The sequence below is a fragment of the Shewanella sp. 10N.286.51.B2 genome (genome assembly GCF_041469265.1).
Lineage (GTDB): Bacteria > Pseudomonadota > Gammaproteobacteria > Enterobacterales > Shewanellaceae > Shewanella.
In genome coordinates, this window is the sequence record NZ_JBFRKH010000007.1 from 57,672 (window position 1) to 115,342 (window position 57,671).

A 57,671-nucleotide genomic window follows, 5' to 3' on the forward strand; every position below is an offset into this window, starting at 1 on the left:
TGTGTCAGAGTGATGACAGGTTTTTAAGTGGCGCATAATATTCAATATGATGAAAAAGCGCATGATACGTGGCAAATAACTTGATTTCAATCTAAGAGGTTAGCGGCAACTACTGATTAATCGTTAATCATCGACTCGCATTCAAAACCTTGCCTCATTGAATCAAAGCGGCATTTAGACCCACATTGCCAAGGGGCATTCTGATAAGTGACAGACATATCTTGGGAGTAAATTTTGCATGAAGCATAATCATTAAAACCATCTTGCATCAAATAACTGGCTGACTCATAACCATTTTTATAAACAAATGATGTCCAAGTTTCGGGGCTATGGCTTTGGTGAGCCTTGGTAATATAGATCACCGCTGAAACCGTTGCTAACAGCAAGCTTAAAATGATGATAATTGATTGTTTATTAGCAATTGGGTTGCTGGACATAATTAGCCTAAAAAGCTGAAACTGAATTGTATAAACTAGTTATACACAAACTACGCGCAGATTAATATGCGCCCGTTAACTGCGGTTAAAACTCACCGCCCAAACAAGCTTTAAAGCATGGTGTTACTACTTCTAGCCGAATATCTTAACGCCCAACAATGCTTTGCTCAAACTTGCTAACAATTACAAGGTTGACATTTCCCCTTGGCTTAACAATATTGTTAGCTAATTTTTATCTAAAAAACGCTCTATAAATACTTTAATTACCAACAAGGAAGAAGATAATAATGAAAAAGTCCTTAATCGCCCTCGCCCTCGCCTCCAGTTTTTTAAGCGCATGCGGTACATCTGATGTCAAAGTCACTAATGAAGCAGCAGAAGTCACTGCCCAAGCCAAAGGCGCAGCTGAGCTTGGTAGCTTTGGGGTTGATTTAAGCGCCCGCAATGAAGCAGTTAAACCCGGTGATGACTTCTTTATGTATGCCAGTGGTACTTGGTATGACAACTTTGACATGCCAGCAGATAAAACTCGTTATGGCGCATTTACAGCATTAGCTGAGCGCAGTGAAACCCAAGTTAAAGAAATCATTGATGATATCACCAGCCGCAATGACTTAAATGCTGAAGAGCAACTTATCGCTGATTTTTATAATGCTTACATGGACACTAACACCATTAATAAGCTGGGTGTCAGCCCAATTCAAGCAACCCTTGATAGCATCAACAACATTAACAACACCGACGACTTAACCAAAGTCTTCGGTCAAACTTGGTTAACCGATGCTGCATCGCCAATTTATGGTGGCATGTGGTTTAATCGCATCAATCCAGATCAATATGAAATGTCTATTGGCGCAGGTGGTCTAGGTTTACCCGACCGTTCTTATTATCTAGAAGACAGTGAACGTTTCGTTAACATCCGCAAAGCCTATGTTGAGCACATTACAGCCATGCTGGCTTTCACTGGTATCAAAGATGGCAGCGCTCGCGCTGAAGCCATACTGGCATTAGAAACAAAAATTGCTGAAGGTCAATGGCCAAGAGAAAAGCGCCGTAACCGCGACCTGACCCTCAACCAAGTTAAACGTGCTGATTTAGCAGCGCAATACCCAGGCTTTAATTGGGATTTATTTATCGAACAAACGGGCTATCAAGTTCCACAATTAAATATCTCACAGCCTGAGCCAGTTAAAGCAATGATTGCCTTAATTAATCAGCAGCCACTTAATGTTTGGCAGGATTACCTTAAGTTCCACACCATCAGTAATAATGCAGAATTATTATCTGAAGACATCTACAACACCAGCTTTGCTTTTTACGGTAAAGAGTTAAGCGGGCAAGAAGAGCCTAAACCACGCTGGAAACGCGCAGTCGCTGAAATGTCGGGCACGCAATCATTAGGGTTTGCGATTGGTAAAGTGTATGTGGCACGTTATTTCCCTGAATCATCAAAACAGCAAATGGCGGAATTAGTTGAGAACTTACGTACTTCTCTCGGTCAACGTATTGATGGCCTAGATTGGATGGGTGCTGAAACTAAAGTCAATGCACACGCTAAACTTGCCGCATTTAAACCAAAAATTGGTTACCCAGATGTATGGCAACAGTTTGATGGTTTATCACTGACAAGCAAAGATTTAGTGGCGAACATCCACAACCTACGTCAATATTTTCATGCTGACAGCGTCGCTAAAGAGCTACAAAAAACCGACCGTAACCGTTGGGGCATGACGCCACAATTTGTCAATGCCTATTACAATAGTTCATTCAACGAGATTGTATTCCCAGCCGCAATTTTACAGCCACCATTCTTTGACCCTAACGCAGATGCCGCAGTGAACTACGGCGGCATTGGCGCCGTTATTGGCCACGAAATGGGCCATGGTTTTGATGACCAGGGCTCAAAATCGGACGCCAACGGTATTCAGCGTAATTGGTGGACCGACTCAGATAGAGCGGCATTTGATGCTAAAGCTGACCAGCTAGCAGCGCAATACAGTTTATATGAGCCAATCCCAGAAAACTTCGTTAATGGCCGTAATAGCCTTGGTGAAAATATCGGTGATGTTGGCGGCTTAGCCATGGCGTATAACGCTTATCAACTGAGTTTAAACGGCAAAGAAGCGCCGATTATTGATGGCCTTACAGGCGATCAACGCTTCTTTTTAGCATGGGCGCAAGTGTGGAAAGAAAAACGTACTGAGCAAAGTATGTTAAGTCAGCTTCGTGCAGGTACTCACGCGCCAGGGCGTTACCGCGCATTAGCGCCACGTAACCATGATGCATGGTACAAAGCCTTTGATGTTAAACCTGGTGACAAGCTGTACCTACCAGAAGATCAACGTGTGCGTATTTGGTAGTTAAGCAATAATCAGAGCTAATCAAACTTGATTAAAAACCCAAAATGCCAGTTCAATTGACTGGCATTTTTTATCTTTAAGTTATGTAATGAACCCACTTTAAAGTAACAGTCAATCCATATGATATTCGCAGCTGAACAATAACCAATGGTTATGAGCTTTATCATTGTTAATTTCGTATTAGTCCCAATATCTGATTTATACCCGCGCATATAACAACGCACGCTTTTAAAACACATGCTTTTAAAACACATGTTTTTAAAACAGAATAGTGACACAGATAAGGAAACATCATGAGCAACGAATATGTACCACCAAAAGTCTGGACCATGAATCAAGAAAATGGTGGTCAATGGGCAAGTATTAACCGACCAGACTCAGGCGCTCGTCACCAAAAAGAATTAGCTATTGGCAGCAACCCAATTCAGCTGCATTCATTAGCCACACCAAATGGCCAGAAAGTCACCATCATGCTAGAAGAGCTACTAGCCAAAGGGGTAAAAGAGGCAGAATACGATGCTTACTTGATTAATATTGGCGAAGGTGAGCAGTTCTCATCAGGCTTTGTTGATATCAATCCAAACTCTAAAATTCCAGCATTATCCGATAACTCAGGTGCTAAAGCGGTGCGAGTATTTGAGTCTGGCGCGATTTTAGTTTATTTAGCAGATAAGTTCGGTCACTTCATACCAAAAGACTTTGCTCTGCGCACAGAAACGCTAAATTGGTTATTTTGGCTTCAAGGAGCAGCGCCTTATCTAGGGGGCGGCTTTGGTCACTTTTATGCATATGCCCCAGAAAAATTTGAATACCCGATTAATCGCTTCGCTATGGAAACCAAACGTCAACTTGATGTGCTTGATAAGCAATTAGCGAAACATGCCTTTATTGCCGGTGATGAATACACCATTGCCGATATGGCAATTTGGCCATGGTACGGCAGTTTGGTGCTGGGCCATCTTTATGATGCTGCAGAGTTTTTAGATGTCGCAAGCTATCCGAACTTAGTTCGTTGGGCCAATATTATTGCCCAGCGCCAAGCAGTAAAGCGTGGTCGTATCGTCAATCGCTCATGGGGCGAAGAATGGGAGCAACTGCCTAATCGCCACAGTGCAGCTGATATTGATGAGGTACTGAATAAACAGCCGTAAATTAAGCGTCTTAAAATTCTTAATTCAGATAATAGCTATGCCATTTAAACAAAAAACCACGCTTAATCTAATTAGCGTGGTTTTTATTTAGCTCTGATTTATTCAGTTAGGTCAAAGGCCTTATAACTAAACATTGCGATACTTATTTATTAAAGCCAAATCATTAAAGCTCAACCTATAAACCTAAACCACTAAACTTTAATCGCTTTAAAGTGCTCTGAAGGTGTGACCAGCTCTTGCTGGGCTGCAATAGTTTGTAGCTCCCACTGGCGCTGATGGGCGGTCTCTTTTAACACGCCATAACAAGCATCTGTTGCATGTTCAAATGCCTCAACAGCAGATAAGCCTTGCACTAAACTTGCGGTAAATAACGCCGAAATTAAATCACCAACACCAACTGGCTGTTTTACGAACTCAAGTTGTGGACGCTGACTGATATAACAACCCTCTTGGGTTGCCAGCATCATGGTGAATGTCTCATCAGCGATGCTGTGTAAATGCTTAACCAACACAATATCAGGCCCTAAAGACAATGCTTTTTGGCAAGCTGCTTTAGCTTGCTCAAGATTGGTAATATCCATTTGAGTGAACTGACTCAGCTCAAATTGATTAGGTACAATCACATCAGCCAGAGGCATAACTTGTTTAATTAATTGCTCAGTAATACCATCAGCCAAAATACAGCCCTTTTCAGGGTCACCCATTACAGGATCACACACATAAATAGCCTGAGGATTGATCTCTTTAACCGTTTTAATGGTTTGGATCACTGCTTGGCACTGCTCAGCACTACCTTGGTAACCTGATAGCACCGCCTGACAATCTGCAAGCTTACCTATGTTACCAATACCCGCCACCAGCTCATTAATATCATCGGCAGAAAAAGCCCGCCCAGTCCAGCCCTGTTGGTACTGAGTATGATTTGAAAACTGCACTGTATGAATAGGCCAAACTTCTAAACCCATACGCTGCATAGGAAATACTGCTGAACTATTTCCTGCATGCCCGTAAACAACATGCGACTGGATCGAAATGACACCTTTCATAACACTCTCTTTTATTTATGTTTTAAGAATAATTAACTATCTACATTTAAAGAATATCAGTTAACGACAACCAATATAAACAACATCTAATGTAAGTCATAGACTAAAATAACGATATTAAAATGCTTCCCCGACAGAAAGATAAAGCGCATCATTATTATTGGATGAGCGAGCATAATCTAAGCTTAAATTGATTCGCTCTGCTGGTTGTAGCATAAAGCGCACGCCAATACCGTATGAAGGAATGATATCATCAGATTTATCCGCATGATTCACATCATCCAATTTACCTGCGCCAATAAAACCCACTAATCCCCAGCGCTTATGAAAACGCCAACGGGCTTCAGCTTCTGTTTCAATGGCACCTAAGGCCATATATTCAGTGGATGAAAAACCACGTAACCCTAAACGACAAGCTGCCCATAGCGGCACGTTACCCTCTTTCAAACAGCCTTTTAATTTATAAGCCACGGTTATCGACTCATGCACAGGAAAATAACCATCAAACTCTAATGAATAAGATTCAAAGTTGGTATCACTGCCAATGGCATCATCAAAAAAAGTGCCGTTGAGCTTAAAGTAATAACCATCATAAGGGTTAGTAGGCACATCACGAGAATCATAAATAATCCCAGCACCAAGTCCTGCGGAGACAATTTCATTTCGTAAATCAAAATCGATGGAGCTAATGTTAACATTAAAGTCTTGTTCAAAATCAATGAATACCCCATTAACTCCGACAAACCAATTACCACTAATGCGCCGCTCCAATTCAAGCAGTGCACCGTAGCCAGAAATATCCCAATCAACGTCGATAGGTAAACCAAGCAACTCGGTTGACACTAACGGCAGCTTTAAATCGGCATAGGCGACCCCACCTTTTAAATGCCAGTTATTATTATCCCAATAACTGGCATGGCCAACTGCCGCGCCCCAACTGTCATTACTGGAATAAAACCCTGCGATACCGGTAACAGAAGGAGGTTGTACCGCTTTTTGCTCTGCGGTTTGTGGATAAAAGTAGCCCACTAATCCGCCTAAACCTGAATCAATGGTCGGATTTGAAAACGGAATGGGCGCTGCCACAAAATTGCCTTTATTCACGGTTAAAGGTGCTTGGTTTTCTTTTAAATTTGGCACTAATGAGCTTGGCTCATTGGCCGCACTGTCATTTGCAGAGCCTTCTTTTACCGTGCTGTCATTGGCCGCAAAACTTATTGCTGGTGTCAATATCACCCCCAATAATCCCAACACGATAGTCTTTAGTTTGATAGCCTTCATGTTTAGTCCTTTAAGTCGTTACCCATCATTAAGCGCGTATATTCTGCACGCCACTTCAGCTTTCATCATATGATGTTTGATTTTAAACATAAAACTTTACATCAATATTAATATTAATATTAATATTAATATTGTGAAATATGTTCCATCGCTTGTTAATTAATCATAGCAAAGCGCAGGCATAAAAGCCGATAACACCTGAATGATGGCCAACGAGCCTAAAACCCAAAAAAAATGCCAATCAAAGGATTGGCATTTTCACCTCTCAATCATCAGTCAATATTTGACTGATTAACTGCGGTATTGATTAACTAGCTTGCTTGATACTCTGCATAGTAGCCATCAAGTACGACTCTTGTCGCACGACCAATTAACTCATAATCGTAGTGAGTTAGGTTAGCTAGTGATACACGCACTGAAGCATGAACAACATCAAATCCTTTACCTGGTAATAAAATTACCCCTGTTTTGTACGCTAACACAAAGAGGAAGTCTTGACCTTTATTGTTATCTTTAAACCACTTTACAAAGTCTTCGCCATAAAGTTTACCACCTAAAGCATCTAACTCTAGTAGGGTGTAGTAATCAACACGGTCTTCGTTTTCTTCAATTTCAACACCCATGTTTTTATACAATGTGATGTAACGTTCACGAATAATACGTTTACAGGCTGCTTTGTAATTATCTTCCAAGTCCATTAAACAACTTAATGAAAATAATGCCATTTGCACCTGTTGTGGTAATGCTAAACCTGCTGTGTGGTTTAGGGCTACAGCACGACTATCGGCAACGATACGGTCAATAAACTTAATGTCTCTTGGTTCAGGTGTCAGTGTTTTATAACGGTTATCTAACTGTAATTGATGCGCTTCTGGTAACGCACGCATTGCATCATCAAATACGTTTTCATAATGAATACCGATAGTACCTAAACGCCAGCCGGTTGCACCAAAGTATTTTGAGAATGAATACACACATAAGGTGTTGTATGGCAGTTTGGCAAATAGCGAAATAAAGTTGTCTGCAAATGTGCCATATACGTCATCAGTGATGATGAACAAATCTTTGCGCTGTGTGTTAACAAAGTCAGTTAAACGGTCTAACGTATCGTTTGAAAACTTAACCGATGCAGGATTGGCAGGGTTAACCACACACAATAGTTTGATACCGGTATCAGCTAATTTTTCAATTTCTGATTGTGGTAACTGCCATGTATTTTCGTCTAGACGAATTTCAACAATTTCTAGCTCATATTCAGCAAGCTCTGGAATCTCTAAATAAGGGGTAAAGATAGGCGTCACTAACGCCACTTTGTCGCCTTTTTTAAGTAAACCATTGTTGAACATTGTCGCAAAAGTATAAGTCATAGACGCAGTGCCACCTTCAGTAGCGAACAGGTCAAAGTCAGTTGTCATTGGCATTGGGCCATACATTTCTTCACCTATGTACTGCTTAACCACTTTTTCAATGTTGGTTAACATACGTGAAGGCACAGGGTAGTTACAGGCTAAAAACGCGTTTACAAATTCGTGTAAAAAAGCTTGCTTATCAATACCTAAACGGTCATTAGCATAGCTAATTGCTTTTTGTAAAAACTTAACGCCATCTCTGTTTAGGTTTTCTTTTGCGAAAGTGTCAAAACGTTCAACAACGCCAACACCATCCGGAATACCACCAAAACCTTCGTTTAAGTATGAGTAGCTGCGCTCTGATTCTTCGATAGCAAAATCGCCTAAACGTAAGAATGCTTTACGAGGTAAGGTGGCCAAGAAGTTGGGGTTACCGCGGCCCGCATCCAATAAAATACGATCTGGAACGGTTTTAGCCACTTCAATCAATTTATCTTTTAATTCAAATGGGCTTAAGTTGGCAAATTTAGTGAAATCGATTGTTGGTACAGTTTGAGTATTTGATGTAGTCATAATATTTTACCTATTTATCAATTTAAAAGGGTGAATTTGGGGTGATAGTCGATAAGAGGAGAGGTCACTCTCATCGACTATCTAGGGTAATTATTGGGTTGAAATAATGCCGACAATGATTGGACCCCAAAGGGTGAGTAATACATTGGCAATGGCGTAAGTGACCGTGAAAGCAAATACCGGTGTTGCATTACCTGCTTTTTCAAGTAGAGCTGCAAAGCCTGGATTAGCGCTGCGGCCACCTGCAACACAAGCTAGTGCTTCAATCGGGTTCTTAATCTTCAATACGTAGTAAGAGATAAAGAAAGAGATAATTTGTGGAATAATGGTTACCGCGACACCTAGGAACAATAAGGTTAAACCGTTTTCTTTAACCATATCGATTGCCTGAGGTCCTGCTTGTAAACCGACAACCCCAACAAATACCGCTAAACCAAAGTCACGTAAGAAGTTTGAAGCGCCCAGTGGCAGTGATCCCATATTTGGTTTACGACTACGTAACCAGCCCACAAATAAACCTGAAATCAAACAACCTGCACCTGAACCAATTGTCACTGGAATACCGGCTATTTCGAAGTTAATCAGACCAATTAATAAGCCACCTACCATACCTAAACCAAACAGTACGTAGTCAGTTGAAAATAATGAAACTAAACGCTTACCGATGCCTTTTTCGATACGGTTAATATCTTTTGCAGAGCCAGTGACTTGAATAATGTCATTTTTATGGACGATAAAATCGGCTGAAATATTTTGCGAGTTACCACCACGGATCACGTCGGTAACATATACACCACGTAAGGTATCCACGTTAGTTTCAGCTTTAATCTGTGCAAGTGTTTTACCAATTAATTGCTTGTCATTAGCAACAAGTTGACGATTTTCTTCAATTAATACGGTGCCACGTGGTAATGCCACTTCATGCTTGGCTGACTCTATGTGTCCAGCGATAGCTTGGCGAAGACCGGTTACCACTAAGATGTCACCCGCTTTTATCACCACTGATTTATCAACTTCAATGTTTTGACCATCACGTGAAATCATTTCGATAGCGGTATCAAGCAGATCACCGTTTACAGTTTGAATATCTTGACCAATTAATCGACTGTCTGTAGGAATTTTATAAGCACGTGACACAAGATCTGTCATCGCATTAAATTCACCTGGCGCCAGCTCAGGCTTACCGTCAGACATTTTTTCAGCTAGCTTTAGTGCTTCTTCGCGGATATCCCATTTCATAAAGGTCGGAATTAACCATGACACCATTAAAATTGGGCCTAACGAACCAAAGATGTATGTTACGGCGTAACCCACAGCCACATTGGTTTGCATCAAGCTTTTAGCTTCTTCGGTCATGCCACCTAATTGAGATATCGCATCACCAGCAGTACCAATAATGGCTGATTGCGTTAAGCCACCGGCAGCAAGACCTGCTGCAGTACCACTGTCTAAGCTAAATAACTTAGCTGCCACTAATACCGTAATTAAACCGGTTACCGTCATCACGACAGCGGAAAGTAAAATGTTGATAGTTTTGAAGTTAAGCGCGCCAAAGAATTGAGGCCCACCTTGATAACCTACCGCATAAATAAATAATGCGAAGAAGATGGTTTTGACTCCAGGGTCTATTTGCACACCAAATTGGCCAATTAATACTCCCATCAACAAGGTACCTGCGACACCACCAAGAACAAAACGTCCTATGGTAATTTTGCCGATCAGATAACCAAGTGCCAGAGTAATAAACAACGCAATATAGGGCGAAATAGCAAAAAGATTTTGGATGATATTCATAATCATTGCTGCCTTACAGGTTAAGTTTACATATTAAGAATTAGGTGGAGCGAACTGACTGGCATATTTGCTAGAATTAACACTGCTGAATCCAGATTGAACCTTTCAATCTGACCGTTTGACCAGTGATACCTTGTGTCTTTCGCTTCCTTGGAAAACATCATAGGGATAAACATACAATCCGATTAATAAATTTTGATGGATCTAACCCTTCGTAAAAGACAAAATAAAGTCAAACCATCAAATACCAATAAAAACCCCTTGATAACTATAACCTTAAGCCATACTCACTTAGGGGTAGTTGATTTCTAAGATTGCTAGACTTATTAAAATAAATTAAAAAGCTAAAAAATAGACGAATTAGATAGGAAATGGCGAACTATGCCTTCGCGTTCAGAATTGAGCGCCAAGTAAAGTTAGCTTAACTCACCGACTAAATGATTATGAAGTATCAGCAAGCTTAGCGGTTTAGCGGTTTAGCGGTTTAGCGGTTTAGCGGTTTAGCGGAGGACTATCCAACAATATAATGGCTTTGATTGGGCTCTTTACCCATACCTCGACCACACAACATAAAACACTGTTTTATATATTATTAACATAAATTTTAGGTACAAAAAAACCTAACCTCAAACACCATTTTAGCGTTATTGCCGCAACAGTATCGAAGATTAGGTTTTAGTTTGTCAGCCTTTTCAAGCAAAGACGCTAGGGCTGGCTCGGTAGCACCGCATATAACAGTATATAAATCACAATTTCATTAACTTACATTAGTCGTATTCGGTTAATAACAGTTTAATTTCACGACTAAAATCGCCGCCATATTTAGCATCTCGCAAACCGTATTCAACAAACGCTTTCATATAACCAAGCTTATCGCCACAGTCATGGGATTTACCCGTCATATTAAAAGCTTCCACCGCATCTGATTTAATCAGCATATCAATAGCATCAGTTAATTGAATTTCATCCCCTGCGCCCGGCGGCGTTTGGGCTAGTAAATCCCAAATTTTTTCGGACAACACGTAACGACCAACCACGGCTAAATTTGACGGCGCTTGACCCACTGCAGGCTTTTCAACCATTTTATACACTTTGACTGACTCTCCAGCCATCACGGTTTCACCAGCGCAATCTGCAATGCCGTACTTATTCACTTGCTCATCAGGTACAGGGGCCACCATAATTTGACTGGCTTGGGACTCCTGATAACGCACCAGCATAGAAGCTAAGTTTTCAGTTCGCTGATCCGCTGAGTAGGCATCTAAAATGACATCGGGCAACACCACTGCAAATGGATTATTTCCAATACAGGGTTTTGCACATAATATCGCATGGCCTAAGCCCTTAGCCTCACCCTGACGCACATGCATAATGGTGACATTTTTAGGGCAAATAGACTGCACTTCATGTAATAACTGACGTTTAACCCGTTTTTCTAAGGTTGACTCTAACTCGTAAGATTTATCAAAGTGGTTTTCAATTGCATTTTTACTGGCATGAGTCACCAATACAATTTCTTTAATTCCCGCACTGACACATTCATCAACAATATATTGAATTAAGGGTTTATCAACAATGGGTAACATTTCTTTAGGTATGGCTTTGGTAGCTGGCAACATACGCGTGCCTAAACCTGCAACGGGAATGACAACTTTCATAAAATATCCTTATTTAACTAGCGCTAAATTGTATAGTAAAAGTAAAACTAAAATGATTTTCGAGCCTTTCGCTGAGGCTCAGAAGGTAAATAACGAACCGACCAACACAGGGTTATTATGGTTAAAAACAGTAACGTATTGGCTGGTGCTTGTAGATGGAAATCAACCGAGATATGCAAGAGCATATATACGATAGCCATAGCACAACCAAATGCGATACCCTTATAAAGCTTGTTATTGCGTAGATACATTGTTCGACAAGCAAGCCAAAACGAATACAACACCCAAGCGCCTAATATCACCGTCATAACAACACCATACTCAATTACAAATTGCACATATTCATTATGGGCATGATCATAAAAACCAGAGTAAAACTGGGGTTGGTATTGCGGAAAAACCGTATAAAAGCTGCCTCCTCCTGTACCTGTAAAAAGATTATCTTGAATGATAGGTAAGCTATCAATAACCACATTATCGCGGGTTTCTGAAGCAAAGCTGGTCTCAGCTAAGCGCTGCTTAACTTTTTCAATCCCAAAAATCGAACCAACAATAATCAAATCTAAAATAAAAATACTGATAACTAAGGGTTTAAACAATGTCGGCGGGCGGCGGTAAATAAATAATGCAATAACCGACATCAGGCCTAAAGCAGCAAAAAAGCCCGCATTGCCCATCCGCGAACGGCTCATTATTAGTCCTATAACCATCAACACGATTGCTAAACGTAAAATTAATTTTCGACTTAATAGTGTTGATATCATCCCGATAAGCATGGCGCGCTTATCTTGATCGTGCTTAGTGGTTTTAAGCTCTGATAACAGCCAACCAAACGCAATGCTTAAACATAAGGCTAAATAATTAGCAAAATGATTTTGATACACAAAGGATCCACGGGCCTTTTCGCCATCACTAAAACCTAAAATGGGCGAGGCATCTAACTGCAGTAGATTCAGAATCACCCCATAAAAAGCCTGCAAACACCCTGATAAGATAATTGCTATAAACAGCCACCTTAAGGTTTTAGAATGCTGACAATATTGGCTTAATAAGAAAATAAAAATTGAATAACACAGAGTCTTAAGGAGTTGTTGTTGAGTCTGGTAAGGGTCGACACTATCAATACCTGGAAGCCAATTAAGATACTGTAAAAATAAATATATCAATAACAGCCCTGGGGGGAGCAATAATTGCTTTTGCCACTGGTAGCGAAAAAATGCACTATCATGCTTCAGGCAATAGCCAAGATGTACTATCCCCAGTGATATTGTTGTAAATTCAAGGATCGCCAACGCCCAAATACGATTACTGCCTAAAGGGATTGGCATCCAAATAATCACCACACACAGAACCAATATCATAAAATGATCAAAGCGTCCGCTGAAAACCTTCGTTGGTTTGGCAAGAGTATCCATTAACGACACAGTTCCTTTTCAACCCAGTTTTTATCTTTGGGAGTAAACTCTGGGGTGATAAATTTAAAGTAGGTACATACTATTGGCGTCATGTCATATTGCGTGGCTAAGCGCTTCAAATCAGTGCGCACGTCCCAGCTAGCCATAGCTGAAATCCGCGCCGTTTCAAAAACGTTTTTCTTTTGTACTAGGGTTAACTGAGGCCAATATGCAAAACCGATGGCTAGAATTTGATGCAATACTTCAGGGGTATAAGGACCGTACAGTACAGCCTTATCTAATAAAGGCCATACTTGTGACACATCATGCTGAATGAAGGCTAAATTATATGCGTAATCACTATAAGCATTAGGCCATGTCGGCCTTTGGGAAATGGCATTGGTATATAACTGGTTAAATAGTGCGTTATTGGCAGCGGCAAAATTTGCATATACGCCCCACTCCATGACTTTTGCCAAGGTCAATAAATAGTGAGGGTTTTTACTATCAAGGTTATAAGCATTATCAGCGGCCAATAATGCCGCTGAGTATTGAAGCTGGGTAGGAGGGTTATTTTTCTGCCAATGATCAATATAGAATCGGGATTTAAAATGATACGCACTGGCCATGCCTTTTTGCACAATAACCGGCAATATCGCCGCTAGCAAAAGGAGTAAAAATACATATATCAGCCTTTGCCTTGACCAAGTGAAGTTTTTTATCATTTTAAACTTCAACATTTTATGTCATCACCTTATGATTATTGAAATAGCGAATTAGAAATAGTTCTGGGCATCTCTGTCGTTAATGCAAAAGCGTACTCTTCATCAACTAAGCTACTAACCAATTGCTTTGCTTGGGCAATTTTAGGTGGGCGACGTTTTAAGGAATGGCAATCTGAAGCGATGATGGAATAAAAACGCTCTTTTAAAAATTGCTCACTCAATTGCTGCGGCGCCGAGCCAAAATCGCCAATTAGCGACGCTGCTGTTAACTGAAATAAACAGCCAGCTTGGACAAAGGGCTTAATTCTATGGGGGTGGTTTTGCAGCTCTCTATTACGTTCAGGGTGAGCAATCATCGGTAATACATTTTTACTCAATAACCAGCTAATTAACCTATCTGTTCCCGCTGGGATATGGCTACTGGGTAACTCTAATAGTAGGACATCTTTTTGCTGATAATGACCAATAAAAGGCAATTTATGTTGCTCAACAAACAAGACGATTTCTGGTGAAATCCGCACTTCCGCTGCCGCGCGCAATTCAATAGCAATGTTAGAGCTAACTAGGGCTTGTGAAAGCGCCTTATAAGCTGCAGATATTGAGTTGATATCATTGTCATATATGCCTAGATGGATATGCGGGGTTGCCACCATGCGGGTTACCCCTTGCTCCTGTGCCAAAGCCATTAAACTCAGTGCTTCATCAACGGATTTAGCTCCATCGTCGATATTGGCTAATACATGGCAATGTAAATCAATCATACTTTTATATTGTCCAAGTCAGAAAACGGCTTAGGCTTATCTTTGGCGGCATAATCTGCAAACTGCACAGGTTTATCTTTAGGAGTCTGATCTGCGCCGTAAGCTTTATAGTAGCCATAGTCACCTTGGTAATGCTGTGCATCTTTCGTATTAAACTGGTTTAGAACGACACCAAAGACTTTACTTCTCGCTTGATTTAATTTTGCTAAGCTTAATTTAATCACTTCATTACGGGTATGATCGGCTTTTACCACTAATACCGTTGCATCACATAACGAAGTAATAATCAATGCGTCACTGACGGCATGTATTGGAGGTGTATCAATAATGATTTTAGTGTATTGGGTTTTAAGTAAGGTTAACAATTTAGGAAACTGGCTAGAAGACAGAAGCTCCTGCGGGTTAAGTGGCACGGCTCCTGCGGGCATAAAGTCAACGTTCGGTTTAACATCGGCAACGATACAATGAGGCAAGCTTTCTGTACCTGATAATATATTAGCAAGCCCTGGCTGATAAGAGGGTAAACCAAAACGCTCGCCCATACTGGATTTACGTAAGTCCGCATCAATTATCAATACTTTTTCCATCGTAGAAAAAGCAAAGCCTAAGTTCATTGAAGTGCTGGTTTTCCCTTCGTTAGGCGTCGATGATGTCACTTCAATGGTAGAGAAGTCACTGCCCATGGCCATTAATGACATCGATGTTCTTATGGTGCGAACCGCTTCTGCATGTAAAGGCTGATTATTATCGTAAAAGGCGAAGTTAATCTCTTTATAAGTAGCTCTTTTCTTGGCTTTTGGAATATAACCTAATGCCCGCTGCGATAATATTTTTTCTACATCATCGCTATTTTTGATGGTGTCATTTAATCCATCAAGCACTAACACCATGACCACCCCAAAGCCTAAGCTGGCAAAAAAGGTCAATATTACAATCAGCTTTTTATTGGGTTTAGTAGGATAGATTGGCACAATCGCTCTGTCAGTAAAGCGGGCGATAGGCGAGTCAAAACTGCCGGTCACTTCGGTTTCTTTTTGACGAGCAAGAAAGCTATCAAACAATTGTTGATTAGTATCAACTTCACGCAGCATGCGACGGAAATCAGTATCTATAGTGCTCAGGTTTTGAAAAGAGCCTTTTGATTTATTAAACTGCGCTTCTAACCCCTTCAGCTTACGTCCTGCTGTTTGCGCTTCTTCTTCAATACCTCTCACTAATCTTGCTATTTGGCTATGTAAATTACTCTGTACTGATTTAAGCTCAGCTTTTGCCGCGATCATTTTTGGATGCTTTGGCCCATAAATTTGCTCAAGCTCAGAAACTTTTCTTTCAACAATCACCACTTCACGCTTAACATTTTGAATCGAGGGATGGGAGGTTACTTCAGGTAAGCTTTCTAAACGGCTGATATCAGTAGCACCGTAGCGCCTGACCACGGTAATAAAACTCTCTGCCTGCGCTTTGCGTGAGCGTGCCATGGCAATTTCATCACTTAATCGTTCGAGCTCTTTAGCATCTAACGCTGTGACCCCTTCAACATCAACCAGACCATTCGCCCGCTTAAAAGATTCTAAGCGTGTTTCAGATTCATCTAGCTTTAATCTTAGCTCTTCTAGCCTTCCACCTAACCAAGTATTGGCCTTTTGTGTCATGCCAACCTTTGCTTCCAATTGACTTAAAATATAGGTATCTCCCACCACATTAGCCACTAATGCGGCCAAGGCGGGATCTGAGCTTTCATAACGAATATGGACCAATTGCGTTTTTCTAACCGGTGAAATACTGATATCTTCGGCAAAGGTATCGATTAATTGTTGCTTAACAATTTCTTGGTCAACATTTTCTGTAGCACTCCCTTCAGGCAATAAGTCATCAGGTAGGTACTCTTCGGGAATATATTCTTTTGGAATAAAATCGAGTAAATAGGCTAGTTGACTAAGCAAACTTGGTTCTGAGACAAATGCAGGGTGATTTATTAAATCTAATTCGTTAAATACTCGCTCTGCAATTGAGCGTGATTTTATAATTTCAAATTGAGTTAAATAATATTCTTGCTGCCCTGAATTAATACCATAAACTTCATCTATTTTAATAGCATTAGCCTGTTCTGATTCGATCAATAAGGTAGACTTTGCACTGTATATTGGCGTCATTTTCAATACGACAAAAATAACCAAAGCAGTAATCAACATCGCAAAGGTTAATATGCGCCATTTAAAACGCATAACAGGTTTTATTAGCTTTTTGAAATCAATTAGCTGATCCATTTGAATTTGAGGCAATGGGTTGGCTCGCCTTTCCTGCTGAGTCATTTAAAAGAACCTCTGTTCAATGGTAATAGTATCACCAGCAAAAATCTTACTGTTAATGTTGCCACGCTTGGAGTTTACCTTTGCGCCTTCTCGGGAAATATTGATTTTGTCTTCTGAAGCCCGCTCAGTCAGCCCACCGGCTAGTGCGATGGCTTGGTTAACTGTCATTCCTGGCTGATATGGATAGCCACCCGGTTTTTTAACCTCGCCGTGAATATAAAAAGGTCGATATTCCACCATTCCGACATAGACACTAGGCTCAACAAAATAATCCCCTTTAAGACCCTTATAAACAATTTGCTCCACTTGTTTTATGGTCAAACCGTTAAGTTTAATTGGGCCTAAAAAAGGAAAATTAATGGTGCCACTATTGGTGAGTTGAGTTTCCAAGGTTAAGGCGTCCTCACCATACACTTGAATAATAATGGTATCACCAGCCCCTAATAGGTAACTATCATCAGACTCGACCGCCTCTGCAGTCGATGTCAGCATCATGGATACAAGAGCTAAAACTAGACTTAAAAATAGAAATCTCATGATTGCACCAATAATTACAAGGTCATTTCGGCAGTGATAAAATAGATATTACGATCGTAATCAAAGCGTTCTTGTATTGATGTATTGTCAGCAATATCTGCACCTGCTCTTAGCGTCATCCAGCGCAACACTTCAAAATTGAACGAAACGCGATAAACATTGGTGGTATCTTCACGCTCAAAGCCTGTGTAATCGTCTTGTATTCGATCGTACCCGAGAGTGGTACCAAACAAGTCGCTCCAATCATGGTTCCATTTAACCCCGTAAGTGGTCTCACGAACATAATCACCAAATGTATCAGGGTCCTCACTACTGCGACCGGTATAGAAGTCAAACTGACTATAGGTCAATGGTTTCCAAGTTAACTTGGCATCCCAAGCTACACCGCTAAAATCTTCCCGCTCTTGATTATCAAATGCTTTTTTCTGATAGCCGATCCTAATAGAACCCTCAGTGGTACTGGTTGCTTCCCACTCAACACCTAACTGTAAATTTTGGGTATCACTGTCTCTATCTCCGCCAGGATCCATGACGTCATAAGCGGTTTGAATATATTGGTAATCAAGAAAAATACTAGTGGCTGCTCGAGTATCATAAAAAACGGTAGCCCCTAATTTAACGTTATCTTTATTACGGAACTGGGTTAATTCTTTAAAGTTTGTATATTCCTTAGAATCATATAAACCATTAATCCTAACTCTTGCCGGCGTTGATTTAGCGCCATACTCATAATAACCACCACCTTGAAAAATATCATAGGTAGCAGGTTCTGTTGGCAGTCCATCATCAAAGCCAAAATCGAACACACCAGTACCACGATCTTCGTGACCGTAAAAATACTTAGCTTCAAGATTGAAACGATTGCTTTGATTTAACTCTACCTGAGCGCGAGCTTTTAATAGTGCATCAAGGTAGTTATCGTCGCTACTATCGAAATAATCACCGTACTCAATACCGGCATCAATAGTATAAATGTTTTTCCCATCGAGCATCTTTGCCTGCACCGCAGGGGCTACGGTTAATATCCAACTTTCTTCTTCATTTGTACTTCTACTGGCAATATTATCGTCATATTTTAAGCCTGCATTTAATGCTGGAATAAAATCAACACCGGACTCAGTGGTAATTACCCCAGCTTTTTCTTCAGCACTCACATTTGCTATCCCAGCTGAGATGACTAATAGTGTAAATATATTTAGCTTTGTTCTCATTGTTATCACCTATTCCTTTGATTGTGATTTTTAGTAAACATGTTTACCGACAAAACCTTTAAAGCATGTCATAAAGACAATTTTCACATCTAACCAAATAGACCAATTTCTTATATAAGCCAAGTCGAATTCGATTCTTTTTTCCATTTTATCAAGGGTATCGGTTTCACCACGCCAGCCATTTATCTGTGCCCAGCCCGTAATACCAGGTAATACTTTATGACGAAGCATGTAATAGGAAACTAAATGTCTATATTCTTCATTATGGGCAATCGCATGTGGTCTTGGGCCAACCACCGACATATCCCCCATGAGTACATTAAAAAATTGTGGTAATTCATCTAGCGAGGTTTTACGTAAAAATGCGCCAACATTGGTTATTCGTGCATCTCCTTTCTTCGCTTGAATAACCACATTACTGTTTTCAGTCACTGTCATTGAGCGAAATTTCCACACTTTAATTTTTCGCCCATCAAGTCCATATCTATCTTGCTTAAAAATAATAGGACCTTGGGAGTTTAATTTAACCGCGAAAGCAATAACCAATAAGACAGGACTTAAAACAATTAATGCCATAACGCTAAAAGCAAGGTCAAAACTACGTTTATAAAAGCGCATCATCCCGTTAACGGGTGACTCAAACACACTTAAGGTATCAACCTCGCCAACACTGCCTATGCGTGCATGCATTAAGTTTTTCAATAAAAAATCAGGGGTAATGAGCACATCAACTGTGCTGTCGCCTAGCGCTAAAATAATATCGGCAGTTCGCTGCTCCGCAATCATAGGTAAGCAAACATATAATTTCTGAATTTCACCTTTACGTGCAACATCGACAGCATCGTTAATAGTGCCTTTTAGGCAAGATAAGTCTAAGTTTTCAATACGTTCAGGGTCTCGATCATCGTAAAAACCAACACACTCAAAACCTAACTCATCATGTTTCTGTATTTGTTCATATAAACGCTGCCCAGCCTCCGTTAAGCCAACAATTGCAATTTTTTGGACGCTATAGCCCTTTTTACGGCGAAAACGTTTAATCTCACGAACACACAATCGCCAAGTCACTAACGATAAAAGACTTAATACATACCAGCCTCCCACCGTTACTCGTGAGTAAACTTCACTATATTTAAATACAAACAACAATAGGGTCATAAGCACAAAGGCAAGTGTTACATCCAAAGAGACGATCCTACACATGGTAGAAAACCGCCCTGAACGCCATGAGCGATAAAGCCCTAAAGACTCACCAATATAGCTATAAAAAAACAGCACCCCAATCAGCACTAATAAGTAGTCCTTATTGAAAGTAATATTATAGCTATGCATCATGATCATTAATGCGGCGGCAATAATGGCAATATCAAAGATACGCAATAAGAAACTAGAACGGGTACCGACAAATTGAAGTGTTGATGGACTTTCCATTTAGCTCACCTAATTAACTAACGATGCATTTAAATTGATGTTCAATAACTGATACAAAGTATGTTCAACTAATTGTTTAGCTTTGGATATAGAATCACTTTCGGCGTAACATCTAAATTCCGGAGCATTACCCGATGGTCGTAAATGAACAATATTGCCATTAGTAAAACTTAAGCGTAGTCCATCTGTAGAATTAACTTCTAATAATTTATTTTTAGATAGGTTTAATTGCTCAAGTAAATACTCTGGCTGCTGTAAACCTAATTTAATAATTTGTTTACTGCGTTCAGTATTAAAATCTGTCAAACGGTCGCTATGGGTAAAGCGTTGGGGTAATTGTGCTACTAATCCTGCAATAGAGTTAGAATCAGTCTTACTCAAAGCACTATGAAGTACCATCAAAACAGGCAATACAGCATCGCGAGTAGGTAGTGCAGTCAAACTATGTCCATTAACCTCGATAGTAGACTCCAGCAAGAAGCCCCCATTAGCTTCAAATCCAGCAATACGACTACTTTGCCTTTCTACCTCAGAAAACGCGGCTATCACATGGGGGGAGCCAATTTTAGTTCTTACGACTAGATCAAAATAGTGGCTTAGTTCTATGGCGGTATTACAGCTAACGGGTACAACTAATCCATCGATATCTAACGCCTTGGCGGAAAGTAACCCCAGAATGTCACCACGCAGCCAGTTACCTTGCTCATCAGCGAGCAATGGTCTGTCACCATCACCATCAGTGGAAAATAACGCATCAAGCTGATACTCGTGCGTCCACTCGATCGCTTTTTGACAATCTGCTTCACTAACTGCTTCAGTATCAATAGGCACAAAGGTATCACTGCGACCAATGGATATAACCTCGGCACCCAGCTTTTCAAAAATGAGTGGATATAAATCGCGCCCAGCACTTGAATGTTGATAAATGCCAATGCGCTTACCTGTTAACCATGGCGAATCAAATAAACTCACATAACGATCTATGTAATGATTTTCAGCAGCATTATCCACGGTAAGCAAGGGTAGTTGCTCTACGCAAGGATAATAATATTCACTATTTAAAATCGCTATTTCATCGGCTTTAGTAATCTCACCATCAGGCCGATAAAACTTTAATCCATTTCGGTCAAAGGGAATGTGGCTTCCTGTCACCATGATACAAGGAACCTCTTGGCTCATCGAAATACAGGCTAATGCTGGCGTTGGGATAACACCATAATAAACAACCTTTACATCACACAGCTCTAGAGCTGCAGCACAGGCTTGTGCCATCGTAAAACTGCTTGGACGATTATCTATCGCTATTGCGATTGTGTGAACATTAAAAGAGTCTTGCATGGTGTTTAAAAAAGACACTGTGAAAGCTGCGCAGACATCAACAGTGAAATCACATACCAAACCTCTGGCACCGCTGGTTCCAAAACCGATATGACTTGAAGCTATCACTTGTTTTGAATTAAGCATTTGATACGCCTTTTGTTGCTACACGGCCATATCTGTCTTCAAAGCGTACAATATCGTCCTCGCTGAGATAGGATCCCGATTGCACTTCAATTAATTCTAGAGGCACTTTACCTGGGTTTTCTAAGGCATGGATAACACCAACAGGGATATAAGTAGATTGATTCTCAGTTAATAAAATGTCTTGATCGCCATTGGTTACTTTCGCAGTTCCCGATACCACAATCCAATGCTCTGCTCGGTGGTAGTGCATTTGCACTGATAACTTTGCCCCAGGCTTGACAGTAATTCGCTTGACTTGAAAACGTCCGCCATGATCGATGGAGTCATATTTCCCCCAAGGGCGATAAACTTCGCGGTGGTGTTGCCACTCGCTGCGTTCATGAGTTTTCAGTTGTTCTACAATATGTTTAACTTGTTGAACATCAGCTTGTTTTGAAACTAAAATCGCATCCTTAGTTTCAACAATAACCACATCATCTAAGCCGATAGTTGCCACCAGTTTTTCAGTGGCATTAACATAACTATTGTTGGTATCTATACCAATAACATCGCCTTTAAAGACGTTTCCATGGGGATCTTTATCTTCAATCTCCCATAATGCAGACCAGCTGCCGACATCGCTCCAACCGCAATCCATAGGCACAACCACTGCATGCTTGGTCTTTTCCATAACAGCATAATCAATTGAGTCTTCGGGACTTGTAATAAAAGCCGCTTCATCGACACGAATAAAGTCTACATCATGAGTAGTGTTGACCATTGCGGCTTCACAAGCGGCAAAAATATCAGGGCTATATAATTTAAGTTCTTGTAAATAAACACTGGCTTTAAACAAAAACATGCCGCTATTCCAATAATAATGCCCAGTGGCAATATAATCTTTCGCAGTTGCTAAATTCGGCTTCTCAACAAACTGAGAAACCTCAAACCCAAGCTCTTCAGCGAGTAACTCACCCCGTTGAATATAGCCGTAACCTGTTTCTGGCGCTGTCGGCACAATGCCAAACGTCACTAATTGGTTATGTTCTGCTAGGGTTACCGCTTTGGTGACAGCCTCACAAAATGCGGTCTCATTCTTAATGACATGATCTGCGGCTAGCACTAATAATAAAGGGTCTTGCCCATTGCGAACCGCATACATAGCAGCAAGTGCAATTGCGGGGGCGGTATTTCGCCCTTCGGGTTCTAATATAATTCCGCTGTTATCTATATTGCCTAAACGAAACTGCTCAGCAACAGAAAAACGATGTTCTTCATTACAAATAACTAAGGGCGCTGAATGAATAATTCCATCTAGTCGGTTCGCTGTTGTTTGCAACATTGAATGATTATCTAACAAAGTAAGAAACTGCTTAGGAAATTGCTGGCGAGACAATGGCCACAAACGAGAGCCTGAACCACCTGCCATAATTACGGGTAAAATCATATTCAACCTCGATAAAAATTATTTTTACAGTGACCAATAGGGAATTTAACGTTAAAAAAGGAGCGATGAGCGTTACCAATCACTTTAATAAGGATTAATTAATGCTTTTGATGAATGTACTTTATGAATATCGGAAAAATTTTAACGCCATTAATAACATACCGACCAAATAACCTTCTTGGTGATTGCATTAATCTAAAAAACCATTCTAGTGATAGTTTTTGAAATATCACAGGCGCTCTTTTTTCCTCACCACTTAAAAATAAAAAGGAAGCACCAACACACAAAGCCAGACCTGAAGCACCTGCCTGTTTAAGTTTTTGGCATAGAATTTCCTGTCTTGGTGAGCCCACGCAAAGAAATATTAATTTAGCAGGATTGGCTAATACAAAATCAACACACTTACCTACTTCAATATCATCATCAATAAACCCCATCGGAGGATTATAATGATTAACTGAGCGTAACTTATATTTAGCTTTTACAAAGGATATAGTTTCATCTGAGCAACCAATAACTGTTATATCAAAATCTTTTTCTGGCAAAGTCTCTATGATTCGTTTGGTTAAATCACTACCTGGAATAACATCTCCGATATCAACCCTAGCCAGCTTAGATAAGAGATTTAAAATTCGGCTATCATTGACAGTAATATCAGCTTTATCATATATAGTTTTAAAGCTTGAATCAGAGTTGTACCTGATGACATGGTCTACATTAGGCGTAACTAGCATTGAATATTCACCATTATAATTAACAATATGATGAACCAGATTATCGGCTGTAAAGTCATTAAAATTCACACCCAAAAAATTATTCTTTTTTGTAAAATCCATTTTATTCACCTTATGAAAAAGTCAGTAACTTTAATTTTGTTAGAAAAAAGAAAGACTAACCCTACACAGGTTTTTCTTGCTGTAATCAGCATCAATGCAAGTGAGCTAAAGCAATGATTCTTTAACACGCCGAAAGAGCCTTTGAAGTATCGATATCTGAACTCAGCAATGGGATCGCGATGGCCAATTAGGTTTGAGTTGCTAAACCATATATATTTAGATAACAACATTGCTCTAATGGCAAAATCAGTATCTTCACCACCATTATTTTCACTGCCAACACCGAAACTCTCATTAAAACATCTCAATTCAGCGACAATCTGACTTTTATAAATAGTGGTGTTTGAAGACGCGTTTTGAACCAATTTATAAGCAGAATGCTTTTCAATACCACCAACAGCATCTATCGGGCTGGAACAAAACTTGGTATAAAAAAGGTCGCAATCATTGGTACTTACTAACCCTTCAAAATTGAGCCAAAAACTCGTAGGATACCAGCAATCATCATCGGGAAAGGAAATGTAATCATAATCACTAAGAAGATCGAAAACTCTCTCGATAATAAAATTTCTTGCTTTAGATAGTGAAATGATATCTTTAATGTAAAAGTGTTCGGCACAATAATTATCATTATTAGCAGGTTGAATCATTTCAGTCTGAGTGTAGTTTTGAAATAAAACAGCATGAAAGAAGACGGCCTCACTACTTTGCGAGTGCAAGCTATTAACTAGGCGTTTAAAGTCTGAGTAGTTAGTTTCATTATAAACGCAAGTAGTTATAAGTAACACTTTCATAAATCAATACCTAAATAATAAATGGGTGAATCAATAACAAAATCTAGAAAACTACCATTATATATATATGCTGTATAAGTAAGCTTCAGGTTGAAATAGGTAAAGCCTAAGATCAAACAAGAAGTAAAAATACTTAAATTAGCATTTTTGTAATATGAGAGCTTAGTGCTGAAATAATTAAAGATGATAAAATAGTTAAGCCACTTAAAAGAATCATAAAAGGTTAAAAATCTTAGAGGTAAAAAAGAACTAATATGACAAAACATCAGAGCAATGAATAACACCACTAAAAAACGGTAAACATTCCTATATTTTGAGTCATAAAAAAATACAATTATCCCACTAAAAATAAAAATACTAAAATCAATCAGTTTAACAACTAGACCTCTTGATTTATCTTCGAGATCTTCATAGTGACCACTAAGGTTAAAGTATACAGCAACATAAAAAATAGATAACAACACCGTTGCCGTTAGTAATAGCTTGTATGATATGTAGTTAATATTGTACAAACAAAACAATAATATTAGTGCGGCCATCAAAACCGTTGAATTATGAGTAAACACTGAAACAATAGAGAAAAACAAACAAAACCATGGCTTTTTTATATACATAAAATAAAAAGTCAGCACCAGAAACGAACTGGCCACCTGTTGTCTGATTAAATTATATGCATTACCAAAATCATAAAACACCAACATTTGAAACAAAACCAAAGAGCAACATATCAAGACATTTACTTTTTCGCGCTTACAGATCTCGATAATCACAAAGGTTGGAATCAGATAAATCACACAGTGTACCCAGAGAATATAAGCTGGATAATATCCATTGGTCGCTTTACTCGAGATATAAACAAAGAAATGATACAGGGGCTCACTTGCTTTCAATGACACGCTAGCCAGATCATCTTCAAAAGCATTAAAAAAACCTAATTCATAATCTGAAAAATTAGTAAAGTAAGTATAATACCATTCTAGGTCGTTACCCTTTACGAAAAACTCCCGATTAAAATTGATTAAAATAAAGAAAAACACAAGCGATATAGGTAGTAGCTTTACCAATTTATAGTTGTGAGTATAAACAATCAAAAAAGCACAACAAAGAAACGATAAAAAAGGAGTAAATATAGAAAACAATATTAAAACAGCAAAAACAAATGAAAACTTAACATTTAGAATACTATCATCATCGCTATATGATAAGTGACTATCCACAAGTACTCCTTGTTAATTACTATGTTTTATTTTATAAGCCATTCTTTTTATCAAGAAAGGTAAGCCTGTTACGGTTTTCAGTGCATAAAAAAATGATTTACCATTAATAAAAATAGCATTACCATCTTGCTCTATCGAATACAAAAATCTTTTGGTACCAATAAACCTTTTTTTAAAGGAGTTGAGTCTTGGCATCACTATATAATAAAAACAAAGATATTTTTTCCTATATAATATAATCGCTTTCAATCTCTGATACTCAGCATCGTCTAAATTAAGACTGTTGAGTAACTTTTCTTCATATTCAAATCTAAGCTTAACCGTCTGATAAGAACACGGTGTATTTGAAATTCGATACTCATCATGATCCACATGGATAAATGTTGGCTGCTTAAAAAACAGCACACTTAGCTTGCTTAAATGTATTTTAAGGATTAGCACATGGTCTTGGTATTTTTTACAATTATCAAAGCCACCAATTTGCATCAATGCTTTTTTTCTGCCCATAACCATAGGAGTATAACAGTTACCATCTTCGAGTAATTCAATCGGAGTGGTTCCCTTGAAGTGGCAGAAATCTAACTGATATTTTTTCCCATTAAACTTAGAGTACATATCACTGCAACAAATATCGTACTCGCTGTGCTCATTAAAAAATTGAAGTTTAGCTAAGGTTGCTTCAACAAGCAGCATATCGTCATCATCTAAAAAAGTGACGATTGAGGTTTTGGTTAATTCAATCCCTTTATTACGTGCTATACAAGCGCCTGAATTATCATTTAAAGCATAATATAATAAGCGGCCATTAAACTCAGGGGCTACGTTATCTATTAGCGCTTTAGTTGAAACCTGGTTAGGTGTATCTAGTCCATTATCATCTATCACCACAATTGATATATCTGGATGCTGACAAGAATGTATTGATTTTAAAATCTTTTCAGCTCTGCCATAAGTAGGGATCACCACGGTCAACTTGTTAACATCATTGTCTTTATCCAACATACTACCTACCTAACACGTAATGAGTCATCCAACTATTACTACTTAATAGTTTATCAATAACAATAGAGCCTGCGATGCCTGCTGTAAGCCCAACCATAAAAACTAAACTCGTATTTAATACATCAAAATAATTTAAAAAAATTCGGCTTGATGCCGTAAAGAACACATGGAACAAATAAATAGAAAAAGAATAAACTCCAATGTACGAAAGCCATTTCATCTTTATTTTCAATAAAAACAGAGTAAAACAAAAGCTAAATCCAATGCCAATTCTTAATGCTCTGTCATCGAAGTCAAAGTATAACGATAACCCGTAAGACACCAGTATCGCTAAACTAACAGTTAACATTTTTTGCACAGCAGAGGGGAACCTTGAGTTCATCATGCCAAATAAAAAGAATGGTAATAAGTAAAAAAAACCATCTAAAGATAAATAGTTAACATCAACGCCTAAAAGGTAAATAACGATAGAAAGAACCAAAATAAAAACAGACGTTAGATAACTATTGAGCAGATTAAAAAACTCAAACAAAGTAACTAAACAAAAAACTAAAAAAATCGCCTCTAAAAACCAATAATGGCCGACAGGAATAATATGCATAAGCCAAAAGTTTATCGTTTCTCGATTAGTCCCTGGCACATAAAACTGTAACAAAGCAAACAAAGTTCCAACCGTTAGCATAGGGTATAGCAATCTTGCCGTTTTCTTTTTTAAAAAAGGAATAAAATTGCTTTTTAAGGGTCTCATACCATATATGAGTCCTGATAAAAATGAGAAAAGCGGCATACGAATATAAATAAACACATCATTAATATCACGTAATACGCCTGAGTCTATTCTCATTCCTTGCGTAGATGAAGATCCAATTACGTGATAACTAACTAACAATATACATGCCAACCCCCGTAACGTGTCAATTTCAAGCTTTCGACTAGCCAACATAATTAAATCCTTATGTTAAAGCATCTTACGAAAACAAATTTCCTATAAATCCATTTAAAAGATAAATATTGTTCATTAAAATAATGCTATCAACTAAAAATTATCATTTCACATTCATATAAAAACAAAATAGACAATGAGCAATAAAATGAATATTTTTTATACTTGCTACTCTTTGAAGAATCTACAACGGGTTTAGATAAAATCCTGTTTAAAATCAATCTTGGATTCTTAATATAATTCTTATATGACTGGGGAAAAAAAGGTAAATGACCTTTCGAAAACGCAAACAAGGTCGACAAAGCCAAAGGGGGATCTATTTTATCTCCTGCCAATTTAAATACTGAGATAACTGAATGATTTTCGGTATTTATTTTTTCATTTATTATGTAGGATGACTCTCTCAAAGCCACCTCAACTCTAGAAGAAACAACCTCTTTTGAACGGTTAACAGTTAAGGTACCAACACCTCTGGTCACACAATAAAAAACTTCATCCAACACACTAATTTTATTCGCTTTACTCCCTGACTCTAAAGAGAACATCACATCATTAGATGCTAAAACCTCATCAAAGCGAACATTATTCTCAACTAAGAATTTACGTCTAAACACCTTGCTCCAGGGGACATAAAATTTATAGCGGATATCTTCACATTCAGACTGTAAATAGTTATCAATCAATTTAGCATATCGAACATGCCTGTCTGACTTTTCTTTTTCAACCAAACAAAAACTGGTTGGTTTAAAGTAGCAAATGTCACAATCTTTTTTAAGACCAGAACAGATAGTATCAAAAGCATTATCTACAAAATAATCATCGGAATCAGCAAATATGATAAATTCTCCTTTAGCATGCTTTATCCCAATATTTCTTGCCGCGCCAGCACCTTTATAACCTGATTCATTAGTCAGCACAGTCAAGTTTTCATAATGCTTAACCATAAACTCATCTATATAGCCAGTCACTTTCGAATGACTATTATCATCTACAATTATAACTTCCACATAGTTTTTGGAAGGTATTGTTGATAACAATTTATTCAAACCATTGATATTGTTATAGTGAGGGATAATGACTGTATATTTATAACTCATTTGCTAAGCCCTTTACCTATCTTTAATAGTGCTAAATAAACCATTAAGAACCCATTCAAATAAAATGCATATTGAACATGTAAAGTAAAACGGAGAAAAATTAAAATAAATCACTGACTGACACCAAATATTAATAATCAAAAATTAGTCGCTAATACAAAATTTGCAGCTAAAATAATTACACTGCTGATAACCCCGTAGGATATCGTACCAAATACACTTGACAGGCCTGAAGGAAAAATATGTTTACTCATTAGCAGGTAGCATTGAATAAAATTAATTGTAAAACTGATAACTATTAACCAACAAAGCGTTTCTAAACCACCTAAATATACCCCGATAACAATGGCACTTACGCTGGTGAGGGCATGGTAAAAGCCGCATTTCAATAATAAATCTGCTCTACCCGCAGCTTGATAGAAACCACCACTTGAACTAATAACTACTTGAGTTGGAATTGAAATAGAAAGAATTCTAAGCAATATAGATACATCCCCCCATTTATCACCAAGTAAAATGAAAACGATTTCATCGGCAAAGATACATATTAATATTCCGACTAAAGCACCAAGCAATGACATATATTTAGTAAACTTTATATGTAACCGTTCAAATTCAGGAGGGTTTTCTCTAAGCTCCTTCATAACAGGTTGTATTGCCGGCGCCATTGCAAATGTTAATATTAACAGTGGGTATCTCATCAATCGATAGGCTTTATCGTATATCCCTAGGCTTGTTGCACCTAAGTACTTACCCACTAAGATATTATCTAAATTTTTTGAAAAGTAGTTTAAAAAATTAAAGCCGGCTTGATCCTTTGAAAAAGCCAATATTTTTTTAACATGGCCTAATTCTCGGCCAAAGTGCGGAATACCTTCTTCTGTATTCTTAGCGGCAAACAGTATCAAAATATATCGAAAAATTGAGACGACCAAAGGCTTTATCGCTAGCGCCCATATAGGTTCAAAATAGTCTAAAGTGAGCAGTAAAAACACAACGGAAATGATCTCTGCTATTGCTTCACATCGCGCTATGGTAATAAATTTTTTCTCTCGGTTTAGTGCAGACATCGGCACTATAACCGAGGTGTTAAACACAATACTAATGCCAACCGGAATAACTAAATATTGATATATGTCATCACCATAAAACCAAGCAATAAGTGGAGATATGATAAAGAAAATTACAGAAACCGCAGCACCCAAAACCCAAGTAAAACTGTAAATACCATCGCGCATCTGCGTTGATATTTTGGATTCATTAATTAAAGCAGGCCCAAAACCCATCTCGCTTAATAGGGAAAAAAATACAGCAAATACTTGAATAACAGCAAATATACCAAAAGTTTCAGGTGTAAATATTCGCGCTAGTATCATCATTGATAGTAACTGCACTAAATACACTAAGTATCGACCTGTTACGCTATAGAGCATTGAACTAGCTAATTTTTTCCCATTTGAAATTTCAGGCATGAATCTCTTTTAGTCCTTTAACAGTACCGAGGTTAGTTGCTCTTTCGTTTCAAATATTCACAAAGTTCCAAAGCGACTAATAGTCATTGCCAAACAAATCTCGGGTATAGACTTTTTCTAATACATCATTTAAATCGGCTGTAATTCGATTAGATACAATCACATCCGCACTAGCTTTAAATGCTGCTAAATCTCGGTACACTGGTGAGTTAAAAAACGTATCTTGCTCCATAACAGGTTCATAAATAATCACTTCTATGCCTTTACTTTTAAGGCGCTTCATCACGCCTTGAATACTTGAGGCCCTGAAGTTATCTGATCCTGACTTCATGATTAATCGATAAATACCTACAGTGTTAGGGTTTCGCTTTAGAATAGAATTAGCAATAAAGTCTTTTCGAGTGGTATTAGAGTCAACAATTGCTGTTATCAGATTATTTGGCACATCAGCATAGTTAGCTCGCAGTTGTTTAGTATCTTTTGGTAAACAGTAGCCGCCATAACCAAAAGAGGGGTTATTATAATGATTGCCAATACGAGGGTCTAAACCTACTCCATCGATTATCTGCTTGGTATCTAGGTCAAGGGATTCTGCATAGGTGTCTAACTCATTAAAATAAGCCACTCTTAAGGCTAAATACGTATTTGAGAATAGTTTGACCGCCTCAGCCTCTGTCGACTCGGTAAACAAGACTTTGATATCTTGCTTTAATGCCCCTTGAACCATTAACTCAGCAAATATTTCAGCGCGTTTACTCTTCTCTCCCACAATTATTCTTGAAGGATATAGATTGTCGTACAGTGCTTTTCCCTCACGTAAAAATTCCGGTGAGAAAATAATGTTATCGCAATTTAACTTTGCCTTTATCCGTTCGGTATATCCAACTGGCACAGTAGATTTTAAGATCATCACAGCGCTAGGGTTAATCGAAGTCACTTGTTCAATAACCATTTCTACAGAAGAAGTATTAAAATAATTTGTTTGAGGATCATAATCCGTAGGAGTGGCTATAATCACAAAATCAGCACCTTGGTAGGCGCTGACTTTATCTAAGGTCGCTGTAAAGTTTAACGATTTATTTGCAAGAAAATCTTCAATTTCAGTATCGGTAATTGGCGACACCTTGTCATTGAGGAGGTTAATTTTGGACTCAATAATATCTACAGCAACAACCTCATTGTGTTGAGCAAGTAACATAGCGTTCGATAAGCCAACATAACCTGTACCAGCAATTGCTATTTTCATTTAAAACAACACCCTTTTTAACATATAAGTTAATGTTTTGTGGTAAATTTTATCGGTAAATTCAAGAGCAAAAAATTATAATTCCACATATCTCTAGATGGCTTTAGCCACGCTACCGCACTGAATTTTAGCTTCCAGATTGCTATAAAAGTTATGAATAATTTAGCTAATAATTTACAAATTTGATTGGTTGTTAGGACGCTTCAACTTTCAAATCCAACCAGAAAACTTAGCAACAAATGAAAGTATAGACACTCACATGAATCTCGGTACAAAGTATGAAAATCAAAATTGATCTTCATTAAAGTCTACGCCATCTAAGTTAATCGGCTTCATCAAGCCCACTTAACAATGATGTTACATTGAAGCATACATGAAACCCCTGTCAGTTTTTTGAAACCCTATAACCTCAATTCAAAAATCAACCTAAAGTAGCCTAATTACTCACCTCGGTATCAAACTAAGTACTATTACTGCGAGCCAAGAGTAGTACTTTAGTATAGGTCACCCTTGCACTTGGTGGATCCTCAGAGCTTAGAACGCATCCATCTATGCCTGAGGCTGCTGTATTTTGGTGCAATGTTAACTTTAATAAACACCAACCACTTAGGGGAACTAAAGCTAGCAACAACAAAAAACGATTAAATACAATAACTAAAAATCAAAATTAAGCGTGTTAAGTAATAATTATAAAATAAGGCCATTAAATCGCCCTAAATAGCTGTACATAATTCAATCAAGATCCGTGCCAAAAACAAAGCAAGTTAGTAAGTACCAACAAACAATGTAACAATTTTGCAACAGTTTAGTCCCTAGAAATCTCGGAGCTTAAACTTAGCACACTGCATGAGGCACCTAATTAAATACGTCATTATATTGACGATCATTAAGGCCAACTTCGCTATGATGAAATTTACAGATCCCTTATTGCACATTTTTGCTACAGTTTTAGCATCACTATGGATAGGTTGGGTGAGAAAATTAATTCATTGCGTGTTGATTTGAATTGGCAACGCTATTGGCTGTTAATACCAATAGTGTTTTCTGCTGTTTGCTTTTCAACAATGAACCACAATATTTTTTCTGGCGCATTTTTTACTCAAATTGAACTAAAATATGGACTTAACAGAATCGATGACTTTCATAAGTGGCAATCAATTATTGAAAAGGGAGCTGAGTTTTCTGACAGTGAACGCTTGCACTTGGTTAATCAATTTGCCAATCGACATATTAATTTTGTCAGCGATATCGAACACTGGAATAAAAATGATTACTGGGGGACACCGATAGAGTCATTGGGCACTAAAGGTGGCGATTGCGAAGACTTTGCAATTTTTAAGTACTTTACTTTAAAAGCAATGGGAGTCAGCGAAGAAAAAATGCGCTTAATGTATGTTAGAGCGTTATTAATTGACCAACCACACATGGTACTTATTTATTTTGATAACCCTAAGGCCATGCCCTTAGTATTAGATAATTTGACAACAAGCATTAAAAAATCAAATCAACGGACTGATTTAAAACCAATATATTCATTTAACAGTCAAGGTTTATGGTTAACAAAAGCCCAAGGGTTAGGTTCTACCAGGCCAACTAGTAGCCGTACAGCAAATTGGACCGATTTAATAACTAGAATAGAAAATGGTGAGTAATTATGGTCATATGGTTTTGGAGCGAATAAATGGTTAAGAATGGAATGTCGTTAAAATTACAGTTATTTCTACTTATCAGTTGCTTGTCTATTCTCAATTTTGGTTTTGGTTTGTATAACAATATCTCCAGTATGAAAGGTTACCTAAACAATCAACTTGCTTCTCATGCTCAGGGAGCTGCGCATAGTTTAGGGCTTTCAATTTCACCTTACATGCATGAAAAAGGGCTTGTTGTTGCTGAAACAATGACTAATGCTATTTTTGACTCGGGCTATTACCAAGTAATACAATTTTCAGATAATGACCACGCAGTACAATTTCAGCGCACGAACCCTTCAGTATCCTTATCAGTTCCATCTTGGTTTATTGCACTTTTTCCGTTAAATCCACCGACAATGAGCAGCGAAGTTAACGATGGTTGGCGTGTAGCTGGAACCTTAGAGGTACAATCACACGTCGGTACTTCCTATAATAGTTTATGGCAATACGCATTAACTTCACTTAGCACGACACTAGTCCAACTGTTAATTGCCCTACTAATTGCGTATTTCATTTTAAAAGCAGTTTTAACACCACTAAAAGCCATAGAGCAACAAGCCAATTTTGCGGCAAAAAAACACTTCACAACTAACTCAATTACCCCTTTCACTACAGAGCTTAAAGTTGTCGTAAATGTTGTTAACCGGATGGTTGAAAATATTCAACGGGCTTTTAATGAACAGACTACTCTTGCCGAAAGCTTAGCTAAGCAAGCCTATATTGACCCCCTAACCGAACTACCCAATAGACGTTCATTATTAAAAAAATTCGAATCTATTCAGTCTCAATTTGAACAGCATGGTAATCGGTCTTACTTAGCTTTAATATCAATGTCATCACTAAAAAGTGTTAATGATAAGCAAGGCTATGCTCATGGTGATGCCTATATTCAATTGGGAGCTGATGTCATATGCAAACACCTTAAATCAATGCATGATGCACAACTTTATAGAATTTCAGGTTCTGAATTTGCTTTGATATCACCAATGACAGAAGATGCTATAAAATTGGTCGATAAGAACTTAACTGATATTTTAGCGACTGAAGATAATGAAGAGTTTGAGTATGGTTTTGCCAAGTATGCAGTTACATGCATTGAGCCCCATGAAATGATTGTCGATACTCTCAAACGGTTAGACACGCAATTAATTGCAAATTCATATTTAGATAAAACCACAAAATTAAGCACTCTTCAGCCTAAAAACAATCACTCTCGTGAAGAATGGACTCACATTTTAACGCAATTTACCGAATATTTTATCAACGAACTTAACCACTGCAAAACGGAGGATTTAGCGCTTAAGTGCATCCCTTTAGATAAAATTTTTGATTTAATGCTTCAACCTGTCATTGGTAATAATCAATCAATTATCTACGTGGAGTCCTTTGTTCGCTTTAAACTCGAGGATGAAACTCTTCCCACAATTGAAGTGTACGCAATGGCTGATAAATTAGGCATATTACTCGAACTTGAACAGGCAGTAACTTGCTTCATTTTTTACAAATTAAGACACATAAAAAAAACGCGAATCGCTATTAACATTAGTAATAGTGCATTACAAAACCCGATATTTACCCATTGGCTATTCAATTTATATCAAAAATCACAAAAAAATCTTCCACCACTTTTGTATGAAATTAATGAGTCGAGTGTAATTCTTTCGTTAGACTCTACAAGCGCATTTATTAACACAGCTAAAGCATTAAATATTGGTATCACCATAGAGAATTTTGGTGCCAATTTAAATTCATTTCACTATATACGTAACTTAAATGTTGATTTTACAAAGATTGATCCTTGTTTTGTACATGATATAGATCAAGCTGACACACGCTTTTTTGTCCAGACAGTTACCCAAATATGCCATGGTATTGGATTAAAAGTCATCGCTGCGCAATTGGAAACACCAGCCATGATAGGCATTTTTTCCAATATCCATGTGGATGGTCTTCAAGGCAACGGTTTGTATGCTGTTCAAAATTTGACTACTCTTATACCAGTGACATTAGATAGTTCATGGAGCTGTACTTTACAACTCAGTGACTTTTGTCCCCCATCAAACCATGAGGCAGAATAAATGTACCCTAACAAATTAACGCTCATTTTGATTGCTGCAATATCTTCAACGGCGTTGTCAGCAGGAGCATATGCTGTATCTAAAACAGATTTTACCAATGGCGTTCAGACAGCTGCTAATTCAGGGACAAGTTTAGCTGATTACACGCTCACTCAAATGCAATCATCACCTGCAGAACAAACCAATATCCTCGCTTTTGCTTTACAGGCGACTTTTGGCAAAACCGCAACTATATTAGAAGTGCTTAGTGCTGCACAAACTGCAGGAATGAACGCTGATGATGCATTGGCTATCGCTATTGCAAATGGTATAGACCCTTCAATTGTTGCAGAGGTCTTTGAGGAGACACTCACTGCCAGTGGTGGCACATTTGGAGCAGCTCCAGCGCCTGGTGCTCAGGGTTTCGGTGGTGGCTCTGGTGGTGGTGGAGTAACGGCTTCCAGCAACTAATTAGTGTTTATCAAGCACCCTTGCCTTTTATAAAGAACTTGGGTGCTTTTTTATAGCTATTATTAGTTAAAAATAACCGCGATTAAATTTAGCTCATTAACGAGTATTTGTTGCTTAAACTGCAATGAAACCCTACAAACTCATTATCATGCAAGGGGTTGGACGTATATAAAAACAATGGATTATTGTTTATTTCTAGTAATCCTTTCAGCTAACAAACTCTCAACTAATCCTCTCAGCTAATAACCTGTTAGCAAATAATCTGTTAGCAAATAATCTCTTAGTCAGTAATCTATTACCTAACAAACTCTTAGCTAACATGCTCTTATATTGTGGCGTTAAATGACTTACGTAAAGAAAGCGTACTAGCCCCTAAATATGGCTTTAATTAAAGCTCTGACTCGCCATTCATTTTCCTTATCAGCCAATCCGGTAAAGCATGCCAACCACCATAATGAGGCGAAGCGTCATAGCTTTCATCACCTGATTGCCAGTTAATACTGCCGTCTTCTTGTTGAGTTACATGCCAATAAAGCAATTCTTTATTGGCCAGTAAGTAGTGCTCTAACGTCAAGGCGAATTCTGGGCTCTTGATTAACACCCCAAACTCAATATTTAAAAAATCTGAACGTGGATCAAAGTTCGATGATCCAATGTAGGAATATAAGTCATCAAAGATAAAGGTCTTATTATGGTAATAAGTATCACTATGGTAAAAATGATCACTATTTTTAGCATGATCTTTATATTCATATAAATCCGCCCCCATATCTAATAACAGTGGGCGATGCTTTTCAAAGTATGCCGGCACAAACCCCGAATCATTTGATGCCGATGAATTTGTGATTAAAGTGATCTGTGCATTATTGGCACTAAGCTTTTCAATAATGGTAAATTTATTATCGGTTGGAATTAAGTAAGGCGTTGAAATTACGGCTTTCTTGGCATCATTCACCGGATCAGTCATTAGATTTTCAACTCGACTTCTAAAATATGGCTTACTGTCTTTCATCTTTTCAAGCGAATCAAAGACAGGTTTCACAACAGCTGCGGTATAACCCACTTCTGTTAAGCTCTGCACTTGCTGATTAATCGCATTCACCACTTGTTGGCGGTTTTCAGTTTGTTGCCGATAAGTTTTTTCAAACTCGGTAAATACTCCCACCTGCTTCACTTCTACAAGCATTTCGATTGGGATCAAATAATCAGTGCCCCACAGCCCATCAAAATTCGCTTCAAAAGCCTTAATGACGTCACCTTTAAAAATGACATCTAAATCAAAAAAGTTTGCCTCAGTGCTATAGCCAAAGTAGTCATCGCCAATGTTTCTGCCACCTAAAATCATATTGTGACCATCAACGTTAAAGTACTTTTCATGCAGGCGATTATCCAGCTGTTGCTGATGAATTTGAAAGTCCATCGCACGGCCAATCCAACCCATTTTTCGAGAGTCGAAAGGGTTAAAAATACGAATATCGATATTTTGATGGTGGGCGAGCTCTGCAAGCCACTTTTCATTAAACACCAACAAGTCATCAAGGGTTACTCTGACTTTTACACCGCGATCGGCAGCTTGCTTAATTTCGGCAAAAAGCATTAATCCCGAGGTATCTTTATTCCATGAGAAGTAAGTCATATCAATAAAGCTTTTGGCTTGACGCACTAGCTCAATACGCCTCGCTAAGGCTTCTGGTGCAGTAGGGATTAAGTACAAATCAGCATGGTATTTTTTCGAGTCCCAATCCGCTTGAAAACCGTCCTCAACCTCTGGGTAAGACGTTGCGCAGCCAGTCACCACTATGGTAACAATAATAAAGCTAAGTACAGTTAGGCACTTAGAAATAGAATGCATGTTCATTGATATACCGTCATTATGGTTAAAAAATTACGGCTAGCAAATGCTAGCCGCCAATCAAAGCGATAAAGATAAAGCTTATTTAGTCATTAATTAAAGTAGCCTAAAATTAAGCCTAAATCCTCAAGACCCGTTAAGCGACCTTCGCGTAACTCTGGGTCAAGACCAGCTTGCTTTCTTTTATCCCAATTCTCTTCAACTTGAATGCTGGTGTCAGCACCAATCACTAACACAGTGTCATCCGCGGTAGTGAACTGATAGTTGTCAAACAAGGCATCGCTAAACCATAAACGCGATAGTTTATCCATTAACGCAACATCAGATGCACTTGGGTTAATCTTATTACCTGTTACAGTGTAAGGCTTATTAAATACGAACGGTAACTCTGCACCCACGCACATTTTACCTATACAACTAATTGATTTAATCAATGCACCAAGATCAATGCTGGTTGCATCATTACTGGTGGTCCACACATTAAAGCTTGGTTGATAATCAAAATTGTATAACGTTACCGCCTGCTCGGCAGTGTCGCTTGTTTGCTTGGCTTTAACACGTGCAGGCCCACTAAATAACATGTCATTGGTTAACAAATTAAATTGCGCCATATTACCCGTAGCACCAGTTAATTCATCTTCTTCATTCGGATAAAAGTCAGTTAATGCAAACACGCTATCAATTAACTCACCATTACCTAAACCAAAGAAAAAGCGGGTAATTGCGTCATAAGCGGTACTCGGTAAAATATCACCTAACTCAAGTTGTGCTTCAATTTCGTCAGCCGTTAAACCCATTAACTGTTGCTGTACTAATTCCAAGTTATCTTGCGATGCTAACCAAGCCTCAATATCTGCCGCGGCGGCATCTGGGTCTTCTGGCGCATTATTTTGCTCGTTGATTAACTCAATGATAGTTGGGATCAGTGAAGTTAAGCTTGGCACATATGACACAATTCTAGAATCATTGGTGTTAAAACCTAAAACCGTCGGTACATTTAGCTCAGTGAGTGCCGGCTGTGCTTCTAAATGATAACCCTTCACTTCAGGCTCTAAAAAACTGCCCTTTGGACGATAGTCCATATAAGGAGCAAAAGGTTTCAAATTAGCAAATGGCGTAATTTCTGCGTCTAACTTTGACCCGATACACAAGCCACTGCCAAATAAATTATCAAGGTCAATACAGTCAAGCCCTGACCAAGCGCCAACTTTCGCTAATGGGTTAAGTGCTTTTTCTTGCACTTGCATAATTTGTTCAAGGGTTAAGTCATTAAGCGAAACCGCTGCGGTAGTGCCAAATAATTCATCACCATAAGCTTGTAACTTACCTTGATAAGTTTTTGCTTGGTTATAAGATTTGTAATCAAATCCATAAGGGTTTGATTGCATAATGGCACGTTGGAAGTAGGTACCAGTGATAACTTCCTTAGTTTCAGTTTGTTGCAAAATACCCACCGACATCGCACCCGCACCTTGACCAACAAGGGTGACTTTTTCTGGGTCACCGCCAAAGGCGCTAATATTGTTGTGCACCCATTCAAGCGCGCGTTTTTGGTCACCTAAAGCAAAATTACCGCCTTTGTCGTTCTTACTACCATCAAGCCAGTAGCTACCTAAAATACCTAAACGATAATTTAGAGTGACCGCAATAAATGGTTTATCATCTAATGCCCCCTGAGCGACAACATTATCGCCTTGTACTAGCGGGTCTGAGCCTGAACCAAATTCAAAGTCACCACCATGAATAAACACATAAACCGGTAATTCAGCGGACTCGACCGTATCTTCTGGGCGCCAAATATTAAGGTTTAAACAATCTTCTGATTGCTCCTGCACCGTTAAATCAAGTTGCGGACAGGCATCACCAAAAACCGTTGCATCGACCACATCTGTTAATTCTGTGACCACACTGTGCTCAAAGCGCGCAGAAGTCGCATAAGTAATGCCTTTAAACGCCTCTAACTCAACTCGCGTTGCAGTACCCTCTACATCATTAATCACCACTGACTCTTTAAGCCCCATTACGGTGCTATCACCAATGATCCGATCAATCTGCTGTGGTGGCAGTGGCTCGACAACGGGTACTTCAGGTTCTGGATCTGTAACACTAGGGCTGTCATCACTGCCACAGGCCACTAATGTTAATGAAATAAGCACTGCAAGGGTAGAACGGTAAAACACGGTCATAATTAACTCCATGTATCTCTGATTGCTAGGGTTTGGCTAGTGAATCATCAAAGTAGCTCAAGCCTAATATTAGGTTAAAGTTTGCATCTTTGCTGTATGAGCCTGAATAATTAAATTTATAGTAATTAATTTAACCCTTACCTTGTAATCGCTTATGAAGGATCGAACCATCATCATTAACATTGAAGTAATAAAATTAACCGCTATAGAGTAGTAAAAGCGTGAGATTTACACGGTTTAAAATCGATAAATCGCCCATCTACCCCCAATTGACGATAGCAATTCACGTTAGCCGTTTTGTGAGGGTTAAATCCTTCAAACGCGATTTAACAGATTACACAATGTCCATTAACCTTCTAATATTAATTATCAGCAGATCATAGAAACCGCTTTGCTTCTATAATATTGCTAATTTGATTTAAAATATCTTTAGATTTTTAGCCGCTAAACGGCTAAATGGAGACACTAATGAACACCCCGAAGAACCTTATTAAGTTAATATTTTTTGCCTTGTTCATAACGGCCTGTAGCTCAAATCATCAACTTGAACAACGGGTTGATGCTAATAATTACAAAGATGCTCTCGTGGCGGCGGATCAAACCGAAATAGCTGAACCTTATCGATTTTGGGCTGATGAACAACCTGGGTTTTTATATGATGCAACCACCAACACCACACCATTAGCAAGTGCGTCAGAAAAGCTAAATATATTAGTGTTATCGGGTGGTGGTGCTAAGGGTGCTTATGGCACCGGAGTAATAAACGGCCTTTATGATAGTAATCAACTACCGCAATACACCATTGTCACAGGGATCAGTGCAGGCTCTTTGATTGCACCATTTGCATTTATTGGTGGTGATGAAATTCATCGATTAAAGCAAGTCATGCTAGGCCTTAACGATAAGGCTATATTAGGTAAACGCAATTTTTTAAATGCTCTTTTTAAAGATGCCTTTACTGATGGCAGTAGTCTATATGAGCTAGTGGAGCAGTTTTACCCTGCTACAATGATTGATAAAATAGCGACTGAACACCAAAAAGGGCGTCGACTATTTATTGGCACTACGCAGTTTGATTCTGGCGAGCTGATGATCTGGAATATTGGCCAAATTGCTGCCAGTAACTTACCAAATAAATATGACTTAGTTCATCAAATTTTAGCCGCAAGCTCGTCAATTCCAGGGGTGTTTCCACCACAATTCATCAATGTTGAGATAGATGGAAAGCCTCTAGAAGAACTACATGTTGATGGCGGCATGAACTCACAAATGTTTGTCGACCCAGGTAATTTCGATTATGGGTTAGTCAATCAGGCTTTAGGTTATCAGCAACCAACTAATATTCACGTTATCCGTAACGGGGTATTAAAATCACCTTATATTTCCCTACATGATAAAGGCCTTGAACTACTGAATCGCAGTTTGAAAAGTATGACGATTCAACAAGCTAGAGGTGATTTATATCGAATGCTGTATTACAGCGAAGTAAATAACTACGATTTGTCATTCACTTATATTGACGACAAGTTTGATGCAGAACCTGCCACCAAGAAAATGTTTGATCAGCAGTACATGGAAGCCTTATACCAAAACGGCTATGACAAGGCGGTAAACAACAATTTATGGCAAAACCAAGTTCCTTATTAAAGAAGTTATAGTTTACTTTCACGACTCTCCCAAGCCATTACTGGGAGAGTAAAATCAAGCTAATACGTCATTATTAATCCCACCTTTTTACCATTTTATCAGCATTTTTAGTCGCTTTAGTTATGACTCTACACTTTTTGGAATAACTTACCATGTTGAGAACGACTTGAAACACTGAACATAATGGCGGCTTTATCAATAAGCTGCAGCTAAGTAATTCCTCTTCTTAATACTGTCTGTTGTTAGCGATTGCGCAATGCCTTAATGATATTACTATCAACCAAAGCAGCTGCATTCATCCATCAATATTCATGCCTCCCATCAAATACATTCCATTCTTCATAATATCGTTTCAGCGCCAGCGGTTCATGGCATGACACGTATGAATAGCACCTTGCAGAGGCTACTCAATTTCATCAGTATTCCAGTTAAAGTCAGTCCCTATAAAGGTTTAACTCATGCTCAACGTTAATGTGACGGGTTACATTGCAGTATTATCAGTCATTTAGGGCTTATAAAAGCCGAACCTAAAATTTTCCACCTTCCTGTGAAATAGTAACTGTTTAAAATGGAGACTAAGCTGCTGATTTAATCTTTTAAAAATACTCAACACAAAAAAGTCCATCAAGAGTACATGATGGGCTTTAATAACAGGGACAGAATAATCAATTAGAAAGGTGTTACAAGCTATAATTTAAACGACCAAATATAGTTTATAAAACTGTGATGATATCTTGTTCAGGTAAGCGTGATTTAGGTAGGCCAAAGTTATAATCTTCGCCCTCTTTGTGATAACCCATTGCTAGCGCAAACTCACAAACGTAACCATCTAACTCTTCTTTAAAAATCTCACCAATTAAGCTTGGGTCAACGCCTTCCATCGATGTAGAAGCAATCCCTAAACGAGCTAGCGTATGCAAGGTATTACCAATAGCAATATAGGTTTGCGCTTTAGTCCAATGGCCATTAAAACCACTGTCATCAGTATTTTGCTCTGCAAAACCAAAAGCACCATTTAGCATGTTGTCATACATGTCTGCCGGTAAATGACCTGACGACACTTCAACATCAACAACTTTTCTGTAGTCATCTTTAGTGAACTTAGGGTTATGGGCAAATAAAATCACATGGGAGGCTTCAGTAGCATGAGGCTGATTAAACTGGTGCATATTGGCAAACGTTTCATGAAAACGTTGTTTTGCCACATCAGTTTCTAATACGATAAATTTCCACGGCTGTGAGTTAATAGAAGAAGCAGTTAAACGAATCGCTTGTTTCACTACGTCCATATCCGCTGCTGAAATACGCTTACTTGAATCATACTTTTTCACAGTATAACGTTTATTCAAATCTGCAATAATTGGGTGTGACATAATGATTTTCCTCATAGGTGATGCCGATGCGGTGCATTTTAGGCTTTTCCATTGAGAAAAAAAGAGTGCTAGACACCAATCTTTATGGTGTATTTAAACCATAAAAGTAATAGCTAAAAGCAGTTCTTTATGGCTGAAGAGCGTCACGTTCTGCAAATAAAAATAACAACCCCATGGCAGTTTACAGGTTATTTTGACGAATTAAGCTGGGAACTTTCACTACATTATTGCTATTTATTAAGTCTAATATTGGTAACCAATGACCAAAAAAACCTAAGACTCTGTTTAAAAACATTATATTTAAACTGGCCTGCACATTGCTTTAATTTAACTTAAATACAACATCTGCCATAGTGACTAAAATCTGAGTCACTATGTACTATAAAGTCCAAGGAGTGACATTATGGCCGTGATTTTAGAAGATCGTCCTATTGAGCAAGTCAGAGAACAAGTTATCGATCAGTTAATTGTCAATTATAGCCACGGCATTATCTCTGCTGAAGCCTTTGAAAGACGCCTTGATGAGGCAATGAACTCCAGTGACCATCAAGAGATAATCGCACTGGTCGCAGACCTAACCTTAACCGCTGATACTGACTATAGTCAGCAAAAAGACCACCAGTTTGCGCCAAACTATGGCAGCAAAACTGCCACTGAAGATATGCGCTTAACCAGCATATTAGGTAACAGTGAACGTAGCGGCCAATGGGTGGTGCCAAAGGTTATTAAGGTTAATAATATTATTGGCGAAACCACTCTGGACTTTAGTGATGCCATTTTTCAGCATCAACATGTCACCATTGAGATTAATTGCTTTTTGGGCAGTAGCAGTATCTATGTTCCTGAAGGCATTAATGTGGTGTGTAAAACTTACGGGCTCGTCAGTAGCATTGAAAACAAAGCGCCTTCTATCGCAACCCGCCAAGCTCCTGTCATCACCATTGAGGGTAAGGTTATTTTGGGCTCGCTGGAGGTGTCTATCAAGCGCACCATTAAAGAAAAGTTTATCGAGTTTGCCAACAACTTAAAATCGGCATTCGATACTAAAAACTACTTTTGATACTAAGAACACAAGATCCGAATATAAGGCAAACCTCAATGATAATATTTGCCTTATTTCGGCCATTAAATCAGCTCTAAGCCATAAGTAACTCAATACCTAGCAATCGCCAAGCTGGGATTAGATGATGCTTCAATCAAGCGCTACTCTAAGTAATCACACTAAATACTCTAAGCAAGTCATCAATTGTTACAACAACCCCAACTTAAATGATGCTCGTAAGTTACCGCTTAGCTGTTAACTTGTTATAATCAGCATCAGCTTTAAATGACCCTATAGAATCATCAATGCAATGGTTCCAATACAAGCGTTATGAATACAATCGTTATCAATAAAAACGCTAATAGTCACTCAATCCTAATCAATGCCATTAAACATCATGGAATGATAATTAAAACAACAGGAAATAACATGTATCGAATCGTCACTGCGGGACTGGTTACGCTCTCATTTGTGGGAAGTACCGACGCCTTAGCCAATGAATACGTGCTAAGTAAAGTCGCCAAGCCACTATCACAAAGTATTAAGCTCAACTTAGATCCAGTAAAAGATCAGTTTTCAGGCAGCACAGCCATTCAAATTGAAGTGCTTGAAGCCACTAAGCAATTACAACTTAACGGCTTAGAATACACTGCTAGCAATATCCAGTTAGATGCCAAATCAGCTAACAACAAAGACTGCCAACTAGATGTAATCATGCAAGATACTGGGGTGGTTTTGTTTAACTGCCCACATACTATCGAACCTGGTGCATATTCTTTCTCAATGGATTTCACAGCCCCTTATAACCGTCAATCTGTCGGCCTGTATAAAACCATTGATGGCGGCCTGCCCTACTTATTTACACAGTTTGAAATGAGTGATGCGCGCCGCAGTTTTCCAAGCTTTGATGAACCAGAATATAAAATCCCCTTTCAAGTAACCATCACAGCCCCAAGTACTGAAAAGGTTTACAGCAATACCCCTGAGCTTTCAGTTGCAACCAAAGATGGCCTGACAACTCACGTATTTGCTCAAACCAAGCCAATATCCTCTTACCTTGTTGCTTATGCTGTGGGTCAATTTGAAGAAATTGAAGTCACAGGCATGAAAGTCCCAGGGCGCGTAATAACCACTAAGGGGAAAATCGAGCTAGCCAAATATGCAGCCGAGCAAATGCCGTTAGTTCTAAAAGCATTAGAAGATTATTTTGGGGTCGATTACCCTTATCAAAAGCTTGATAGCGTTGCAGTACCTGAGTTTCCTTTTGGGGCGATGGAAAACGCAGGCTTAGTCACTTATCGTGAAGATATTTTGTTAGTTGATGAGCAAACCGCCAGCCAAAATAGCAAAAAAACGGCCGTTTCAATTATTGCCCACGAGCTAGCACACCAATGGTACGGTAACCTAGTGACTATGCAGTGGTGGAATGACCTATGGTTAAACGAAGCTTTTGCAAGCTGGATGGCGGCTAAAATCACCGAACAAATTCATCCTGAGTTTGAATCTAACTTAGCATTATCCAAAAACTACGTGATGTCATTAGATGCGCGGGTATCGACCAAGCCAATCCGCAAGCCCATTAAGAACGAAGCCGACATTATGGACGGTTTAGGCCTTGCCTATAGTAAAGGCGAAGCAGTGCTAGATATGGTAGAAAACTATATCGGTGAAGCTGAATTTAATAAGGGTATTCGTCAATACATTAAAGATCATGCCTTTCAAAATACTGAAGCTGATGATCTTTGGAATGCCTTATCAAAAGCCTCAGGTAAAGATGTTGGCAGTATCTTAAGCACCTTTATTGAGCAATCATCTTACCCTTTAATCGATGTGTCATTAGCAGGTGATAAGCTAACCCTTAAGCAAAGCCGCTTTGTGAATGCTGGCACTGAAGCTGCAAAGCAGTCTTGGACTGTGCCGGTATCGGTTAAATATGGTAAAGGTGACAAAGTTGCAACCGAAACCATTTTACTCACCAGTCAATCGCAAACCATCAAATTAGCATTCAGTCCTGATTGGATTTATCCAGATTCAGACGCCATGGGTTACTACCGCTGGTTGTTAGATGAAACACAAATGAGCAACTTATTAGCCAATGCTAAAACCCAGCTTACAGCTCGTGAGCGTAAAGCCTTGATCTCAGCTGCTGATGCCTTATTAGATGCAGGCTTTATCTCAGGTGGTGAGTTACTGAATATTTTAGGCGCATTTATTGATGACCAACATCCGCAAATCGTCTCTGCCGCATTAGGTTACTTACAATCTCAAAAACGCACCTTTATTGATGACACCAACCAAGAGCTATGGGCTAAGTTCATTGCCTCAAGAGCACAAAGCGCAATCGAGAAGTACGGTGTTACAGCAAAAGTTGATGAAAAGTCATCTATTAGTAAGTTACGCCCAACATTGATTAACTTATTAGCTTTTGAAGCCAAAGATAAAGCCACAATTGCAACCGCTAAAAAACAAGCTGACTTGTACCTTAATGGTAATAACGATATTGACCAGTACCTTATCGGCACTTACCTCAATATTGCAGTGTATTTTGGTGACAGTAAGGTATTAGCGAAAGTAAAAGCTGAATTTGAGGTAACGAAAGACCCGCAAAAACGCACTCGTTTAATGTATGCCTTAGGCTATGCGCCTACTGAAAAACTACAAAACAGCGTGCTAGCTTATAGTTTGACCGATAAAGTCAATGCGCCAGATTTACGCTATATCTTTGCAGGGCAAGCTTATACCGATGAGCGTAAACAACGCTTTAGAGATTGGATCTATGCTAACTTCAGCGCCATAAAAGCGAAACTACCTCCCTTTGCGGTGGCGATGATCCCATCGTTTACCGGTAGCGGTTGTGATTTAGCGGCACTAGATACAACCAACACATTCTTTAAGCCAAAAGTCGCGCAAACACCTGAGTTTGGCCGTACCTTAGCCAAGCTCGATGAAAGTGTTAAAAACTGCGTCAGCTTAAAGCAGCGTGAACTTGCCAGCGTTGAGAAATACTTAAACCAGCTCTAATCGGTCTGTAGAGCCTTAACTAAAAAGCCAGTCTCACGACTGGCTTTTTGTTGTTAGTGCATCAGTTAGCGTTTTTAGGTGGCTTAGACAGCTTAATATAAACACTTAGGGATATAAAAATCAGCGCACCGCCAATAACTTTTTGCAGCGAAATTTGCTCATCTAACAGACTAAAGCTTAAGATCATGGTCCAAATAGGCTCTAAAATCATAATCAATGCCGCGGTTTCCATCTTAACTTGATACTGGCCTAGAGTCTGAAATACATAACGCACTGACGTAGCGATAACAGTAGAGACCACAAACCAAAATATCAAACTATCATTGACCTCAAAGCTTAATTGCTGGGTAAAGGCTACATACACAGCAGCAACTAAGCCAACCATAAATAACTGTAAACATATCGAATCAAGTGGCTTAATACTGCGACTAATTTTTTTGTTCAACACAAAATGAACAGACAGCAATGAAGAGGCAAGTAAGAAATACCATTGACTGGTCTCCACTTGCCAGCCATTACTTAAACTCAGTAACATCATCCCTACCACACTGATGGGTAAAGCTAACCAAAATGCGCGGTGAGGCTTAACTTTAAACAAAAACCAGGCGGTCATAGGCGCAATGATCATCGCTAAACTCATGATAAATGCCCCTTCAGACAGGCTATTACTGATCGATACCGCAAACACCCAAATCTGTAACGACATCCCCAAGAAAATGCCTACTCCGCAGGCTAATAGCAACTGCTTGGCTCTTAATCGCCAAATACTTTTATAGCAAAAAGGTAATAAAATCAGACTAGCTAACATAAAGCGGCTAGCAATAAACACTTCGCCGGGCATTTCATCAACCACAAGCTTTGACGAAATCCAGCCAACAGCAGCCAACAAGGTGGCAATAAATAAATATAACGCTCCGCGCATTGATAATTCTCTAGAGTAATATTGAAACAGACACAGCTCATCAGCGCCTAAAACAAGCAGGCCGCAGTGAAAATAAGATTAACTAAAGTGCTGTATCAATATGCATGGATCGTCATGCATTGATAAAAAGAAAGGTATTAGCGGTTAGCTTAACCACCCCCTCATATAGTAAAATAGCCACTTTACAGTGAAGTAAAGTGGCTATTATATTTTAACCTGTTTAGCGACTGCTTAACTAGCAAGCGTGCGCTTTATAGGCATTAGTTGCTAGCATACTCACAATAATCAGTTAAGCCTTTCTCATCACCACCAAATAAGGTGGCTGGATCATGCGCAGCCAATGGGTAACCATGCTTAATACGGTTAGGTAAATCTGGGTTTGCCACAAATGGGCGGCCAAAACCAACCATATCCACTAAGCCATCTTGTATCGCTTGCTCTGCGGTATCGGCGTTATACTTACCGGCATAAATGAGTACCCCTTGATATGCTTCACGTACCGCTTTTTTAAAGCCTGCTGGGGTTTCAGGAGCATCATCCCAATCCACTTCTGCAATATGTAAATACACAATCTTATGGGTATTTAATAACGCTGCTGCAGCAGTGTAAGTTTCAACAGGGTTAGCATCAACGGTGCCATTTAATGAAGTAAATGGAGCTAAACGCACCCCAACTCTGTCAGCGCCAATCGCCTCAATCATAGCGCCAACCACTTCACTTAAAAAACGTAAACGGTTTTCTACTGAGCCGCCGTATTCATCGGTGCGGTTATTCGCCTCTGAATCAATAAACTGGTTAATTAAATAACCGTTAGCAGCATGTAATTCAATGCCATCAAAACCCGCTTCAATCGCATTAAGCGCCGCTTGACGATATTCTTCAATCACAGCTTTAATATCTGCTTTGGTCATCGCCCGTGGCTCAACCACATCAACAAAACCAGGCTCTTGGGTGCCGTTGTCGATAAAGACTTTTACATTTTCAGCTTTAAGGGCAGAAGATGAAATAGGTTGCTCGCCACCAATATTATCAGGGTGAGTAACGCGGCCAACGTGCCAAAGCTGAGCAAAAATAACCCCGCCTTGTTGATGAACTAAATCAGTGGTTTTTTTCCAACCCGCAATTTGTTCAGGGCTGTAAATACCCGGTGTCCAAGCATAACCTTGACCCATTGCAGAAATCTGCGTGCCTTCAGCCACAATTAAACCCGCTTGTGCGCGCTGAGCATAATATTTTGCCATCATGTCATTAGCCAAGTTTCCTGGCTGTGAAGCACGTGAACGGGTCATTGGTGGCATTACAATCCGGTTGGTTAGTGTATGACGGCCTAGTTGCAGCGTTTGAAATAATGCTTGTTTCATGTTGTCATTCCTCGAAAAATGGGTCATTGAGCAGCCGATGTAATAGGGCTTTGAGGTAACGAGCTCAGTTCAGTTAGCTCGGTTCAGTTAGCTCAGTTGAATCAGCTCAATTTGATAGTTATCAGGGTCAGTGATGAATGCGATGTGCGTCGCGCCACCTTTTACAGGGCCGGGCTCACGAGTGACTTTTCCGCCTAAATCTTTAATCTTGTCGCAAGCAGCGTAAATATCATCCACACCTAAGGCTAAATGACCAAAGGCATTACCCATATCATACTGGTCTGTATCCCAGTTGTAAGTCAGCTCAATGCTAGTGCCATCTGGCTGATCGGCATAACCAACAAACACTAAGGTATAACGATATTCAGTGTTTTCAGCTCTATCGAGCACACTCATACCCAGCACATCAGTATAAAATTCAATCGATTTCTCAAGATCTGCAACTCTGATCATAGTGTGTAAAAATTTCATAATTTGCCCTTAGCTTCACAGAGATGAAAGCGCTGTTAGTAGTGATAACAAAATAACAATCTAAAACGCTTGCTTTGATTTAATAGGGCTAGTTTACGGCAATGGAGAGGATTAAAATAATTATTAAAAATTCTTAAAATGATAATATTTTATTATTCATTTGAGCTATAGAGTTTATAGCGCTACAAAAATGAATCACTCGCTAGCGACATGCTACTTAGCGGCCACAGCGTTTGTGCGCCAGCCAATCAATTCGACATTCTTATTTTACATTCTTGTTCTACACTGTTATTGCCATAAACGTATTACATAAGCGTTAACCATCACCCCTTTGTGCTTTTACCTAAAGCAATATCTGCAAGGAGCGACAATGAAACAAAGTTCAACAAACACGATATTGATAGGTAAAGGCGATAATCCCGTTGAGCTACAACTGCGTTATGGTAATCGTCATGGCTTAATTGCAGGAGCGACAGGTACGGGTAAAACGGTCTCGCTGATGATGTTAGCTGAAAACTTTTCCCGTCAAGGTGTGCCGGTTTTTGTTACTGATATTAAAGGGGATATTTCAGGTCTAGCCGCTGCAGGCAAGGTGTCAGATAAACTATTAGCCCGCGCTGATAAAATTGGTATTAGCAATTTCAGCCCCCAAGCTAATCCATGCGTTTTTTGGGACTTACTCGGCCAGCAAGGTCACCCTATTCGCACCACCGTCAGTGAAATGGGGCCAACATTATTAGCCAGAATGCTGGGGCTAAATGACATCCAAAGCAGCATTTTAGACATCGTTTTTGCCTTAGCCGATAGCCGAGGCTTATTACTGCTGGATTTAGACGACCTTAAAGCGCTTCTGACCTTGGTCTCAAAAGAGCGTAAAACCATCAGTGCTGAATACGGTTTAGTCAGTGCGCAATCATTAGCGGCGATTCAGCGATCGCTGATGAGTTTAAAGCGTGACGGTGGTGAGGTTTTCTTTGGCGAGCCCGCCCTTGAGCTAAGTGACATCATGGGCGTTGATGAGCAAAACCATGGCTTAATCAATATTCTGGCGGCAGATAAATTAGTATTAACCCCAAATTTATATGCCAGTTTTATACTATGGTTGTTATCAGAGCTATACGAAAACCTGCCTGAGGTCGGCGATGCCGATAAACCTAAGTTGGCCTTTTTTATCGATGAAGCTCATTTACTGTTTGAGGATAGCCCAGATCATCTACTTAAGCGTATCGAGCAAATTATGCGCCTAATCCGCTCTAAAGGGGTCGGGGTGTATTTTTGCTCACAATTTCCAGACGATATACCCGATGCGATATTGGGGCAATTGGGTAATCGTATTCAACATGCTTTGCGGGCTTATACACCAAGGGACCAAAAATCGGTTCGCGCCGCCGCTGAAACCTTTGTGGTAAATCCTAAACTGGATATCACCGCAGTGATTTCTAGCTTAGCCGTGGGTGAGGCCTTAGTATCAACCTTACAAGATAATGGTGTGCCCAGTATGGTTGAGCAAACGCTGATATCCCCGCCCCGCTGTCGTATGGGGCCATTAACACTGACTGAGCGTAATGCTTGTCGCGCCCAAAGCCCTATCGGCAATCATTATGATATCGCCATTAATCGCGAGTCGGCTTATGAACGCCTCAATCAACTCGAGCAACTTGAAAAAGCCCCTGATGCCAAGCCTCCTATAGAAAAAGCTGACACTAAAAAGTCTACCCCAAAAAAAACAAGCTCAACACCCCAAAAAGATAGCGAGGATGAACAAAGCAATTGGTTTAGCGAATTGCTATTTGGTACCAAACGCCGTCAAGGCCTAGTGCAGAGCTTTTCAAAACAAGCTGCACGCGCTGTCGGGAGTAAGTTTGGCAAACAGATTTTACGAGGAATATTGGGCAGCATTAGCGGTAAAAGCGGTAAATAATTGTTTGCGGTTATATTGCTCTAGCCAGTCATTTTAACTCATCCTTGACCTGTAAATAGGAATTTTTAGCCATAACTGCCTAGAAAGATCACCTTGTGACAAGCTATATTTTTTGAATTAAATCAATAATATCTAACTTTGAAAAATTTCAGCAATCCCTTTGGTTAACTTAGTTGTAACTTCACTAATAAATGCGCTATTGTTTAGTTAATGGAGTTTTTAGAGGTGATTAAGGATGAGCCAATTTTTCACTTTACTCAATCTTAGTTTACTAGACGTCACGTTAGAATATGTCACGTTAGCTGATGCCTCTGTAATAGATAGCATTACTCAGGCCAATGCCTTTCAAACCACTTATGTTGTTATTCTTCGCTATTTTACAAGACCTTCTGACGTTATACGCGCAGCTAGCATCAAACACCTCAAGCACTTAGTGGCATATTACGCCCCTGTGCTTCCATCAGCCCTTATTAGTCACAATAACTTAATAAGGGGCGACTTATAGATATGATTAACCTGCATTTAAGAAAGTCATTATTATTTGGACTGATTGTATTTTCATTCTGTATATCAATTCTGTATCTAGATAATCGCTCAGAAGATTTTGTCATCGATAAGCAAAAACAGCTTATCAGCGAAAACTTATTTAAATTAAAAAAAGAGCATATTACTGATCTTGTTTCATCGGTGCATATCGCAGCTGAAGCAACCCTTAAGCGCGAATACCAAAAACAACAAACTAATCTACAAACGCATTCGCAACAATTCAAATTAGTACTTAATAACACCCCTGAACATCAACGCTGCCAAGTGCTACAAACTTTAGCCGCTGACGATGATGAGTTTCAATACCAATTAACACAATCAGGACAAGCTCTTTGTCAGTCATCCCATAAGCCAAGTTTACACTCCTCTAAGCCAGACAATACCTTGGCTGAAATAAGTATTAACACAGCGATTGCTGATGATATGCAAATGACACTGTCATTATTACCACCTCAAGTTATCAATGAAGCGAAAAAAAGGATCGCTGCCTTTATTAGGCTAATTAAACTGCAGAACCCAGAAACCTACGTTTGGGTAAATGAAGTGATTAATTACGCCGGTGGTGATGACTTTGCCATTAGAAAAGTTCACCCTAGCCAGCCTGAAACCGAAGGGCAGCTATTATCAACCCTCAGTCAAGACATCAAAGGTAACTACCCCTTCCAGATGGAGCTTGATGGCATTAATGCTCAAGGTGAAGTTTACTTCGAGTATTATTTCAAACGTAATACCAATGATGAAATCGTTAAAAAACTGGCCTATGCCAAATTATATAAGCCTTTTGATTGGATTATCGCCACAGGGGTATATGTGGATGATTTAGAATTTGCAGTAGATCAAGAGATCAACAAGCTGATGGTTGAGCTCAATTTTTACAATAATCTGGTCGCCATTATCGCCATCTTTTTATCCGTGTTACTGGTTATATGTTTATACGTGATAGAAAGAAATGCCCTTAATAGCAAAGAGCGAGAGCTGGCACTAAAACACAAGCAACAAGATGTAAAAAACTACCGTCAAGTACTATCATCTATGCTTGATTTAGTGGAGCGGCGCGATAGCTACACCGCTGGTCATACGCGGCGGGTTGCACAATACTCAGTGATGATAGCTAAAGAGATGGGCTTTAGTAATGCTGAAGTGGAAATCCTCTATGAATCAGCAATCATGCATGACATAGGTAAGATATCTACACCCGATAGTATTCTACTAAAACCAGGTAAACTCACCTCGCAAGAATACAAAATTATTCAGCAGCATTTAGACAGCGGCTACAAGCTACTTAGCTCTATCAAAGCCTTTAAAAAACATGCTGAGATCATCAGGTGCCATCATGAGCATTACGATGGCTCGGGCTACCCTAGGGGACTTAAAGGCAAACAGATCTGCCCACTTTCTCATATTCTCATTTTAGTTGACGCCTTTGATGCAATGACCTCAAAACGTATCTATAAAATGAGTAAATCGAAACAAGAAGCTATCGCAGAAATAAAGGCGCTGGCAGGTAAACAATTTTGCCCTGATACGGTAAAAGCAGCTGTGCCAGTGCTAGAGAGTGCTAATCTAATTCCTGTTGATCATAATTATTTAAAGGATGAGTTTGAAGAAGCAAGGCTTGCCTATTATTACAAAGATTCGCTTACCGGTTTATATAACTATCGATATCTAGAGCACGTTATTACGTTAAACGAAGAGCTATTTAGCAAACATTATCATTGCTGTTACGTCATCAGTTTGTTCAATTTTGGTCAATACAATAAAACCCACGGCTGGCTCGAAGGTGATAAAAAACTTACCTTTATAGCCAACAAGTTAACTGCATTTTTGCCAGAGTCGTTAATTTTTAGAGTGTTTGGCAATGACTTTCTTATCTTAACCCTAGAGCATATAGAGCTAGATGCAAAGTCGCTAATCGCGCAACTAGAACTTGATAACCTTAATATTGAACTTGCGTTAGAGCATATCAATATTGACCAGCAGCAAATCCACAATGTAACTCAATTTACTGAGATTATTAACAAGATAGTTAATAAGAAGACTTGCCCCAATATGCCCTAAAGTTCTGTATCAGGCTTGTAAAGCAACAGCATGAATAGAGGGTATTCATGCAATACTGTCTAACTAATAGTCACGAGATTAATCATAAAATAATCGATCAAGTAGCCAAAATGCGAAATAAAAATTAACTAAAAAATTAACTAATACTATAATGTTAACTGAGGGTTTGAGTCGTATCTCGTAGTATTAATCTAAGGAAGTCAATAATGAAATGGTTACCTGCTAAGTGGGTGTTAGATAAAGAGGCAGAACTATCATTTCAACAATCTTTAAATCAACGCTCACGCACAAATGCAGTAATGATGAGTTACATCTTAATTACGGTGTTGCTATTTTTTACCCTATCTTCATTTGCAGCCACTAATTATACTTTCGCCGACATCTTAACCCGTATTGTCAGCCTCCTAATTGCAATGGTAATGATTTTCAGTATTAAAAAATCAGCCACCTGTTACCTTGATTCGATACTGTTATTTTTTGCGGTGCTGTTTACCCTCATCAATGGTTTATTCTTTTATAGCTATGCTATTAACCATCAAGAGCTCCATGAAGGCGGCCCTATGCTGTCAGCCATTTTTATTACAGCCATTCCCATACTTCACTTAGGTCAAAAGTTCATTATTTGGCTGTTACTGGGTGTTGCTCTGCTTATAATCCAATTCAACACCGAGGTGGATATCATTTGGAGTATAAACTTCTATGTGATAACAGTTGCTATCATGACCGCGATGCAATATCAAACGGATGTACTGCTGAGAAAACAATATAAATACGAGTTAATTCAAACACAAAAAGCGCAAACTGATAAGTTAACAGGGATTCATAATCGCTATAATTTCGATAAGCAATTCTCGACTCTGTTACACAATTTAAAACAGGGGCAGTACCTTTCATTGGCGATGATCGATATTGACCACTTTAAAAAATATAATGACCGCTACGGGCATTTAATGGGCGATAAAGCCTTGGTCAGCTTTGCCCAGTTACTTTCAAACCAAGGTGCCGATATGGTGGTGCGCTTTGGTGGCGAAGAATTTATTTTGGTTTCTGTCAGTTCAAATCAAAATAAGCACTGGCTTGAAGATCTCCCCATGCAGCTTAAACGGCTCGAGATTGAGCATAGTGATTCAGCAACCGGGTTTCTGTCAGCATCCGCTGGGGTGGTCAGTGTTAGTGCCAATCAGCGTCACCTCGTTAATAAAACCAAGCTTTTAACCTTAGCCGATCGCTGTTTGTACCAAGCGAAAAAAGCCGGTAGAAACCAAGTGTGTCGCCAAAAGGTATCTTGTGAAGAATAAGACTTAAGTTAAGCTTGAGGCAAAAGTTGCAGTTGAGGCTGAGAATGAACTTGCGCTCACCGCCAGATAGCATCATTCGGATGAGTCTTTTTTATTTGCTTCTCTAGCAACCAAAATAAAGGTTAAATACATTTTAGTTGGCAGTGACAGCACCATGCCAAAAGCGACACACATCGAGCTGATGATAATTCCCTTAACGCCCATTGCGGCTAGGGTATCATTAAAGTTGTGCAAATAAACCCCAAGTAAAATTAAGTAAATACCAATGGTTATGCAGGTTCTAAGCAGTAGTATTAATTGTCTATTGCTCACTTAATTCTCCTCAGCTTAATGGTACACACCTTGGCATAGCACACCGACATTGTAGTCAATATATAGCTAAATTATGCCACCATTGTCAGTGAGTGTCGCGGCACAGGTTACGTTAAATATTACCAAGCAGTTAAAGAGCTTATTCTGACAAAAGATGGGTTAACCAGCTAAGCTTTTAGCTTTTATTAAAATAGCTCTCTTAAAGCCAAAAAAGGCTACCAGGCTTAGAAGATTAAATGCGTTCCAGCTAGCGCTTTAGTTGCAGCATTTTTAGTTACTAAGCTTAAGCGCCTTGATGTGATACACAGATCGTTATACCTTGAATTTCAGACACAAAAAAGCGAACCCAAAGGTTCGCTCTTTTAATAATTACGATAAATAGGTAAACCTAAAAGCGTAATTATTTGAAGTAACGTACTGGCTAGCCAGTGACGTCGACTTTCAAATTAGATAGCAACTACGTTAGCTGCTTGTGGGCCTTTTTGACCTTGCTCTAAATCGAAAGAAACTTTTTGGCCTTCAGCTAAAGTTTTGAAACCTTCAGAAGCGATAGCACGGAAATGTACGAATACATCTGCGCCGCCATTGTCTTGAGTGATGAAGCCGAAACCTTTGTCTTCGTTAAACCATTTTACGATACCAGTAGTGTTAGACATAATGTGTCCCTTATATAATTAAGAATTAAAAAATTTATCGCGAAAATGCGATGCGCTGAGAGCTGAATTATTTAATGTGACGATGAAGCTAAGGGAAACACAGAGGAACAACGATAACGTAGAATTCTGAGGCTTTACTTTTACTTGATGTTTCATTAATAACTCTGAATGTCAGAGCGAGGTGAATCTTACATTAGTTTAAAAAATTGTAAAGGTATTATTTTATTTAAATATCAAAACAGCCAGATATCTGACCACTGACTAACAGGTATATAGCACAATTAATCGCTAATATACTTATGCTTAGCAGTAATTATAGCTCTGGCTGCTATGGTTTAGCTGTGATTGATAATAATATAGCTTGTCACTTGGCTATGACGGTTATCATGGATATTTACAGTGGATTAACTTTTTTCAACGCCCCGAAACGATCAGCATCAATCCCTTGCTTCCAATAGCCAACAGCAAAGATGTTAAGCCTTTCAAAACCAAGCTCTTGTTGTAATACGGGCTTCAAAGCGCGTATTTGACCAGCTTCTAGCCCCATAAAGACATGACTATCCTTGGGTAAGTCTTTAGCGATTAGTTGTACTTGTTGCTCAAGGGTTATTGTTGACTCATCTTCAATAAACCAATGAGTATTTTTTGAATCGTCATAATCCATCTCAATGATATCAGCACGGGTAGGCACGCTAATAATGGCCTTTAATTGGGCATCAGGATTAAATCTAGGCACGTAACCATTTATGGCATTTACAGAGGTGATATCCCCCACCAGCAAGTAACTATGGTGATTAAAGTCAGTTAATTTCATCAAACCTGGGCCCGCTATACTAATACGGTCGCCCACTTTTGCCTTTTTTGCCCAACTGGTGGCAGGACCTTGGTGACGGTTAATCACAAAATCTAACCCTAGCTGGTTAGTGTGTGGGTTAAAAAAACGAATCGTGTACGAACGCATTTTTTGCGCTTCATCGCCCGTCGATGGCAAAAACACTTTAACGTGCGCGCCTTCAAGCCCCTGCGGAAAACCTTGTAAACTGGTTCCGCTAAAGATAATTCGACGTAAATGAGACGACAGCTCAATAATCTCTGCAACCTGTACAGAGCGCAAATTGGGCTTTCTAGGCTTCATAGAGACATCCTCTTCGACTTGAAAAAAAGCTAGTAAGTTGATAAGGTCAACTATAGTTAACATTGTTGACTAAGTCAACTAATTATCAGGACCAACCAAAAATGAGTCACTTATCCATTTCTGATGCGATTTTT

At 39.0% G+C, this 57,671-nt stretch carries 46 protein-coding genes (2 of these 46 cut by a window edge); 13 read left to right on the plus strand and 33 right to left on the minus strand.

Annotated elements, in window-relative coordinates:
- Positions 1–36, minus strand: partial view of an NUDIX hydrolase gene (locus tag AB4140_RS01450; protein ID WP_303502833.1) — the 5' end (the start) only. It extends 501 nt beyond the left edge of the window; only the first 36 of its 537 coding nucleotides appear in the window; its start codon is at positions 34–36; its stop codon lies off the left edge, out of view.
- A gap of 80 nt (positions 37–116) precedes the next feature.
- A complete protein-coding gene (locus AB4140_RS01455; protein WP_102520806.1) occupies positions 117–437 on the minus strand; it encodes a hypothetical protein in 321 nt (106 codons plus the stop codon).
- Positions 438–724: 287 nt separating this feature from the next.
- Between AB4140_RS01455 and AB4140_RS01460 the strand changes: the two genes are divergently transcribed.
- Both AB4140_RS01460 and yghU read left to right on the plus strand, forming a co-directional pair.
- Positions 725–2,797, plus strand: coding sequence for a M13 family metallopeptidase (locus tag AB4140_RS01460; protein ID WP_102439045.1), 2,073 nt, complete (start codon positions 725–727; stop codon positions 2,795–2,797).
- A 293-nt stretch (positions 2,798–3,090) separates the two neighbouring features.
- Positions 3,091–3,948 carry a glutathione-dependent disulfide-bond oxidoreductase gene (yghU, locus tag AB4140_RS01465; RefSeq protein ID WP_102477068.1) on the plus strand — a complete coding sequence of 286 codons (858 nt, stop codon included), beginning with the start codon at positions 3,091–3,093 and terminating at the stop codon, positions 3,946–3,948.
- Between the two features lie 191 nt (positions 3,949–4,139).
- Here the strand turns inward: yghU and pdxY are convergent, their stop codons facing one another.
- The 22 genes from pdxY to AB4140_RS01575 all read right to left on the minus strand — a co-directional run bounded on the left by pdxY (position 4,140) and on the right by AB4140_RS01575 (position 31,517).
- Positions 4,140–4,994 carry a pyridoxal kinase PdxY gene (pdxY, locus tag AB4140_RS01470; protein ID WP_303458993.1) on the minus strand — a complete coding sequence of 285 codons (855 nt, stop codon included), beginning with the start codon at positions 4,992–4,994 and terminating at the stop codon, positions 4,140–4,142.
- A 117-nt stretch (positions 4,995–5,111) separates the two neighbouring features.
- The gene (locus AB4140_RS01475; protein WP_371999490.1) at positions 5,112–6,275 is read right to left on the minus strand and encodes a BamA/TamA family outer membrane protein; all 1,164 of its coding nucleotides are present in this window, start codon (positions 6,273–6,275) and stop codon (positions 5,112–5,114) included.
- A gap of 311 nt (positions 6,276–6,586) precedes the next feature.
- Complete coding sequence (locus AB4140_RS01480) at positions 6,587–8,197, minus strand: bifunctional aspartate transaminase/aspartate 4-decarboxylase (protein WP_371999492.1); 1,611 nt, start codon at positions 8,195–8,197, stop codon at positions 6,587–6,589.
- Positions 8,198–8,287: 90 nt separating this feature from the next.
- Positions 8,288–9,991: an aspartate-alanine antiporter gene (gene aspT / locus AB4140_RS01485; RefSeq protein ID WP_371999494.1), complete on the minus strand. Its 1,704-nt coding sequence runs from the start codon at positions 9,989–9,991 to the stop codon at positions 8,288–8,290.
- Between the two features lie 767 nt (positions 9,992–10,758).
- Positions 10,759–11,649, minus strand: coding sequence for a UTP--glucose-1-phosphate uridylyltransferase GalU (galU, locus tag AB4140_RS01490; RefSeq protein ID WP_102439059.1), 891 nt, complete (start codon positions 11,647–11,649; stop codon positions 10,759–10,761).
- 47 nt (positions 11,650–11,696) lie between these two features.
- Positions 11,697–13,064 (minus strand): O-antigen ligase, encoded by a 1,368-nt coding sequence (locus tag AB4140_RS01495; RefSeq protein WP_303502827.1) that lies wholly within the window; start codon positions 13,062–13,064, stop codon positions 11,697–11,699.
- Positions 13,064–13,783 carry a hypothetical protein gene (locus AB4140_RS01500; protein ID WP_102439063.1) on the minus strand — a complete coding sequence of 240 codons (720 nt, stop codon included), beginning with the start codon at positions 13,781–13,783 and terminating at the stop codon, positions 13,064–13,066. Before AB4140_RS01500 ends, AB4140_RS01495 begins: the two co-directional genes overlap by 1 nt.
- A gap of 20 nt (positions 13,784–13,803) precedes the next feature.
- Positions 13,804–14,529, minus strand: a complete 726-nt coding sequence (locus AB4140_RS01505; protein WP_102439065.1) for a tyrosine-protein phosphatase — start codon at positions 14,527–14,529, stop codon at positions 13,804–13,806.
- Positions 14,526–16,841: a GumC family protein gene (locus tag AB4140_RS01510; RefSeq protein WP_371999497.1), complete on the minus strand. Its 2,316-nt coding sequence runs from the start codon at positions 16,839–16,841 to the stop codon at positions 14,526–14,528. Before AB4140_RS01510 ends, AB4140_RS01505 begins: the two co-directional genes overlap by 4 nt.
- The gene (locus AB4140_RS01515) at positions 16,842–17,378 is read right to left on the minus strand and encodes a polysaccharide biosynthesis/export family protein (protein WP_102477065.1); all 537 of its coding nucleotides are present in this window, start codon (positions 17,376–17,378) and stop codon (positions 16,842–16,844) included.
- A gap of 14 nt (positions 17,379–17,392) precedes the next feature.
- On the minus strand, positions 17,393–18,589 hold the full coding sequence (locus tag AB4140_RS01520) for an outer membrane beta-barrel protein (RefSeq protein WP_371999500.1): 1,197 nt from the start codon (positions 18,587–18,589) through the stop codon (positions 17,393–17,395).
- 30 nt (positions 18,590–18,619) lie between these two features.
- Positions 18,620–20,020 (minus strand): undecaprenyl-phosphate glucose phosphotransferase, encoded by a 1,401-nt coding sequence (locus tag AB4140_RS01525; protein ID WP_303410612.1) that lies wholly within the window; start codon positions 20,018–20,020, stop codon positions 18,620–18,622.
- Between the two features lie 9 nt (positions 20,021–20,029).
- The gene (locus AB4140_RS01530) at positions 20,030–21,484 is read right to left on the minus strand and encodes a phosphomannomutase (RefSeq protein ID WP_303410614.1); all 1,455 of its coding nucleotides are present in this window, start codon (positions 21,482–21,484) and stop codon (positions 20,030–20,032) included.
- Positions 21,477–22,910, minus strand: a complete 1,434-nt coding sequence (locus AB4140_RS01535; protein WP_371999503.1) for a mannose-1-phosphate guanylyltransferase/mannose-6-phosphate isomerase — start codon at positions 22,908–22,910, stop codon at positions 21,477–21,479. Before AB4140_RS01535 ends, AB4140_RS01530 begins: the two co-directional genes overlap by 8 nt.
- A gap of 98 nt (positions 22,911–23,008) precedes the next feature.
- A complete protein-coding gene (locus AB4140_RS01540; RefSeq protein WP_102439080.1) occupies positions 23,009–23,746 on the minus strand; it encodes a WecB/TagA/CpsF family glycosyltransferase in 738 nt (245 codons plus the stop codon).
- A gap of 5 nt (positions 23,747–23,751) precedes the next feature.
- Entirely contained in the window at positions 23,752–24,540 is a 789-nt protein-coding gene (locus tag AB4140_RS01545; RefSeq protein ID WP_102439082.1) for a glycosyltransferase family A protein, read from the minus strand.
- Entirely contained in the window at positions 24,537–25,757 is a 1,221-nt protein-coding gene (locus AB4140_RS01550) for an EpsG family protein (protein WP_102439084.1), read from the minus strand. The genes AB4140_RS01545 and AB4140_RS01550 overlap by 4 nt, the downstream gene beginning before the upstream one ends.
- A 12-nt stretch (positions 25,758–25,769) precedes the next feature.
- Complete coding sequence (locus tag AB4140_RS01555; protein WP_102520797.1) at positions 25,770–26,759, minus strand: glycosyltransferase family 2 protein; 990 nt, start codon at positions 26,757–26,759, stop codon at positions 25,770–25,772.
- Between the two features lies 1 nt (position 26,760).
- On the minus strand, positions 26,761–27,702 hold the full coding sequence (locus tag AB4140_RS01560; RefSeq protein ID WP_371999506.1) for an acyltransferase family protein: 942 nt from the start codon (positions 27,700–27,702) through the stop codon (positions 26,761–26,763).
- Between the two features lie 89 nt (positions 27,703–27,791).
- Positions 27,792–28,799 (minus strand): glycosyltransferase family 2 protein, encoded by a 1,008-nt coding sequence (locus AB4140_RS01565; RefSeq protein ID WP_371999508.1) that lies wholly within the window; start codon positions 28,797–28,799, stop codon positions 27,792–27,794.
- A gap of 137 nt (positions 28,800–28,936) precedes the next feature.
- Entirely contained in the window at positions 28,937–30,271 is a 1,335-nt protein-coding gene (locus AB4140_RS01570) for a lipopolysaccharide biosynthesis protein (RefSeq protein WP_371999509.1), read from the minus strand.
- Between the two features lie 76 nt (positions 30,272–30,347).
- Positions 30,348–31,517 (minus strand): nucleotide sugar dehydrogenase, encoded by a 1,170-nt coding sequence (locus AB4140_RS01575; protein ID WP_102439094.1) that lies wholly within the window; start codon positions 31,515–31,517, stop codon positions 30,348–30,350.
- A gap of 968 nt (positions 31,518–32,485) precedes the next feature.
- On the opposite strand from AB4140_RS01575, the gene AB4140_RS01580 reads away from it, so the two are divergent.
- The 3 genes from AB4140_RS01580 to AB4140_RS01590 are packed head-to-tail and all read left to right on the plus strand — an operon-like array spanning position 32,486 to position 35,736.
- Positions 32,486–33,169 (plus strand): transglutaminase-like cysteine peptidase, encoded by a 684-nt coding sequence (locus AB4140_RS01580; protein ID WP_241901123.1) that lies wholly within the window; start codon positions 32,486–32,488, stop codon positions 33,167–33,169.
- A 29-nt stretch (positions 33,170–33,198) separates the two neighbouring features.
- Complete coding sequence (locus AB4140_RS01585; RefSeq protein ID WP_371999512.1) at positions 33,199–35,286, plus strand: LapD/MoxY N-terminal periplasmic domain-containing protein; 2,088 nt, start codon at positions 33,199–33,201, stop codon at positions 35,284–35,286.
- A complete protein-coding gene (locus AB4140_RS01590) occupies positions 35,287–35,736 on the plus strand; it encodes a hypothetical protein (protein WP_102439100.1) in 450 nt (149 codons plus the stop codon).
- Between the two features lie 388 nt (positions 35,737–36,124).
- On the opposite strand, the gene AB4140_RS01595 is transcribed toward AB4140_RS01590, so the two are convergent.
- Positions 36,125–37,594, minus strand: a complete 1,470-nt coding sequence (locus AB4140_RS01595) for a phospholipase D family protein (protein WP_303459014.1) — start codon at positions 37,592–37,594, stop codon at positions 36,125–36,127.
- A gap of 86 nt (positions 37,595–37,680) precedes the next feature.
- A complete protein-coding gene (locus AB4140_RS01600) occupies positions 37,681–39,774 on the minus strand; it encodes a carboxylesterase family protein (RefSeq protein WP_371999514.1) in 2,094 nt (697 codons plus the stop codon).
- A 468-nt stretch (positions 39,775–40,242) separates the two neighbouring features.
- Here AB4140_RS01600 and AB4140_RS01605 point away from each other — a divergent pair, with 468 nt between their 5' ends.
- Positions 40,243–41,421 (plus strand): patatin-like phospholipase family protein, encoded by a 1,179-nt coding sequence (locus tag AB4140_RS01605; RefSeq protein ID WP_371999516.1) that lies wholly within the window; start codon positions 40,243–40,245, stop codon positions 41,419–41,421.
- Positions 41,422–42,134: 713 nt separating this feature from the next.
- Here AB4140_RS01605 and AB4140_RS01610 read toward each other — a convergent pair.
- Positions 42,135–42,794: a nitroreductase family protein gene (locus tag AB4140_RS01610; RefSeq protein ID WP_102520790.1), complete on the minus strand. Its 660-nt coding sequence runs from the start codon at positions 42,792–42,794 to the stop codon at positions 42,135–42,137.
- Positions 42,795–43,197: 403 nt separating this feature from the next.
- Between AB4140_RS01610 and AB4140_RS01615 the strand changes: the two genes are divergently transcribed.
- The gene (locus AB4140_RS01615) at positions 43,198–43,854 is read left to right on the plus strand and encodes a LiaF domain-containing protein (RefSeq protein ID WP_371999518.1); all 657 of its coding nucleotides are present in this window, start codon (positions 43,198–43,200) and stop codon (positions 43,852–43,854) included.
- A gap of 411 nt (positions 43,855–44,265) precedes the next feature.
- Entirely contained in the window at positions 44,266–46,857 is a 2,592-nt protein-coding gene (locus AB4140_RS01620) for a M1 family metallopeptidase (protein WP_371999520.1), read from the plus strand.
- A 61-nt stretch (positions 46,858–46,918) separates the two neighbouring features.
- On the opposite strand, the gene AB4140_RS01625 is transcribed toward AB4140_RS01620, so the two are convergent.
- From AB4140_RS01625 to gloA, 3 genes are all read right to left on the minus strand, one after another.
- Entirely contained in the window at positions 46,919–47,779 is an 861-nt protein-coding gene (locus AB4140_RS01625; RefSeq protein WP_371999522.1) for a DMT family transporter, read from the minus strand.
- 260 nt (positions 47,780–48,039) lie between these two features.
- Positions 48,040–49,140 (minus strand): alkene reductase, encoded by a 1,101-nt coding sequence (locus AB4140_RS01630; RefSeq protein ID WP_102477049.1) that lies wholly within the window; start codon positions 49,138–49,140, stop codon positions 48,040–48,042.
- An 87-nt stretch (positions 49,141–49,227) separates the two neighbouring features.
- Complete coding sequence (gene gloA, locus AB4140_RS01635) at positions 49,228–49,611, minus strand: lactoylglutathione lyase (RefSeq protein ID WP_102439116.1); 384 nt, start codon at positions 49,609–49,611, stop codon at positions 49,228–49,230.
- A gap of 370 nt (positions 49,612–49,981) precedes the next feature.
- Here gloA and AB4140_RS01640 point away from each other — a divergent pair, with 370 nt between their 5' ends.
- The 4 genes from AB4140_RS01640 to AB4140_RS01655 all read left to right on the plus strand — a co-directional run bounded on the left by AB4140_RS01640 (position 49,982) and on the right by AB4140_RS01655 (position 55,434).
- Positions 49,982–51,532: a helicase HerA-like domain-containing protein gene (locus tag AB4140_RS01640; protein WP_368389899.1), complete on the plus strand. Its 1,551-nt coding sequence runs from the start codon at positions 49,982–49,984 to the stop codon at positions 51,530–51,532.
- A 235-nt stretch (positions 51,533–51,767) separates the two neighbouring features.
- Positions 51,768–52,037 (plus strand): hypothetical protein, encoded by a 270-nt coding sequence (locus AB4140_RS01645; protein ID WP_303410649.1) that lies wholly within the window; start codon positions 51,768–51,770, stop codon positions 52,035–52,037.
- A gap of 2 nt (positions 52,038–52,039) precedes the next feature.
- Positions 52,040–54,136 (plus strand): HD domain-containing phosphohydrolase, encoded by a 2,097-nt coding sequence (locus AB4140_RS01650; RefSeq protein ID WP_371999525.1) that lies wholly within the window; start codon positions 52,040–52,042, stop codon positions 54,134–54,136.
- Positions 54,137–54,342: 206 nt separating this feature from the next.
- Positions 54,343–55,434: a GGDEF domain-containing protein gene (locus AB4140_RS01655; RefSeq protein ID WP_102531019.1), complete on the plus strand. Its 1,092-nt coding sequence runs from the start codon at positions 54,343–54,345 to the stop codon at positions 55,432–55,434.
- 72 nt (positions 55,435–55,506) lie between these two features.
- Here AB4140_RS01655 and AB4140_RS01660 read toward each other — a convergent pair whose 3' ends face one another.
- From AB4140_RS01660 to AB4140_RS01670, 3 genes are all read right to left on the minus strand, one after another.
- A complete protein-coding gene (locus tag AB4140_RS01660; protein ID WP_371999527.1) occupies positions 55,507–55,746 on the minus strand; it encodes a hypothetical protein in 240 nt (79 codons plus the stop codon).
- A gap of 446 nt (positions 55,747–56,192) precedes the next feature.
- The gene (locus AB4140_RS01665) at positions 56,193–56,402 is read right to left on the minus strand and encodes a cold-shock protein (protein WP_076539522.1); all 210 of its coding nucleotides are present in this window, start codon (positions 56,400–56,402) and stop codon (positions 56,193–56,195) included.
- Between the two features lie 394 nt (positions 56,403–56,796).
- Complete coding sequence (locus tag AB4140_RS01670) at positions 56,797–57,537, minus strand: siderophore-interacting protein (RefSeq protein WP_102520781.1); 741 nt, start codon at positions 57,535–57,537, stop codon at positions 56,797–56,799.
- A 101-nt stretch (positions 57,538–57,638) separates the two neighbouring features.
- Between AB4140_RS01670 and AB4140_RS01675 the strand changes: the two genes are divergently transcribed.
- Positions 57,639–57,671, plus strand: partial view of a MarR family winged helix-turn-helix transcriptional regulator gene (locus tag AB4140_RS01675; protein ID WP_102439129.1) — the beginning only. The gene runs 402 nt beyond the window's last position; the window shows 33 of its 435 coding nt (coding positions 1–33); the start codon lies at positions 57,639–57,641; its stop codon lies off the right edge, out of view.

Excerpts from the sequence above, each read along its gene's own strand:
- AB4140_RS01530 (WP_303410614.1), bottom strand. The coding sequence starts at position 21,484 with ATGCTTAATTCAAAACAAGTGATAGCTTCAAGTCATATCGGTTTTGGA.
- AB4140_RS01620 (WP_371999520.1), top strand. The coding sequence starts at position 44,266 with ATGTATCGAATCGTCACTGCGGGACTGGTTACGCTCTCATTTGTGGGA.
- AB4140_RS01495 (WP_303502827.1), bottom strand. The coding sequence starts at position 13,064 with ATGGATACTCTTGCCAAACCAACGAAGGTTTTCAGCGGACGCTTTGAT.
- AB4140_RS01645 (WP_303410649.1), top strand. The coding sequence starts at position 51,768 with ATGAGCCAATTTTTCACTTTACTCAATCTTAGTTTACTAGACGTCACG.
- AB4140_RS01600 (WP_371999514.1), bottom strand. The coding sequence starts at position 39,774 with ATGACCGTGTTTTACCGTTCTACCCTTGCAGTGCTTATTTCATTAACA.
- AB4140_RS01475 (WP_371999490.1), bottom strand. The coding sequence starts at position 6,275 with ATGAAGGCTATCAAACTAAAGACTATCGTGTTGGGATTATTGGGGGTG.
- AB4140_RS01525 (WP_303410612.1), bottom strand. The coding sequence starts at position 20,020 with ATGGAAAGTCCATCAACACTTCAATTTGTCGGTACCCGTTCTAGTTTC.
- AB4140_RS01585 (WP_371999512.1), top strand. The coding sequence starts at position 33,199 with ATGGTTAAGAATGGAATGTCGTTAAAATTACAGTTATTTCTACTTATC.
- AB4140_RS01510 (WP_371999497.1), bottom strand. The coding sequence starts at position 16,841 with ATGACTCAGCAGGAAAGGCGAGCCAACCCATTGCCTCAAATTCAAATG.
- AB4140_RS01665 (WP_076539522.1), bottom strand. The coding sequence starts at position 56,402 with ATGTCTAACACTACTGGTATCGTAAAATGGTTTAACGAAGACAAAGGT.
- AB4140_RS01540 (WP_102439080.1), bottom strand. The coding sequence starts at position 23,746 with ATGGATTTTACAAAAAAGAATAATTTTTTGGGTGTGAATTTTAATGAC.
- AB4140_RS01625 (WP_371999522.1), bottom strand. The coding sequence starts at position 47,779 with ATGCGCGGAGCGTTATATTTATTTATTGCCACCTTGTTGGCTGCTGTT.
- AB4140_RS01545 (WP_102439082.1), bottom strand. The coding sequence starts at position 24,540 with ATGAAAGTGTTACTTATAACTACTTGCGTTTATAATGAAACTAACTAC.
- AB4140_RS01670 (WP_102520781.1), bottom strand. The coding sequence starts at position 57,537 with ATGAAGCCTAGAAAGCCCAATTTGCGCTCTGTACAGGTTGCAGAGATT.
- AB4140_RS01565 (WP_371999508.1), bottom strand. The coding sequence starts at position 28,799 with ATGAGTTATAAATATACAGTCATTATCCCTCACTATAACAATATCAAT.
- AB4140_RS01605 (WP_371999516.1), top strand. The coding sequence starts at position 40,243 with ATGAACACCCCGAAGAACCTTATTAAGTTAATATTTTTTGCCTTGTTC.
- AB4140_RS01460 (WP_102439045.1), top strand. The coding sequence starts at position 725 with ATGAAAAAGTCCTTAATCGCCCTCGCCCTCGCCTCCAGTTTTTTAAGC.
- AB4140_RS01555 (WP_102520797.1), bottom strand. The coding sequence starts at position 26,759 with ATGTTGGATAAAGACAATGATGTTAACAAGTTGACCGTGGTGATCCCT.
- AB4140_RS01505 (WP_102439065.1), bottom strand. The coding sequence starts at position 14,529 with ATGATTGATTTACATTGCCATGTATTAGCCAATATCGACGATGGAGCT.
- AB4140_RS01650 (WP_371999525.1), top strand. The coding sequence starts at position 52,040 with ATGATTAACCTGCATTTAAGAAAGTCATTATTATTTGGACTGATTGTA.
- AB4140_RS01595 (WP_303459014.1), bottom strand. The coding sequence starts at position 37,594 with ATGAACATGCATTCTATTTCTAAGTGCCTAACTGTACTTAGCTTTATT.
- AB4140_RS01455 (WP_102520806.1), bottom strand. The coding sequence starts at position 437 with ATGTCCAGCAACCCAATTGCTAATAAACAATCAATTATCATCATTTTA.
- AB4140_RS01610 (WP_102520790.1), bottom strand. The coding sequence starts at position 42,794 with ATGTCACACCCAATTATTGCAGATTTGAATAAACGTTATACTGTGAAA.
- AB4140_RS01515 (WP_102477065.1), bottom strand. The coding sequence starts at position 17,378 with ATGAGATTTCTATTTTTAAGTCTAGTTTTAGCTCTTGTATCCATGATG.
- galU (WP_102439059.1), bottom strand. The coding sequence starts at position 11,649 with ATGAAAGTTGTCATTCCCGTTGCAGGTTTAGGCACGCGTATGTTGCCA.
- gloA (WP_102439116.1), bottom strand. The coding sequence starts at position 49,611 with ATGAAATTTTTACACACTATGATCAGAGTTGCAGATCTTGAGAAATCG.
- AB4140_RS01655 (WP_102531019.1), top strand. The coding sequence starts at position 54,343 with ATGAAATGGTTACCTGCTAAGTGGGTGTTAGATAAAGAGGCAGAACTA.
- AB4140_RS01640 (WP_368389899.1), top strand. The coding sequence starts at position 49,982 with ATGAAACAAAGTTCAACAAACACGATATTGATAGGTAAAGGCGATAAT.
- AB4140_RS01630 (WP_102477049.1), bottom strand. The coding sequence starts at position 49,140 with ATGAAACAAGCATTATTTCAAACGCTGCAACTAGGCCGTCATACACTA.
- pdxY (WP_303458993.1), bottom strand. The coding sequence starts at position 4,994 with ATGAAAGGTGTCATTTCGATCCAGTCGCATGTTGTTTACGGGCATGCA.
- AB4140_RS01615 (WP_371999518.1), top strand. The coding sequence starts at position 43,198 with ATGGCCGTGATTTTAGAAGATCGTCCTATTGAGCAAGTCAGAGAACAA.
- AB4140_RS01575 (WP_102439094.1), bottom strand. The coding sequence starts at position 31,517 with ATGAAAATAGCAATTGCTGGTACAGGTTATGTTGGCTTATCGAACGCT.
- AB4140_RS01480 (WP_371999492.1), bottom strand. The coding sequence starts at position 8,197 with ATGACTACATCAAATACTCAAACTGTACCAACAATCGATTTCACTAAA.
- AB4140_RS01590 (WP_102439100.1), top strand. The coding sequence starts at position 35,287 with ATGTACCCTAACAAATTAACGCTCATTTTGATTGCTGCAATATCTTCA.
- AB4140_RS01570 (WP_371999509.1), bottom strand. The coding sequence starts at position 30,271 with ATGCCTGAAATTTCAAATGGGAAAAAATTAGCTAGTTCAATGCTCTAT.
- aspT (WP_371999494.1), bottom strand. The coding sequence starts at position 9,991 with ATGAATATCATCCAAAATCTTTTTGCTATTTCGCCCTATATTGCGTTG.
- AB4140_RS01520 (WP_371999500.1), bottom strand. The coding sequence starts at position 18,589 with ATGAGAACAAAGCTAAATATATTTACACTATTAGTCATCTCAGCTGGG.
- AB4140_RS01500 (WP_102439063.1), bottom strand. The coding sequence starts at position 13,783 with ATGTTGAAGTTTAAAATGATAAAAAACTTCACTTGGTCAAGGCAAAGG.
- AB4140_RS01560 (WP_371999506.1), bottom strand. The coding sequence starts at position 27,702 with ATGTTGGCTAGTCGAAAGCTTGAAATTGACACGTTACGGGGGTTGGCA.
- yghU (WP_102477068.1), top strand. The coding sequence starts at position 3,091 with ATGAGCAACGAATATGTACCACCAAAAGTCTGGACCATGAATCAAGAA.
- AB4140_RS01535 (WP_371999503.1), bottom strand. The coding sequence starts at position 22,910 with ATGATTTTACCCGTAATTATGGCAGGTGGTTCAGGCTCTCGTTTGTGG.